Genomic DNA, 57,671 nt, shown 5'->3' with positions numbered 1-57,671 from the left:
AAACGATCAAGCCAATTTCAATAGCATGTTTTTGATTCATATGTCGTTATTAACCTGTTGTGTGTCGATGTAGCCACTCGCTAGTGTAGCATAGTACTTGTAAAATATACGTCTATACAGTCACTTTCATAAACAAAAAGGAATTATTATGAACACACAAGCACTGATCGTTGTCGACATTCAAAATGAGTATTTTCCACAAGGTAACTTATCACTCGTAGGTATTAACGAAGCCGCTGATAATGCCGCTTTGGTAATTGCATCTGCTAGAGAAAAAGGTCATACCGTCATTCATATCCGTCATGAAATGCCTGCTGACGCACCGCTCTTTACGCCTGGTACTGATGGTGTAGAGATCAATGAAAAGGTAAAACCGATAGAGGGTGAGGCTGTCATTACTAAGCACTATCCCAATTCGTTCCGTGAGACCAATCTGAAAGAGCTATTGGATAAAGAAGGTATCAAAGAAGTGACCGTGATTGGCGCCATGAGTCATATGTGTGTGGATGCCACCGTTCGTGCGGCAGTGGACTTTGGTTATACAAGCACTACGGTTCATGATGCCTGTGCCACGCTTGATCTTGAATTTAATGGCACGACCGTACCCGCCGCTCAGGCTCATGCCACTATCATGGCAGCGATTGAGTTTCTATATGGCGAAGTGATTGATACCCAAACGTGGATTGCGCGTTAATCCAGAGTTGTTAATCAAGCCATGATTTAGTCATGAAATAGACTTTTAAACCCTATTCCGATTAAGAAGGATTTCCTCAATAAGGTAACTACTATGAATATCGCAAAATCGCTGACCGGCACCACACTGTTAAGTGGCATGATGTTGTTAACGGCATGTACCACCTTTGCCAGTCCAGCAGCACATTCTAACGCTGTAAAAAAGACAGCGGCCAATACCGTGCAATTTCAGCAAATCCGTAATGCCACGATCAAGCTTGATTATGACGGGACTACATTTTTAGTGGATCCGATGCTAGCAGCTAAAAATGCGTATCCAGGGTTTGATGGCACAGTAAATAGCCAAATACGCTATCCAATGGTGGATTTGCCGATGACTGTTGCCGAAGTGCTTAAGGCTGATGCCATTATTTTGACCCATTTACATGCGGATCATTGGGATGAAGCTGCACGCAACCTCGTGCCTCGTGATATGCCAATTTTTACCCAAGATGCAGCCGATGCGGCAATCGTACGTAAAGATGGTTTTACCGATGTCAGAGTATTAACCGAGCAAGGCGTTGTGTTTAAAGGCACTAAGATCAATAAAACCATCGGACAGCATGGCACTGATGAGAGGTACAAAGTGGCGCCATTAGCTGAAGTGCTGGGCAAAACGATGGGGATTGTATTCCAGAAACCAAACTACAAGACCGTTTATGTTGCAGGGGATACCATTTGGAATAAGGAAGTGGAAGATGCACTCACTCGCTATAAGCCTGATGCGGTCATCCTTAATACAGGCTATGCGAAGTTAACTACCTTTGTTGATGACTCTATCATTATGGATAAAGACGATGTATACCGTGCCTATAAATTCTCTCCTAACGCTCAAATAATTAATGTGCATATGGATACGGTCAATCATGGAGCACTGTCAAAAGCAGAGCTGCGCCGCTTTATCGAGGAAAAACACTTAGACAAGCAGCGTGCACTTGTCCCTAATGATGGTCAAACCTATAAATTTTAGTGCTTGATGGTTGGGTCTTTAAATCTTCCCTGTGTGGCAATACCCAAAGTGTGTTGCCATACATCATCAATACGGTATAACTGAGATCGTTTATGAATATTCCAAATCATTCAGGCAACGCCCCTTTCGCTCTTTCGGTGCTCGACAATGCCTTCACCGGCGTTGGTCACACGGCAGAGAACACCTTTCAAGAGATGATTGCACTTGCAAAGCTGGCAGACAAAAGGGGTTTTCAGCGGTTTTGGATGTCTGAACATCATGCCATGCCGGGGGCTGCGGTTCCTTCGCCGCAGATGATGGTGGCTCGGCTGACTGGAGAAACTGAGCGCATTAGACTTGGTGCAGGCGGTATCATGCTACCCAATCATGTGCCTTTGGTCATCGCTGAACAATTTGGTATGCTCGATGCGATGGCGCCAGGACGAATTGATCTTGGTTTGGGACGGGCGCCGGGTACGGATGGCGCAACGGCGTCAGCTTTGCGTCGGCATCAGGCAGCAAACGATGAATTTCCTCAGCAAGTTGCAGAATTGTTGGGCTTTTTAGAAAACAGCTTTCCAAAAGACCATCCTTATAGGGAGGTTCATGCGGTGCCAGGTCCGTGGCAAGCTGAGCAAAACCGAGTGCCACCATCAAAGACCGCCACTGATGTTTGGATCCTGGGGTCATCGACTTATTCAGCCCACATGGCAGCACAGCTTGGCAGACCATATGCGTTCGCTCTACAGTTTGGTAGTGCTGATGTTTTAAATGCGATGCGCATTTACCGAGAAAACTTCCGTCCTTCAAAAATTCTAGCCAAGCCATATAGTTTGGTCAGTATTGGTGCGATTGCAGATAAAGATCCTGTAGAGGCACGTCGCCAATCAACATCGTCTGCCATGGCAATGTTAAGAATGTTCCAGCGCAAACCTTTTGCTTTGCTGCCTCCTGATGAAGTGGCGGCTTTTCAAGGCAATATGCAAGAGCGCCAGATTATTGAGCAGTATACCGATCAAACCCTTCATGGTACTGCTGATGAGGTCGCAAAAGGTTTAGAGGATCTTCAGGAGCAGACAGGGGTGGATGAGGTCATGATGGTGGTTCAGGGCTATTCGCGCCGCGCCCAATCGCGCACTGTTGAGCTAATCGCAGATCATTATGGTATGCCAAGTCACTAGATCCTGTTGGGAATAACGATATTAAAAAGTTAGCAAAGCGCTTAATGCCTAACCATTAGGCTTGATTGGGCTCGTAAGCTACCCTTGATTCTTAGCTCAGATCAAGGTGCGATTGATCTGCTCATGCACATCTACCCAAATGCATTGCACCGATGTAATGACAGCGACACTCAAAAGACACCGATTCTCATCCAAATAGTAGCCCCTGTGTAGATAATGAATTTTGAGAAAGTAGCGCATACAAGTGAAGTTAGCAACCAAGATAAGCCGTGATATAATGCCCCGATAATTGATATTTTATGAAAGGTTTACATTATGGCTCGTACAGCTAGCGCATTACACATTTTAGTAAAACACAAAGAACAGGCTGAAGATATTATTGCCAAGCTTCAAAAAGGCGCTAAGTTCGATGTGCTGGCGAAACGACATTCAACCTGCCCATCAGGTAAAAAAGGCGGCAGCTTAGGTGAGTTTCAACAAGGCGACATGGTACCAGCATTTGATAAAATCTGCTTCAGCGGCAAACTCTTCACCCCACATTTGGTAAAAACCAAATTTGGCTGGCATGTGGTTAAAGTACTTTACAGGACATAAGCGTTGGGGGCGGAGCTTTCATTATAAGCCGACTGACATATGCCTTAAACATTATCCTGACTCATACAGGATCTAACATCATGGCAGTCACGATTTGAGCTGCCATGATTGACTCATTTATGACCCGAAACGACTTATGATCTAATGTCCGTGCCATATCTAAATCTAAATTTGAGTTGACTCAACTTTAGTTCTCATAAGAGTGATGATGGTAGACAGTTATAAATAGGTTTTGATCATAATAAAGCGTTAAGAAAAAAAGGCTGCTACTGCCCTCTCTCCTCTTTTGTATCAACATTAATAATTTTTAAGGCGTTAAAAAAGGACACCGCAGCGTCCTTTTTTATTCTAAATCAAGGCTCATATACAGCCTATTCTAATGATGCTCACCAGGAAGTATTCTGGCAAAGGCACGCTGAGCAAGGCTTGGCTTCTTATCAGTAGTCAGTCCAGCGCGGGTGCTTGGAAAAATACGATAACCCATCGACTGAATACCAACGTTGATTGCTGGTGCCAGTGAATAAGTAGCTGACGCAAATTTACCCATGTTGCTGGCAATACTGTTTGGTTTATGGACAATCGCTTTGGCAACCATCATCGCTGCTTCATCAGGCATAAGCGCAGGCATGTAGCGGTACAACTTAGTAGGCTCAATCATAGGCGTGCGTACCAATGGCATAAAAATATTGGTAATCGTCACATTATCGCCTTTCACTTCAGCAGCTAAGCAGCGGCTAAAAGCATCCAATGCCGATTTTGAGGCAACATAAGCGGCAAAACGCGGACTGTTTGCCAATACGCCAATAGAGGAGATATTCACAATTTGACCAGTCTGACGTTCAATCATCGTCGGCAAAAACCCAAGAACTATTTTAACCGCGCCAAAGTAATTGATATCCATAGTACGCTCAAAATCATGGAAACGATTAATAGACTCGTGAACCGAGCGCCGAATTGAACGACCAGCGTTATTGACTAAAACATCAACATGTCCGAAATCTGCCAAAATTTGCGTGCTAACTTTTTCGATATCATCCATATTGGTCAAATCACAAGGGTAATAACTGGCATTGCCACCAAGCTCCTCGATACTTTCTTTAACGGCTTTTAGTTTGTCTTCGGTGCGTGCTAATAAGATAACATGCGCACCGCATTCACTAAGTAAATACGCTGTACGCTCACCAATACCGCTTGATGCCCCTGTGATAATGATATGCTTATCTTTGACCGCTTTGTTGATTGCTTTTTTTGAGGGATTGGCCATAAAAAATCCTTTTTGTTGTTTCTATGCCTATGAATGTTCGATTACAGCATAGCAAAAAATTATGGCTTAAAGTGAACAAAACCGCCGTCTCAGCCAGATAATTTGACGATTATAAGGATTGATAAACGTATAATCGCAGTATTGCTTAGACTTACGCTTTTCACCGAATATCGATAAGGAGTATCTGTTTTGATTGCAACTCTAGCTCATTACATTGATTTAATTGCTAAGATAGTCGAGATCATAGGCGTACTTATCATGTTTTTTGGACTGTTTTTTGCTTTTTATCGAGGGATTCGCCTAACCAGTGGTTTTAATCACGAGACCTATATCGAAATCAGACAAACCGTCGGTAAATCTATTTTGTTAGGATTAGAAGTCCTCATCGCCGCTGATATTATGGCGACTGTCGTCACAGAACCGACGTTACGCAGCGTCCTAGTACTAGGTTTTATCGTACTCATTCGGACTTTTTTGAGCTTGTCACTACAAGTAGAATTAGAAGGCAAATTTCCTTGGCAAAAAGAAAATACAGTACTCAAAAAAGAACCACATACCGCTAAAGTGGACGAGCTTTAAAGATTTTTTATCATTTAACAGACGCTTAGCATGAACCCTCTGCTCACTTACTATTCGTGCGCCTGCAAAAAATCTTCAACCACGCGAAACTGTCCAGCGGTGCTTTCTTCGCCATACATTGCTTGGCGAAAAGCATTAGAATTAGGAATGCCTGTGGTATACCAAGCAATGTGCTTGCGAGCGATACGGCAGCCAGAGTACTCACCATAAAAGTCATATAGCTCTTGCAAATGCGCCAGTACAATCTCTTTTATCTGGCTGACGCTCGGTGCATCAAGACTCTCACCAGTGCGTAAGAAGTGCTCGATATCGCGGAATATCCACGGTTGTCCTTGGGCAGCACGCCCAATCATCACAGCATCACAGCCTGTCAGCTCATAAACACGCTGGGCTTTTTGCGCGCTATCGATATCACCATTGGAAATGACGGGAATGTTGATGCTTTCTTTAACTTCGCGTATCAGCTCATAACGCGCCTCACCTGTATACATATCCTCACGCGTGCGTCCGTGAATGGCAATCGCCGCAATACCTGCTTGCTCAGCACGCTTCGCCACACGCAAGATATTCTCACGACCATTCTCATAGCCCAATCGCGTTTTTAAGGTCACGGGGGCATTTACGCTATTTACCGCCGCATCTAGTAAACGGGCGACCAAATCTTCGTCTTGTAACAGTGCAGAACCTGCCAGCCTACGGCAGACTTTTTTGGCAGGGCAGCCCATATTTATATCAATAATTTGCGCGCCATTATCAATCTGATAACGTGCCGCTTCTGCCAATTTATCAGGTTCAGCCCCTGCAATTTGCGCTGAAATAGGCGCGATCTCATTATCAAAATTGGCACGATACAAGGACTTTTTGCGTGCGTAAAGCGCCGTATCAGCGATAATCATTTCACTCACCGCATGACCAGCGCCAAAGGATTTACATAAACGCCGAAAAGGATTGTCCGTCACGCCCGCCATAGGAGCAACCATGAGACGGTTTTCAATCGTCAGGCCGCCGATGTTCAATGGCTGCAATAAGGGATGGTCAGATACTGGCAAAGACGACGGTAAATCAGAAGAATCAGTAGACATAAAAAACGGCTTGCCATTAATTAAAATAAGATAATAAAAACAAGCCGTTATTCTAAGGAATCGTACACATAATGCAAGCTATTAACGTGAATAACTTGCATTAAGAAACACGACTTTTTCAACAGTACACCCTTACTTATCAAACACACTGCCCTGCTCTAGTGTGATGTCCTCATCATGCTCCTGCATACGCCACGGCAAACTATCTGGCGACACATTTAAGAAGTGTAGATATTTTTCGAACTGATCAATAATATCGTTAATCACCGACTCTGATTGATAGCCATATAAATCATAGGTTTGACCACCACGACGCAAATATACCTCAGCACGATGATGGTGCTCTTGTGGTAATTCATTGGCCATATCTTCCGTATAATAATCCGGAATTTCATGCTCTGACAAACGAACTTCATACCAGAACTCTACATTGTCACCGCGTCTTAGTTCCAATACAGCACGGTTATTGACCTCATCATAATTCACATCAGGCAACCAGCCTGTTTCGGCAAATTTCTCTGCCACCTCATGCATCGATGATAAAACCGTACCTTTGATATAACCCAGCACTTTTTCGCGCGTTGGTTGATTGGTGATATAGTCAATACGATCACGCCATGCGTCAAGCTTAAGTAGATGCGGCGGCAAATGATTGTCATTGGCTAGGCTTTGATTGCGATGTCCTTCAATACGTAGCGCACGCCACATACCAAATGTCGAAATCAATATAATGATTGCAAACGGTAAAGCACTAACGATAGCTGCTGTTTGTAGTGCACTTAGACCGCCTGCGATAAGTAGAACCGCCGCGACCGCCCCCTCGGTTACCACCCAAAACGAGCGCTGCCACCAAGGCGTATCACTACGTCCACCTGCGGCGAGCGAGTCAATCACTAATGACCCTGAATCCGATGACGTCACAAAAAAGGTAATAATTAACAGTACTGTCAATGACGAGACAATCTGCGTGAATGGTAAATTCTCTAGCAATTTAAATAACGCAATTGCTTGGTTGTTTTGCACCTCACTAATTAAGGCATCGTAACCATCGACCATAATCATATGTAATGCCGTATCGCCAAACACCGAAAACCAAAAGAAGGTAAATAGCGTTGGCACTAACATGACGCCCAATACAAACTCACGAATGGTGCGACCGCGACTGATTTTGGCAATAAACAGACCCACAAAAGGCGCCCAAGCAATCGTCCATGCAAAAATAAATAGTGTCCAACTACCGATCCAATCACTCGATTGATACGCTTGCAAGCTAAAAGTACGCTCAACGATATTGCCCAGATAGCTGCCCGTATTTTCCATGAAAGCATTGAGAATAAAAATCGACGGACCAACGATAAAGACAAATAACATGAGTGCCGTTGCCAATACCATATTTAAAATAGACAAGCGCTTGACGCCTTTGTCCATACCTGCCAGCACGGATACCAAGGCAGCTGCAGTCACTAGTGCGATGATGATAACCTGCACCGTCGTATTAACTGGCACCATCTCTGGTAGCAAATAATTTAGTCCTGCGTTAATTTGCGCCACCGATAGACCCAAACTGGTGGCGATACCAAACATCGTGCCCACGATCGCAAACACATCAACCGTATGTCCGATAGGGCCATAGATTTTGTCACCGATTAATGGATATAGCGTTGAGCGTACCGACAATGGCAAGCCATGACGAAAAGAGAAATACGCCAGCGACAAACCTACTACGCCATAAATCGCCCAAATATGGAAACCCCAATGGAAATAGGCAATTTGCATGGCTTCTTTAGCAGCTTCAATCGTCTGCGGCGTGGAAAGTGGCGGACTGGCAAAATGCAATACGGGCTCTGCTACGCCATAAAACAATAGCGCGATACCGTAGCCTGCGGAAAAAAGCATGGCAAACCATTCCAGAAACTTATACTCAGCCTCCGCATGGTCAGGGCCCAATTTAATACTGCCATAAGGCGAAAATGCCAAGGCGATGATAAACATCAAAAATATGGCGACTGCCAACATATAAAACCAGCCGAAAGTGTCGGTGGTAAATGCCAAAACTTTGCTGAACAGCTCGCCAGCAGCGTCAGGGTTGATGGCTGTACCAATCACCAATAACAGCATAATCGCTGCTGCCGGTACAAAAACTGGCAACAAAATGGTGGAGCGAGGTAATTTACTCATAGAAAGTGATATCCCCAAAAAGTAGCAATGAAAAATAATCTTCGATATCAAGATTAATAATCAAAAGGAGCAGTGCCTTTTTTATAAAAATTGACTCACAAAGGCGAAAATGCATCAGTTATTGTTAAACAAATATAATTTTTATCACACTATGTTCAAAAACCCCAGACAAGCGCCCAACTTGTAACATGACTTTAACGATTGTTACATGACTATTACCAACTAATAAAAAAGGCCGCTTGTTAGCGACCTTTTTATTTTGTTCTGGAACAATTTACGTTTTGCTTGTTAATTCGACAGCCATCTCGTTTTTTTATTATTAAACAGTAATGGCAGCAGCAAGTTGCTTTGCCGTTTCAGCCAGTTCTATGTGATCAGCTTGGGTCACTGCATGTCGACCGAGCTCATGAATACTCGATGGAATGAGATGCACGTGATAATGAAAAACGGTTTGACCCGCCTCGCTACCATTTAATTGCATCTGAATAATGCCTTCACGCGCAAATACTTGACGCTGTGCTTGCATGACTTTTTTAGCGGTCATTAACACCGCGGCGGCATACTCTGGTTCAAGGTCCACCAAATCAACGGCTTTTTGCTTAGGAATCACCAGCACATGCCCCTCTGCTTGTGGCATGATATCCATAAAGGCAAGGGTTTTATCATCTTCATAGACTTTGTGATATGGGATGTCACCGTTTAGCATTTTGGCAAAGATATTGTTATCGTCATACGCGGCTTGCTCATTGGCTTGGGTCATTATTTTTTCCTTTACTTGTTTGATTATTGGTTGCTCGACAGCTTTTAGAAGGGATGGAATAGCCTGTAATATAGTGGACGAAATGTCGTTTAAGCACAAGTTGCGATAGCACTCGTTATTGAAAATTAGCAATACATAAGCTAATCGCGCTAGCTCACCAATTTGGTTGGCGAGTCAGGTGCTTTAAATGTTATATTAACCCTCTACTTTAACAACGCTACGTTTATGGATTCGTCTATTTTGCCGACTCAATCAAATATGAGTAACATTTACACAGAACCTGCTCAAGCAGCGCAAACGTCTGTCACAGCTGGCTCTGTATTCAATAATGAAAAAGAACCAAGCAGCGCTGAGACTGAAAATGAGACTCAAGCCCCCACTCAAAGCATTGAGCCTAACGCGCTCATTCTGGCCAAAGCACTGAGCGACAAGACGATTGGTTGGAAGATACACAATTGCAAAATCACTAAAAAGACGGTCACACAGGATTTACCATTACCGTTCTTATATCATTACGACAGTTTAAATGATGCGATTAAGCAAGCAAATCCGCTCACACCTGCCCTACTGTCACAGTTCAATACGCCCATGAGCGCTCATGAAGCAGCCAAGCTGATTGGTATTAGCGAAGCACTAATCACCAGCCCTTGGCATGTCAAAATCGTAGGGTCATTGGTGGTGTTTAGCGAAGCGCTGCAGTTAGCCGTACGCTTGCATTGGACCAATACGGGCAAAGACACCCAACAACTTTATACCCAGAATGAAGCAGACGCTATTACAGCCGCTTTTAAAGATTGGCAGTTTTTTGGTCGTATCGATGTACTCTACAAAAATAATAAGCAAACCTTAATCAGTATAGATGAACAAGCTGAAGGCAATGAGCAACTACTTCGTATTGAAGCAAACGCTGATTATCAATGCTTGCCAGCGACTCATGCGTTAGTGGTTATCGCTAAATTGGAAGCGGACAAAATAGAGCTACCTTGGTTTGAGACGGCGATAGTAGAGCGCGTCGAATAACACCTTATCTTCCAAATACTTACGATGTTATGACTGCTATTGACTTGGCATTATCAATGAGTAGTTTTCAGTGATTCATATCTAATGGTATGGTAACGACCTAGTATTATTCACTAGTCCTCGCATTTTATAAAAAGCACACTATCAATATTAAAATTGAGGGTGCACATTTTCACAAAACTCGCCTATTTGTAAGGAACATCACATGGATTATCGCTCAAAAACCTCTACTGGCGGCCGTAATATGGCAGGCGCGCGCGCATTATGGCGTGCGACTGGCATGACTGATGGCGACTTTGGCAAACCAATCATTGCGATTGCCAACTCGTTTACCCAGTTCGTACCTGGCCATGTGCATCTAAAAGACTTGGGGCAACTGGTCGCACGTGAAATTGAACAAGCAGGCGGCGTGGCTAAAGAGTTCAATACTATTGCGGTCGATGATGGTATTGCCATGGGTCATAGCGGTATGTTGTACTCACTGCCAAGTCGCGATTTGATTGCCGACTCGGTCGAATATATGGTCAATGCCCATTGTGCAGATGCCTTAGTTTGTATCTCCAACTGCGATAAAATAACGCCGGGTATGTTGATGGCTGCTATGCGCCTCAATATTCCAGTAGTGTTTATTTCAGGTGGCCCAATGGAAGCGGGCAAAATCTTAGCCAGTACCGTTGGTAAGAGCCATAATACCGATGGTAGTGACAGTAGTGCGATTCGTAAACTTGACCTCGTTGATGCGATGATGGACGCTGCTGACGACAGCATTAGTGATGAAGATGTAGCCGCTATTGAATCCTCAGCCTGCCCAACTTGTGGTTCATGCTCTGGTATGTTTACGGCCAACTCAATGAATTGCTTGACCGAAGCGTTGGGCTTGGCATTACCGGGTAATGGCTCGTTACTCGCCACCCACTCGCTGCGTCGTGAGCTGTTTTTAGAAGCAGGACGCACCATTGTCTCACTTGCCAAACGTCGCTATGAACAAGATGACGATTCAGTATTGCCACGCTCAATTGCTAGCAAAGCGGCTTTTGAAAACGCGATGACCTTAGATATCGCGATGGGCGGCTCGACCAACACTATTTTGCATCTGTTAGCGGCTGCTAACGAAGCAGAAGTCGATTTCAAAATGTCAGATATCGATCGTCTAAGCCGCGGTGTACCTTGCCTTGCAAAAGTCGCCCCTGCCTCGCAAAAATACCATATGGAAGATGTGCATCGTGCTGGCGGTGTCTTTGCGTTATTGGCCGAGCTTGATCGTGCTGGATTACTGAAGACTGACGTACCGACCATCCATAGTCCAACGATGAAAGCCGCGATTGATAAGTGGGACATCATGAATCCTGATAATCAAGAGGCACGCGCGCGCTTCCTTGCAGCACCGGGTGGCGTACGTACCACTGAGGCATTTTCACAATCAAAAGAATGGTCAAACCTCGACGTCAACCGTGAGTCAGGTTGTATCCGTAGTGCCCAACATGCCTATTCTACAGATGGTGGTTTGGCCGTATTGTATGGCAATATCGCTGAGCGTGGCTGTGTAGTCAAAACCGCAGGTGTGGATGACAGCATCCTAGTCTTTACTGGTCGTGCTCGTCTATTTGAGTCACAAGATGATGCTGTCGCTGCGGTATTGGCCGACGAGATCGTGGCAGGTGATGTTGTTATCATCCGTTATGAAGGCCCTAAAGGCGGTCCTGGTATGCAAGAGATGCTCTATCCAACGACTTATCTCAAGTCAAAAGGCTTGGGTAAAGAATGCGCCCTACTCACCGATGGTCGTTTCTCTGGTGGTACCTCAGGCCTATCAATCGGTCATGCCAGCCCAGAAGCAGCGGAAGGCGGCGCAATTGGTCTGGTTGAAGAAGGCGATACCATCCATATCGACATTCCTAATCGTACGATTAACATGCAAGTCAGTGATGCCGATTTGGCCACTCGCCGCGAGGCGATGGAAGCTCGTGGCCGCGATGCGTGGAAGCCTGTAAGCCGTGACCGTCATGTGACCCCTGCTCTACGTGCCTATGCTGCCATGACTACTAGTGCCGATACCGGTGCGGTACGTGACGTGAGCCAAGTTGAGCGCTAAGCCTTAAACTATTAATTGTTAAAGTATATTGGTAAAAATCTATTAAGCCTGCGCTATGCAGGCTTTTTTTTCACCAAAAAACAACGCATATGTCGTTTTGATAACGATTTTTTGCGGTAATCATTATTTTTTAGCGTCATTATAATGGACTAGTAAATATGACCTCACTTTAACTTTTTAAGATAAACATAACAGCGTGCACCTACCTTATGATTGAAAACTACAATTTATTTTTATTGGTCTGCGGTATCGCTTTTTTACTGGGGGCGTTATTCCCCATTATATTTAAGCGCACGCCTATCTCTTTGCCTATGTTGCAGGTCAGCTTTGGGCTGCTGATGGGGTACTGGTGGACGACCTTATCATTTTTAGACCCTATGAATAACGGCTTAATTATCGAAAAATTAACCGAAATTGTGGTGCTCGTATCCTTGGTTGGTGCTGGTATTAAAATTGATACAAAGCTGTCTTGGCAATTGTGGCGACCGACCGTGCGTCTTTTGCTTATTACCATGCCGATTGGCATCTTTGCGATGGCGGTGCTAGGCTACTATGCATTTGGTCTCAGTCTGGGAGCTGCTATATTGCTGGGCGCAGTACTGGCTCCAACCGATCCCGTCTTAGCTTCTAGTATTCAAGTAGGACCACCCAATACAGGTCGCGAAGACACACCTCGCTTTACATTAACGTCAGAAGCAGGATTGAATGACGGACTGGCTTTCCCATTTGTTTATTTGGCCATAAAAATAGCGGAAGCTTTTAGCCAAGGCAATCCCTTTACCCTCGAGATGCTCTGGTCATGGTTCACTCATGATGTCTTATGGAAAATTGGTGCTGGGCTGGTAGTTGGGATTGTCGTTGGTAAAATTATGGCCAAGCTGGTATTTTCAAAATATAGCCAAAACACTACTATTTCTCAAGGCTATGTGGTCATTGCGCTAACGTTAGTGGCTTATGGACTTGCCGAATTTGTACATAGTTATGGCTTTATCGCCGTATTTATCGCAGCATTTGCCTTTCGCCGCTCAGAGCATGAGCACAGCTATCACCACAAGCTCCATGATTTTGCAGAACAATCAGAAGGCTTACTCATGTCTTTAGTGCTGGTCACTTTCGGCATGTTTCTTGGTCAAGGACTGCAATCGGGCGTTGAGCTGACATGGCGTGTTTACATCGTCAGCTTCACCTTCCTCTTGTTGATACGTCCCATTGGCGGGTTTATTGCTTTATCAGGACTAAACATGGCACACACTGAAAAATATGCCATCTCTGCTTTGGGCATCCGTGGTATTGGCACGCTATATTATTTATCTTATGCGCTCAACCAAGGTTTTTTCGGTGATGAAGATGCGCTTAAACTGTGGGTCGTCTGTTCAATTGTCATTTTGGCGTCAATCTTTATTCATGGTCTTAGCGCCACAAAATTGCTTAAAATGACGCCGAATAAATCACATTAACCTTATCGATAGAGCTATTTAGCGCTTTGAAAGCTCTGAATCGACTAAGTTAAGTACCGCTTCCGTTAGTGCAAACTGACGGACATCATTCAGCATCGTGGTGTCAAAATTATGGATAAAGGCAAATGACAATTGACGCTCTGGGTCACACCAAGCAACCGAACCGTTATAGCCCATATGCCCAAACCCTTGCTTGTTTGCATCAACTTTTTCACTGTCTGTATGCTGACAAAGACTGAATAACCGATGATAACCCAAGCGCCAATCCATGTTTGCTGGCATAACGGCATCTATCCCTGTGACTTGCGGTTTGGATAGTTGCTCAAAAGTGCCGCTATTAATAAATGTGTGTCCTTGCCATGTTCCGCCGTTGGCTAACATGGCATAGATGGTGGCCAATGCCTGAGCTGAAGCGACACCATTTGCTGCTGGAATAATGGCCTGTAGTGTCTCACGACTGTGATAATCGATCGCTTGTTTGCCAGCAGGTATGAGTGCCGCCTTATAATTTTTTAGATTAAGCTGACTGGTATTGAAGTACAAACGATTAATATGAGCCGTGTCTAATATCGGTAAAGTATTTTGCTCATCATCTGAACTTAGGTCTGCCGCTTTGCCATCCATTAAAGCTAGCTGCTGCCAACAAGTGTAGCTAGGCAGACTAGCATAAGTACGTAAAGTACTTTGTGAGTCGGCTTTTAGCGTTGGCTTATGACGTTTATTACGCAGTTGTGAACCAGCCTCATTTGATGTTTCGAAGTCTTTGGTCAGTCTTGCTATTTGGTTGACTTTATTCTCTGGCACACCAAAATAGCAACTATCAGCAATACCTAAAGGCTCAGTGAGATAATGGCGCAATGCCTCAGCTAAAGACATTTCAGTAACGGCTTCTATCAGACCGCCCAACACCCAACCATAGACCAGAGCACTATAAGCGCTGTCATATAGCTCGCCATGGTCTGGTGCTGTGATTGGCATGGCAGCAACTTTATTGAGCATTTGATCCCAATCAAGCAAAGCTTCGCTATCCACATCGATACTCTGAATTGAGAATAAGTTGGCTTGATGCGACATCACGCTACGTAGCGTAATATTCCCTTTATTCTGTGCAGAAAATGCGGGCCAATAATGGGCAATAGGCTGGTCATAATCAAGCATCTGCTGCGAAACCAATATATGTACAAGCGTCGCCAATACACCTTTACCCGTCGAAAAGTTAATCGCCAAAGTATCAGGCTGCCATGGCATCTCTGGACGTGCCATCCCCACACTCGCCTGTGCAATGCATTCTCCTGCCTGATAAACAACCACGGCACCACCAGCTGGTGCATCATCAAGCTGTAAGTCGGTGAGTATTTGCTGCAAGCGTTGTTGCAACGTTATATTTATCTGATGATCAAAAATCTGCGTGGTTTTATTATTATTGTCAATCATGGCTACCCTGCTCCATTTCTATAAAACAGCTAAACGGTAAAAAACTATTTAGCCCCTAATATTAAGTGTTCATATGATAAAAATACATTATTTGCTAAGGCGTAACTGTTCAGTATCTCAATATTAGCAATTTATCTTTTCGTTTGCTTAGGGCGTGTCCTCATTTTAAAAATAACAACGCGCCTTAATAAAAAAGGCAACCTAGTGGTCGCCTCTCTGTCATGCAATGCTGCTTAATAATACGTTGTCATCTTTATGTCTTAGCGCGGTACCAACAGACGATTATGAACTTCTTGCTCAAGCTTCGTTAATCCATGACTGCGCCCACGTTCCATAGCGGTGTCCATTTTACGTCCACGTAGCCATCCTGCGCGTAGCGCCATTGCGGCACCCACTCTATTGCCTGAGCCACAATGCACTGCTGTTTTTTTGCCATGATGTTGACGCAATATGTTATCAAATGCCAATATATTAAGCTGCTTTAAGTCTGCGGCACCATTAATAGGCAGATGCTCATAGTACATGCCAGCTCGCTCGACCGCTGCGGCTTCATCAAAGCTCAATTCATCATCTGGCTGTAAGTTAATCACTAACTCAACCCCAGCTTTCGCTAAGGCAACCACTTTTTCGTCATTGAGTGCACCGCACACAATGGTAGTGTCATCAGGACGAAAATAAGGCTCAAGAATAGTACTAAGATCAACATCATTGTCTAAAACGTTATTGCCAGCATTCGATACTGTGTCAATAGCTACTGAATGATTCAGTTGATCTGGGTTTGGTACGGCGGTATGTGAAGTCATAATTATAAATTTGTTCGTTATATTTACTATGGTCAATTCCAGTTAAAATAAGTACAAAGCAACCGCGTATCGATGTATAAGCAATACTTCAAGCGAGGTTAACGCTATTACTTTTCTATCACGAATCGACCATATTGAGATATTTTTTAGTTAAATGACAGTCGTTCTACTGGCTTTTACTCATTGCCACTCTGTAATTTAACCGTACCTGCCAAATGCGGCTTGTCATTTTTAGAGCTAAATAAGCCAAACTCACAGGTATCGTCTGTGTCTTCAAGTGCAGCTACCGGATCAGCGATCAGTTCTACTTCGGCTGGCAAAAAGATAGGCAGTTTAAATGATACATCAACCGTACAAGCATCCGGCAACTCGTCCATCATAGCAAGGCATTTGGCCTTTGACCACATGCCGTGAGCAATCGCTTTAGGAAAGCCAAACGCACGCGCAGATAATGGATGGAGATGAATGAGGTTAAAGTCACCTGAAACAAAAGCATAACGACGACCGATATCTTCTGGCACTTCAAAGATACTATGCACGCCTTCTGGGTTGACTGATGGCTTGACCGTTATTGGACGTGGAGTGCTTTTTTTGTCTTTGCTGCTGATTGGTTTTTTGCTGCGTGATAGATACGTCGAAGTACCTTCCCAAATCACCTTATCTTCTGACTTGACCGTCGTCACAAAATCAAACTGCTGACCCTGAGCATGGTCGCGCAAATTATCAAAGGTGACTGACATAGCAACCGTTTCACGCTCACCGATAGGACGATACTGAGTCACACTATTATCGACGTGCACTAGACCTAACATAGCAAATGGAAATGGCTCTTTGACCATCATATTCATTTGCAGCGTCTGAGACAGCACTGAGAAGTAAGTAATGGGTACTTTGCCATTATCTGTAAAACCACAAATTTTACGATAATCGTTTAAGTTACTTTGGTCAATGTGCAAATCGTCGACATAGTAAGTCGCTTGCGGCAATTGGTCTTTACTGATTTTGCCGTTATTACCAATAGGCAATAAACTTTTAACGATATTGGCATAGGTCGTATGCGCTTTCGGCAACGCATCATAATGTTTGTCTGACATAATAAATCCTAAGTGGGGCTTGAGCAAATTTTCTTGGTGTATCTAAAGATGCTATGACATTGTTGGTTACAGCATATCATTGAGCAATGCCACCAGTATTATGCCTAAATTAGGCACAATTCATAGGCGTGGTTTTAGACAATGTAAGCAACTCTCACAGCAAAAAACAATTTGGCTACTGGTTCTCTGTGTTTTTATCATAAAAAAGCCACCCTTGGGCAGCTTTATTACGATTTATGAGCAATTTTTTCGTAAGCATATGTGAGGAAAATTAAAAATACTGATTAATATCAGCTATTTACCATTATCTAAATCATCATTTATACTTACTTATAATTGACACTTACTTATAAAGTGATATTAAGCACCCAATAAGCTTTGACCACAAACGCGAACAATGTTGCCATTTAAGCCACCAGAAGCAGGTGATGCAAACCATGCGATGGTCTCAGCCACGTCTACTGGCAAGCCGCCTTGGCTCATAGAGTTCATACGGCGCCCTGCTTCACGAATAGCAAATGGAATAGCTTCGGTCATTTGCGTTTCAATAAACCCTGGAGCAACAGCGTTGATCGTCATGCCTTTGGCGTTACCTTCTAACTGCTTGGCAGTGGCATTAACCAAACCAATCACCCCTGCTTTAGAGGTGGCATAGTTGGTTTGACCCAAGTTGCCAGCGATACCTGAAATTGATGACACACAAACGATACGTGCATTGTCTTTTAATACGTCGTTGTCTAGTAAATAGCGGTTCAGCCTAGCAATACTACCTAGGTTAATATCGATAACCATGTCCCACTTTTTCTCGTCCATGTTTGCCAATGTCTTATCACGAGTGACGCCAGCATTATGGATGATTGAATCTAATCCGCCACGCTTTTGTGCAGCTTCGGCGATTTGTTTGCCAGCGTCATCACTGGTGATGTCGACGGTCAATACTGAGCCACTAATTTCGCTAGCGACTTTTTGTAGGTCTGCTTGCTGCTGCGGTACATCAAGGCAGATAACGTGAGCGCCTTCGCGAGCCAAAACGCGAGCAATTGCTTCACCAATACCGCGGCTTGCGCCAGTTACCAGCATGGTTTTACCGCCAAGAGGCTGCGTCCAATCGACATCAACATTGCTATCCTTACTAACGCGTACGACTTGTCCTGAGACATAAGCTGAACGAGCGGAGGTGAAAAAGCGTAAAGTCGAATCTAGGTTTTGCTCTGCGCCATCTTCCACATAAATAAGCTGTGCCGTAATACCGCGTTTGAACTCTTTACCGACAGACTTCACAAAGCCTTCAAGCGCGCGCTGAGCCAAAGCTGTATCAATGTCAGAGATATTTTCTGGTGGGCGACCAATAATAATGACGCGACCAGACTTTTCTACACGACGAGCCACAGTATGGAAGAACTCATACACTTCTTTTAATTGATCGGCATTGCTAATATTACTGGCATCAAACAATAAAACTTTAAATTTATCATCGCCGCCCGTATTGGCTTTTGCTTCAACGCCTGCATCAGCAAGGGCATCTTTGATATCATCACTGCTGTTTACATAAACATCAGCATGTACGTCTGACAAAATTCGCGCAACAGACTCACTGACGCTTTTATCATCGCCATTAGCACGACCAACCAATACGCTACCACGTACTAAAGGCTCACCGCTTTCGAAGCGATCAAGAGTAACAGGTAACGGTAAACCCAAATTTTTGGCCACTTTTTTGCCAATAGAAGACTGAACAAAATCACCATAACGGTCTGACATAATATAATCCCTATAACGAACGGTTAGAATAATAGTAATAAATGTAATGTGCCTATTATATAGACTCAATAACCTCATAATTATTGATATTTAGTAAATGAGTCTAAAGCTGGCCTAACTATACACTGCCATCTTAAACAAGTCCAAAAACCGATAATGTCTACAACAATCTGTAAACAACTCAGTATACAAGACGGTCACTTTTTCTGGATTTAAAAATCACCACATTGTGCTAAAATCAGACCTATAAGTTATAGCAAATGCAATTATCGATAACAATATATTATCAAATCTATCGTTATGCAATGCCAATAATCGATACTAGCCAGTCTACGAAAGTCATATTGATGTCTTTCAAAGCTGATACCGACCTTAGATAAGCGTCACATAGTTTGCCAAAGATATACAGTAAGGTCGTAAAAACGTCTTATCATAAACAGTTATGCTGCGTAATAAGTGATAATATTTGCTTCTTGTTTATTTTCGATTATTGAATTTTTTAATGTAATCATTTTTATTATCATTAGTTTTACTATTGTTACCCTCTTTTCTTCTGCCCATATTTTTTAAGGATAATATTATGAGTAATAAAAACAATCACCCTGATAGCCCTGTTGTTGAAAGCACAGTGGTAAAAGCCAGTGCGTCAAAATCTACTGATAATAAATCAGACAGCGCCAAAACAGAAACGGCTGTTAAAAAAGCTAAAAGCACGACAGCTACAGACACGTCTAATAAAGAGTCTTCTAGTAATAAAGAGTCTTCTAGCACCACAGAAGCGAATGATAAATCACCAGCTTCTACTACGAAAAAGCCAGCATCTGCTGCCAAAAAAACCAGCAAAACCAAAGCCGTTGCTGGTCAAAATCGAGTGGCTATCCTAGGTGGCAACCGTATTCCGTTTGCACGCTCGAACGGTTCATACGCTGACGTTAGCAACACCGACATGTTGACAGCTGCATTAGATGGCTTGATTGAACGCTATAACCTACAAGACGAAGTGTTGGGTGAAGTGGTGTCTGGTGCCGTCATGAAACTAAGCCGTGACATCAACCTAACTCGCGAGGCCACGCTTAACACAGCGCTCAACCCACATACGCCAACTTACGATATCTCACAAGCTTGCGGTACTGGCTTGCAAGCGACTTTTGCTTCTGCCAATAAAATCGCACTGGGTCTTATCGATTCAGCGATTACTGGCGGCGTAGATACGACCTCTGATGCACCGATCGCGATTGGTGATGGTCTACGTAAAGTACTGATCAAACTGGGCGCGGCTAAAGACAACAAACAACGTCTAAAAGCACTAATGGGTCTAAATCCAAAAGACTTAATCGATTCGCCACAAAACGGTGAACCACGCACTGGTCTATCAATGGGCGACCATCAAGCCATCACCACACTTGAGTGGAACATCAGCCGCGAAGCACAAGATGAGCTTGCTTTTAACAGTCATCAAAACCTAGCGCGCGCTTATGATGAAGGATTCTTTGATGACCTAATCACTCCATACAAAGGTCTGACGCGCGATAACAACTTGCGCCCTGATACTACTTTGGAAAAACTGGCTAAATTAAAGCCTGTGTTTGGTAAGAAGAACGCCAACCCAACGATGACAGCAGCCAACTCTACCCCATTAACGGATGGTGCCTCTTGTGTCCTATTGGGAACCGATGAGTGGGCAAAAGAGCGTGGTCTTAAGCCATTGGCTTATATCGTTCATCAAGAAACGGCCGCCGTTGATTTCATTGGTAAATCTGGCACCACAGAAGGCCTATTAATGGCACCTGCTTATGCCGTACCGCGTATGCTTGAGCGTGCAGGTCTAACACTACAAGATTTCGATTTTTATGAAATCCATGAAGCCTTTGCATCACAAGTGTTATCAACACTAGCTGCTTGGGAAGATGAAAAATTCTGTGAAGAGCGTCTAGGACTAGATGCACCACTAGGCTCTATCGATCGTAGCAAGCTAAACGTTAATGGCTCGTCGTTAGCTGCGGGTCATCCATTTGCCGCAACGGGTGGTCGTATCCTAGCCACTGCAGCGAAGCTATTGGATCAAAAAGGCTCAGGTCGTGCACTAATCTCTATCTGTGCAGCTGGTGGTCAGGGCGTGACTTGTATCTTAGAGAAATAACTCTTTGACTGCTATTATTTGATTGGTATTATCAGTCAATAGTTAGCATGAATACTTTAAAGCACTCTTTAATCGATGGATTAGAGGGTGCTTTTTTATGCCCATTCACTACTCAAAACTGGATGATAGTCAAGGTCTTGCTAACAACACAATAATGAAACGTAGCCAACGCATAGCTCTATCGGTAGTTATGCTAAAGTAAGAGGATAACCAATAAAAATCATAACAACACTGATTAGGAGTTTTTTATGGGTAAAATACCTTCGTCCATCAATCCCAAATCCCTCACGCCACAAGAGCGTCAGGAACTTAGCTCACCTGAGCAACACAGTTTTATCGAGCGTATGGATAAGGAGGTTTTTAATGATCAGTTGCGGCGTAAAATGCACGAAGACCTCATCGATACTTATGATGAAGAGCTAGAAAACGAGATAGATGATTATGTGCGTGATTTTCGTTTTGATGGGCGCGAAATGAGTGAGCAAGAAAGACTTGATCGGCGTATGTACTTTCAAGAGTTGGTAAGGCTACAGCGCGAGCTTATTAAGTTGCAAGACTGGGTCGTTGATCGCGGTGAGCGTATCGTCGTCATATTTGAGGGTCGTGACTCAGCGGGTAAAGGTGGCGCTATCAAGCGTATCACGCAGCGCTTAAACCCTCGTGTGTGTCGAGTGGCTGCCCTACCTGCACCGACAGAACGTGAGCAATCACAATGGTATTTTCAGCGTTATGTCGCCCACTTGCCTGCTGCTGGTGAAATTGTTCTGTTTGACCGCAGTTGGTATAACCGTGTGGGGGTTGAGCGTGTGATGGGTTTTTGTACCGATGCACAGTATGAAGAATTTTTTCAGTCGGTGCCTGAGTTTGAACGTATGCTAGTACGCTCAGGTATTCGCTTGGTGAAGTATTGGTTTTCGATCACTGATGATGAGCAGCATTCACGCTTTATGAGCCGTATTCATGACCCGCTCAAGCAATGGAAGCTCTCAGCCATGGACTTACAGTCACGCCGCCGTTGGGAAGACTATACCAAGGCTAAAGAAACCATGTTTGAGCGAACGCATATTCCTGAGGCACCTTGGTGGGTGGTTGAAGGTAACAATAAAAAACGCGCAAGGCTAAACTGTATTGCTCATCTACTCGAACAAATTCCTTATAAGGAAGTGCCACGTGATGAGGTAGAATTACCCGATCGTAAACGTGATGACGAATACTACCGTGAGCCTATTCCAGATGATATGTATGTGCCACCGCGCTATTAAAAGATATGGTGGCTTTAATTAGGCTGTGTCCTCAGTTCAATCGATTGTCCTCTAAATTGGCTAAAAATGGCTGCATTTTGCCAAACATCGTCAAACAGCTTATTGATATCTCGATATTATTTGCATTGCCTTTATTGTTTGACGGCAATTTTTATTACCATTTTTAAAATGAAGACACGCCCTAGTCTTATGCTCATAAAAAAAGCCGCCTTATCGATATATAAGGTGGCTTTTTTTATACTGTTTATTTAATAATAGTCGTCTAATACTTATCAAAACCATTACAAGTACAATGAATAATTACATAGTATACGTGGACTGCAAACCATCTATTTTACCCGCCAATAATCGCTCAACTTCGTTTTTAATTCTTTGACCTGCAATATCAGTTCCAATCTGTACCGCAAAACCTGCCGGTCGGCTACCTTGCGTTTTGGCGTTAATCCAAACCACTTTGCCATTCATAGGCAAACGCTCGCTAAAATTGGGTAAAGTGATGGCGATAAATACCTCGTTACCTAGCTGCTGAGCGTCATTGGATGGCACAAATAATGCGCCATTACTGACAAAGGACAAATAGCTGGCATATAACATTTCGATATTTTCAATGTGGCAGGTTAATATCCCGCCGCGTCCTGGCATGGCCATAGTCAGCTTCCTTCATTAAGTTTGGTATTTTTATTTGCTATTGAGGCAGATTTTCTTATAAACAAGCCAATTCTTGCATTAGCTTATCATAGGCAAATTTTTCTTGCACATTTTGTTGCAGAGCGATTTTTGTCTGCTGTAAGCTAGTAGAAAAAAGTGCTATGCCATTATTATCAGGTGGATATTTTTCTAAGGCAGCGGATAGATTGACGTCTTTTTGAAGCGCATTAAGCCCTAAGCAAACACGGCGCATATCAAGTAGCATCAGCTCAGACAGCTGAATAAATTCTGTGATACTCAGTTGGTTTTGCCAATAGTCACTGGCTGCCACACTACTACGTTTACCGCTCCGCAATGCCTGCCACGTCGTCAACCATAGCGCACGTTTGCTATACCATGGCGCTTGTGCCATGGCTATCGCGGCCAAAGGTGCGCCATTTGCCAATTGAATAAGCTGCTCAATCGCAGCCGTTCCGACCGCTTCACGATTGACCGTAGAGCCAAGTGCCTGTGTCACATAGTCAACGGCGATTACAGGCTGAATGGTCTGTAATGGCAACTGCTGCACCCGACTTTTAATGGTGGGCAGTAGTTGTGCTGGAGTATCGCTGATCAAAAATAAATGGACTTTAGCTTGTGGTTCTTCCAAAGTTTTGAGTAGCGCGTTGGCCGCGGCAATCGTCATTTGCTCTGCATGGTCTAACACACAAATACGCATCCCTTGACCACCTTGGTAGATAAAAGGCTGCAAGTTACGGATATCATCCACTTTAATCTTAAGAGCACTATTATTGGCTGTTTTGGATGATTTTTTATCCTTTGCAGCGTTACTTAATTTCTCTTTATTATCAGCATTGTCTGCACTGATTGGCATACTGATCAGTGGCAATACCTGTAAGCTTGGATGCGTGCCAGACCTTAGCCATTGGCAACTTTCACACGCGCCGCAAGCCCCTGTGGGATGGCTATCACGCTCACGGCATAATAGCCAAGCGACCAAACGCCATACAAAAGCCCGCTTGCCCATACCCTGCATACCAGCAGCTAATAGCGCATGTGGCAAAGATTGCTGTGATGTCAAAACTCGCTTGGTCAATTGCGACCACAGATTTTGCTGCCATGGCAATAACGCGGCAAAATATATGTGGTCTGTAGTATCCATTGTGCCTGTATTTTGCGTCTTATCACTCATAGCTAACGTCCTATCACTTCGCTTGATTATTCAGGATATAGCGTGTTTATGACGCCTTAGATGAAATATTTTTGCTTAGGCTATTCATCCAATGGGGTTCTGAAATTCAGTCAAACTCATGGCATTTAAGCGGTCTAAATCTTCTTGGGTATCGACCCCTGCAGGTAGATGACAAGCGGCAACTGCAATAGCAATCTGCGCCCCACTTTCTAAAACGCGTAACTGCTCTAGGCTCTCAAGTGTCTCAAGTGGCGTTTGCGGCCAATACACAAACTGCTGTAATAAACGGACGCGATAAGCATATAACCCTAAATGACGATAAGCATTTTTTGGTGGGTTTCTATAATCATCATTGGACAATACGACATCACGATCACAAGGAATGGGCGCTCGGCTAAAATAAAGCGCACGTTGCAAGTCATTAGCGTGTTGACTGACAACCTTGACCACTGATGGACGCATAAAGGTCTTATAGTCGTCGATAGGCTCACACAAAGTCGCCATCACGCTATCACTGTCTGCGACCAAAAGCGCCTTTACCTGCTCCAATAATAACGGTGGCACTAACGGTTCATCGCCTTGCATGTTGACCACGATATCATGGTCAGCCCACCCTTTGATGGCGGCAACTTCTGCCAAACGGTCAGTGCCTGAAACATGCTCGCTACTGGTCATCACCACATCAAACCCTGCATCCATGCATATCTTGGCAATATCGTCATCATCCGTGGCAATACACATATCATCCGCGAAGTGCGCTGTTTGCGCCTTTTCAGCAACCCAAAGAATCATCGGCTTACCATGTATCTCTAGTAATGGCTTGCCGGGCAGCCGCGTGCTCTTAAAACGAGCAGGGATAACAATATGAGTTTTGGCGGGCATAATCACTGACGACATGGGGTTTCCTATAGCAATTTTTATACGGTTTAAAGCATCATCTATTATTTGCTTTGGTATTATTATTGGTACTGTTATCGTTTGCGATATCAATACCTAGCTTTTTTAGCTGCTGCTGCAGATTATCATAACAGCTGTCAGAGAGTTCGGCGGTTACTGGCAGTACCCATAGTCTGTTTATCAGCTCTTGATACTCATCATTTAACGCTTTATCAGTAGTGGCTTTCGATAGCAACGCTCTTATTTTTACCGCATCTTTACTGGTGACTACGATTGGATATTCGGTATACTGCAACAATTCCGCCAACTCAAAATCATAATGATCAGGATAAGCATGTCCAACGACATCGAAGCCTAGCGAACTTAAAGTATCAAAAAACCGCTGCGGATAACCAATACCGCTCACCGCATGCACTCTACAACCCTTTGTAGGCGCATCAATTTGAGAATAAGATAAAGTAGGTTGCCATAAGAGTTGCAGAGCATCCGCTTCTAAGTGCATTGTCAAACGATGGGCTCGGTACAGATTGCTATTATTTTTATTCTTGTCCACTGAATCTGTTGTTAGTGGTTCATGGTAGATGACAGTTGCACCCTGCAACCGCGACATGGGTTCACGTAAAAACCCTGTTGGCAAGAGCTGTTGATTACCAAAGCCCCGTGCTGAATCGACCACAATCCATTCAATGTCACGTTGCAGTGCATAATGCTGCAAGCCATCGTCGGCAATAATGAATTGCAAGTCAGGATGGGCAGCTAACAAGGTTATAATCGCTTGCTTACGATCAGGACATACTGCCATGGGTGCATTTGTCATATTGACAATCAAACAAGGCTCATCCCCTACCACGTTGGGCAAACTGGCGGCATCGACCAAAGCGGGCATTTGACTGGTGTCGCCACCGTAACCACGGCTAACAACCCCTACCTTTACTCCGCGTTCTTGTAGATAATCAACCAAGGCAATAATCAATGGTGTTTTGCCACTACCGCCCACGCTAATATTGCCGATCACCATAACGGGAACAGGCGCACGATAACTTGCTAACAGCCCAGCTTTATAAGCTTGACGACGCAGCGTGGTGATAAGTCCGTACAACCAACTAATAGGTAGCAATAGCCATAGCCAAGCGGCTTGACGTTGCCAGGCACGCGTCACTGTCGTTTCAATACTCATGATAATTGACCACTTACCTATTCAGTTAAACTTTAACTTAGCACGATTTGAACGTCAAAGCTGCTCAAAGAATAGTCCAATAATTTTATTCAAAGTCGCGTTCATACATTTGCGCATAATGACCTTGCAATTGCATAAGCTCATCGTGCGTGCCTAACTCGACGATTTGACCGCTGTCTAACACGGCGATACGATCGGCTGATTCAATAGTGGTCAGTCGATGTGCAATGACTAACGTGGTACGATCTTTCATCACATTATCAAGCGCTTGCTGAATGTAATACTCTGATTCATTGTCTAACGCACTGGTTGCTTCATCTAAAATTAAAATCGGCGCATCTTTTAATAGCGCACGAGCAATCGATAAGCGCTGACGCTGCCCGCCAGACAGCTGCAAACCTTCAGCACCAATTTCACTTTGATAGCCGTTTGGCATTTTCATAATAAAATCATGAGCAAAGGCATCTTTTGCGGCGCGCTCAACCTCAGCCTGGGTTTTATTGGCTAAGCCACCATAAGCAATATTGTTAAATACCGTGGTATTGAACAGAACTACTTGTTGATTGACCATCGCAATCTGCGCCCGTAAGCTCTCAAGTTTAATGTCTTCAATCGGTATACCATCCAAGGTAATTTGCCCAGAAGAGGTCGATAAGGTGCGCGTCAGTAAGTTTACTAAAGATGACTTACCAGCACCACTTCGCCCTACCAATGCAACCGTCTCACCCGCTCTTACATCTAACGTAAAGTCACGCAAAGCGACCGTTGAGTCAGGATAAATCAGGCTGACATTATCCAGCTTGATTTCGCCCGTCAAAGCAGGGCTAAGCACACCAGTGTCTGTTTCTTCTGGCTCATCTAACAAGGCAAAAATAGACTCACCTGCCGCGATACCTTTTTGCAGTTTTTGATTGATATCAGTCAATGAGCGTACCGGCTTGCTGAGCAAACCTGCAGCGGCGATATATGAGATAAACTCACCCGCTGAGATATTGTCTATCACCGATGGGCGTAGTGCGAGCCACACCACAACTGACATGGCTATAGCCATTAGCAGCTGTACTGCTGGCGTATTGATACTGTTGGTCACCACGACCTTCATGCCTTGGCGTAAGTTCTTTTTTGATGTTTTATCGAATCGTGCGGCTTCGTATGCTTGACCGCCATAGTTTTTGACAACCTGATAGCCACCAATCACTTCATTGGTAATATGGCTGACATCACCCATCGTCTCTTGAATACCCTTAGACAACTTTAGATAACGCTTTGAGGCGATGCGAATAAGCCACAATATTGGCGGTAGCACAACGAATAAAATCAACGTCAAACGCCAATTGCTATAAAGCAAGAAACCTATCAAGGCGACGACTGTCAGACCATCACGCAGTAGCGTCTTCATAGAGTCTGTACTAGCGGCGGTGACTTGCTCAACATCAAATATCAGCTTGGATGAAATGGTACCAGCAGGATTGGCTAAGTAAAAAGAGCTTGGCAGACGAAGCAATTTATTAAAGACTTCCACTCGCAGCTCATATACCAAATTACGTGAGACCAGAGCAGAATAATAATTACCCAAAAAGCTACCAACACCGCGAACAAAAAACAGACCAATGATTAATAATGGAAATAAATCCTGTTTGCTTTGATCGTTCTGATTAATGGCATCGGTGATATATTGAAGTAATTTGGCAATCCAAATCTCTGTCGCCGCATTAATCGCAAAGCCCAACACAGTAAGCATTAATGCCCACCAGTATGGTTTTAGATAACTCAGCAAACGCAGCAAGGTTTTATGCTTAGGTATGTTTGACGGCTCTGCTGATAGTTTTTTAGCAGCAGTTTTTGCAGAGTCAGGTTGATATGCTTGGCTCATAAAAGCCTCAATTTGGGGGTCATAACATGAATGGACTGCGTTAAAATCACAGTTTTATAAGAGCATCTATCAATGGCATTAAAGTAACTATAGGCTACTGCGGTAACGGCTGACCAAGTGGCACGACCGTACTGATATTAAGATTCAAAAATCCCAGTTTACCTGCAATGTCCATCACTCGCACAACCGATTGATGGGTGGCATTGGCATCCGCAGCAATAACAAATAGCATATCACGATTACTACCAGCTTCTTGTTGTAGCATACTGGTCAACTCTGCCTCATTGCTACTGGCAAGCGTAATACCGTTCACCAGATAACTGCCATCTTCTTGTACTGCCACTTCGATACTGTTTTTCTCTTCTGTCAGCGCAACACCTTCAGCTTCAGGAAGAATAATATTTAAACGACTAAAATGATTAAACGACGTTGCTAACAGTAAAAACACAATCAAAAACAACAAGCAGTCAATCATCGGGGTCAAGTTAATTTCGAGCGGCTCAACAGTCGGTTTTCTAAAGCGCATATCACTCTCTTTAATTTACTGAATACTCATGTGCTTGATGGATTATTAGGGCATGCTGAACAGTCACAGATACTAAGAAATAAATACTAAAAAATAAATGCTAAGAAGTCACGGCAACACCATTATTTGAGCTTAACCCATCCACTGCATATTCATTATCTACAATGTCATCCGATGGCGCACGATGTGCAGGCACATTCAAACCAGCAGTAGACGTATTTTCCAGCAAATGATAATCATACAACTCTTGAATCATGAGTCCCGCTTGCGTCTCAAACTGGGCATTAATATCGATAATACGGCGCTGAAAATAACGATAGGCAACCAGTGCTGGGATAGCCACGATCATACCAGCAGCAGTCGTAATCAACGCTTGTGACACACCAGCAGCAAGCATCGTTGGGTCTTGCATCGCCCCATCGGTAATCGCCAAAAACGACGAAATAATGCCTAACACCGTGCCTAACAACCCCAGTAGTGGCGCAATCGCCCCTATGGTCCCAAGCATATTGATGTTTTTTTCTAACTGATGCACTTGTACGCTAGCGCGGTTTTGCATATGCATCGTCATCGAGTCTAAGCCATATTGACGATACAGCAGCCCTGTCGCTAAAATATCTCCCAAAGGTGTTTTTTCTTTGACATTCATCAACTGTGTACGACCAATATCCCCATTCTCACGTAAGCGCGTGATTAGCTGTTCGCGCAATCTACTCGGAGCAACTTTATTAAACTGTAAGGTATGACTACGCTCGATGATGATAACCAATGCCAATATTGAGCACACCACGATAGGTGTCATCAACCAACCACCCGCTTTTACCAACTCCCACATATTGACTCTCTTTTATATTTTTATAAAAATAGCGGTTATCAAAATATCTTAAATTTACAGTATCATGACAAACTCGTTAGCGATATCAAGCCTGTGCTTCTATGTGCTTAATCAAAGCTGCTAACTGATCTTGGTTATGGAAAAATATCTCAACACTACCCTGACCATCTTTTTTGTGTTTGAGTTTGACTTCAGCCCCTAACATATCTGTCAGTCTTTGCGTCAAGCGCTCAACCTCACGAGATTGCGTTTGCTCAGCACGATTGGCTTTAGGCGCAGGCTGCAAGATCGATTTAACCAACTTTTCAGCGTCGCGTACCGTCATACCACCGTCGATAATTTTTTGCGCGATAATCGGCTGCTGCTCAGAGGATAATGCCAAGAGCGTGCGCGCATGACCCATATCTAGGGCACTATTTGCTAAATGATCTTTGACGGTATCATGCAGTTGATTGAGACGCAGCAGGTTTGATACGGTGGTGCGTGCCTTGCCAACGACTTCGGCAATCATCGCATGACTCATACCAAATTCAGTATGAAAGCGTTGTAATGCAGCGGCCTGTTCAATCACGGACAAGTCCTCACGCTGGATATTTTCAATCAAGGCCAGTGCGATAGCAAGCTCATCAGATAAAGCACGTTCAATCGCTGGAATAACGGCTTTACCTGCCATTTTTGCTGCACGCCAGCGGCGCTCGCCAGCAATGATCTCATGGGTAACGAATGCTTCACTCTTGTCTTCATTGGCCAATAACGGACGGATAACGATCGGTTGCATGACACCGTGCTGCTCAATCGAAGACGCCAGCTCTGCAAGCGCCGTTTCACTCATATCACGGCGTGGCTGATACTTACCCGCTTGCAAACGCGTGACATCTATTTGCACTAAACTGATCTGGTCTTCAGAGGCAATGGCATCTGTTCCATTAACACGACTTTTATTAGCCGTACCTTTATTTATCGTGCGCGGCGACCGTGTGGTTCGACTGCTGGCAGTGGTGTCAGAGGCAATAGGTTTGGTCGTTGGTTTTTCACTGGTCTTTTTATTATCAGATTGAGCAGGCGTGCTAATATCTAACCTATCAGCGTTAAGCGTTTCAGCTGGCAAAGTACTTTCACGCGCCGCCATATCGTCTTGCAAGGCAGAGGCGGTGATTTGCTTTTCTTTTTTGATTGACCCCAATAAGGCATCTAAGCCTCGATTGGCAGCCAACCCTCTTTTCTTCGCCATGATTACCTATCCTCTAACGCTAAAATAAAAGCCAAATAATTATTAATACAGCTTACTCATTACTTATAAATACAATATTCAATGCTCGATATCTGTTTGCACGCTTGTGCTTACAATCTATCATTGGTGCTAAAAAACATGCATACATGCATATTAGTCACTTTGTTTCATGACTTCAGCCGCCAATTTTTGATAAGCGCGCGCACCTTTTGACCATCTCTCATAAGCGATAACTGGCAAACCGTGCGCTGGCGCTTCTGCCAAGCGAATATTTCTTGGAATATGGGTCTTATACATAATATCGCCAAAGTGCGCTTCCAGCTCGGCAGACACGTCGCGAGCCAGTGTATTGCGTGCATCAAATAATGTTCTCACCACACCGCGGATATATAGCTTTGGATTCAGCTCCGTTAAACGCTCTATTGTCTGCGACAAATCAGCCAATCCTTCTAATGCATAGTATTCACACTGCATCGGAATAATGACGCTATCTGTAGCAACTAACGCATTAATCGTCAGCAAATTCAAACTGGGTGCGCAGTCTATAACCACATAGTCATAAGCCGGTTTTTTAGCAGCTATCTGATCATTAACCAAAGCCACCATTGCTGTTTTAAACAGCTCATGACTATTGGTCTTATTCATTAGGGTGATATCCATGCCAGCCAAATCACGATTGGCACCGATCACATCAAACCCTGCTGGACTGGTAACAATAGCATCAGACAGCGACACGCCATCCAATAATACGTCCGCTATCGTCAGTGCTAATTCATTCTTATCGACACCCGTACCACTGGTCGCATTACCCTGTGGGTCTAAGTCAATCAGCAGTACATGCTTGCGCTTCGCAGCCAAGCTGGCGGTCAAATTTACTGCCGTCGTGGTTTTGCCCACGCCGCCTTTTTGATTCGCAATTGCTATGATTTCCATACACTCACTCAATTTAATTAGGGTCTATTACTGTTATTTTACTTTTGGCTTACACAATCAATTTTTCGCTAAACTTTGCATAGCATCATACTCATAAGTGTAAACAGTACGAGTATCTCTATACAATTAGCACTATCTGTATCACCATATTTTGAATATCTTGCCATTCAGATATCAACAAAATCATGTGTCACTGACACGTATCACTTAAAAGGTGTTCATAGCTTAGACATTTTTATAGGACAATTCAATTAAATGACGACTATCATGTAAACGAGGCACTTTAAGCTTAATCGTCTTAATATGCCAGTCATTGTCTAGTACTTGTAGTTCTTTATCGCTTGGCGCTTTGCCTTTCATCGCGCATAGGTAACCGTTATCTGCTAAGCGCGGCTGAGCCACTTCGACAAAATCGATCAAACTGGCAAAGGCTCTAGAAGTCACAACGTCATAGCTGGCTTCATGCGCCTCGATACGAGAAGCAATTGGCTGCATATTATTCAAGCCAAGCTCACTGCTGATTTGCTTAATAAAACGAATTTTTTTCTGATTACTATCAAGTGCGGTGCATTGACGCTCTGGCTGACAAATCGCAATGATAACCGCTGGCATCCCTGCTCCTGTGCCAATATCTAACAGTGACCCTGACGGTAAATGCGTTATAATAGCCAAACAATCGATTATATGTTTGATCAATGCCTCTTCTGGATCAGTGATGGCGGTCAGATTATACGCTTTATTCCACAACAAAAGCTGGTCTAAGTACAATAATAATGTGCGCTGCTGTGTCTCACTCAAGGATAACTTGAGCTCATTGACCGCTTGTGCCAAGGTATTCGCCAGCGCTGGCAGCTGTGCGCCAAGCTTTACAAAGCCAGTCGGATCAATACGGATATTGCCCGTGTTAGCAGAGGATGAAGATGTTTTAGTAAAGTCTGACATACAACGAGTTATCCAGTTTTGACATGTGAACCGTCTATTTTATCATGCAGTCTGCCCATTGAATAGTTGCAGATTGCGCCAATGTGAGACATCTTATACTATCTGAGCCTATATTGAGGCGTTATTGTTCTTTAATCGCGTTAAATGGATGATGAATGATTGCTTATATAGGCGTTTTTAACAGAGCCTGCTAATGATACAAAACTGCTTTTAATGATTTATTTAAAATACCGTTTTATCTTGTAAGATGTTTTTATGAACGATGCAAATTAACTAGAAAAAACCAAGTATTAGCACTCATTAGTAAACTTAATAACACTTAATAGCACTTAATACCTACGCCACTTTCTACAAACGATATAATTTATACCTATGACCAAACAGCCACACATCCCTACCTCTCAATTATCAAGAGACGCTAATAAAAAAGACGCTAATAATATGGCAACACCCATCATTGAATTAAAAAGTACCAAATCAGCAACACCGAATACACCGCATCCATGCTTTATTGATATCAAGCAGCGCTGCCTTGTCACCGCTGAGCAACTAAAACGCTATAGCGACCCTGATGAATTGCCCTCGGATACCCGTACGGCACCAGATCTAGATGTTGGCTTTGGTCAGCAGCGTGCCCTAAAAGCCTTACAAACAGCTTTGGATATCAAAGCCAGTGGCTATCATGTGTTTGCTGCTGGTGAAAATGGCTTGGGCAAACGCACCGTCATCAGCCGCTTGCTAACGCGCATTGCCGCCGATGCCCCCACACCTGACGACTGGGTATATGTGCATAATTTCACCGATCCACGTACCCCTTTAGCGCTGCGACTACCTGCGGGGCAAGCCTCCTTATTGCAGCAGCAAGTCAATCAATTATGGCAACAAGCCAAAAAACGATTGAGCCAACGCTTTCGTAGTGACCAATATCAAAGCAAAATCGAAGCCATCAAAAATGACACACATCAAAAAGAAAGTCAGGCTTATGATGTGCTCAATGCGGAAGGCAAACAATATGATTTGGCGTTGACGTTTCGCTCCTTTGATAATAAAGCGGTGTTTGTACATCCCAGTCAACTCGCGACAGAAACTAGTGGTGGTGAGGATAAATTATCTGCTAGCCATAAAAATAAATCCGTGAGCGATAATAGTAGCAAAGCGAGCATTTCTAACACCGAGTATAACGATCCTACGAATGCAGAGCAGAATGAAAACAATACTGAATACGGCAATAGTGAATACGAAGCTGAGCTAAATAACTTTGTCCAAAAAAACCATATGCAAAAACGCTTAAGTCAGTTGACCATCGCGTTAGAGCAGTTAGAAGACGAAGCCAATGATGCGATAGAAGCCCTGCATCGCAATATTGCACGTCGTGCACTACAACCTTTATTTGCCCCTGTTTATGAGCAATTTGCCAGTCACCCGCTTGTCATTGATTATCTCAAGACCGTATTTGCCGACATGGTTACGCATGTCGAGCGCATCGTCAATGGCGATGACGAAGAATTTGTGACAGCAGTTTTGGCCACAACCCCAAGTCGCTATGCGGTCAACGTCATTGTCAGTCACACGCCGGACGACGGTGCACCTGTCATCTTTGAGGACTTACCGACGCACTTGAACTTGTTGGGTCATGTCGAGCAAATCACTCAATTGGGCACGGTCACCACTGATGTCAGTATGATTCGAGCAGGTGCTCTACACCGTGCCAATGGTGGGTATTTACTATTAGAAGCGAGTCACTTACTTGAGCATCCCTATGCTTGGCAGGGTCTCAAGCGGGCGTTACAATCACGCAAAATCAAACTCTCAAGCCTTGAACAAATGCTGACCTTAACAGGCAGCTTATCGTTAGCACCTGCCCCCATTGACCTTGATGTTAAAGTGATTTTGCTTGGTGAAGCAGACTTATATTATGAGCTGTTAGAGCTTGAGCCTGAGTTTGATGCGGTCTTTAAAGTACGTGCGGATTTTCACGATGATGTGCCTCGCAGCAGTGAGCACGAATTGGCGTTAGTCGCAAAAATGGCTGATATCATTGACTATGCCAATCTCTATCCGTTTGATCGTAGCGCGCAAGCTGCCCTACTTGAGCATTTAAGCTTACAAGCAGAAGACCAAGACCGCTTAAGCTTGCACAGTGATTTATTAATCAAGCTATTGCATGAGTCTAACCGCCACGCGCATTTAAGCGGAAAAAACATTGTCAATGCCTATCATGTCACACAAGCCATCGATGATATGGACGAGCGTTCAGGATACCTGCGTGACCTCTATTGGGATGAGCTAAAAAACGGTCAGCAGCTTATTCAAACTCAAGGCAGCGCTGTCGGACAAGTCAATGCGCTGACAGTGGTCAGTTATGCCGATAGCGAGTTTGGTATGCCCGCCCGCCTGACTGCCGTCATTCAACCAAATATTGGTACGGGTGAAATTCTCGATATCGAGCGTGACGTGGATTTGGGCGGTAGTTTACACGCCAAAGGCATGCTGATTATGACCAGCTATTTGCGCGCATTATTCAGCCAACATCATGCGCTCAACTTTAGCGCCTCGCTCGCTTTTGAACAAAGCTACGCCCATATCGATGGCGATAGTGCTACCGTCAGCGAAGGCTGTGCGCTGCTATCTGCCTTAGCAAACGTCCCGATTGATCAATCATTTGCCATTACTGGCTCTATGAACCAATTGGGCGAAGTGCAAGCGGTTGGCGGTATCAACTCTAAAATCGCCGGATTCTTTGATGCATGCCGCGAGCAAGAATTGACTGGGCAGCAAGGCGTGGTCATTCCAATGGCCAATGTCAAACAGCTCATGCTGCGTGACGACATCATTGCTGCCGTCAAAGCGAACGAATTTCATATTTATGGTGTCTATACACTGAGCGAAGCATTGACGCTGATGACTGGTTTGCCTATCGATACCATGAACAAGAAAGGTCGCTATCGTAAAGACACGTTGTTTGGCAAAGTTTTAAGTCGTCTGATGTTATGGGATGAAAATCAAGATAACAATGACGATGGTATTGATGATAAAAAGTCCAAAAAGAAAGATAAAAAAAAGCAAAAAGCAAAACGTCAAAAAAAACGGGACAAGAGAAAAAAAGAAAAATGTAAAGACAAGGCGGAGCACAAAGAAGTCATTATCAATGAGGATCAAGGCATCGACAAAAGCATCAATCAAGGTATCGATAACAATGACACTAAAACACCCATTGACGCCATATAAGCTGATTTATAGTGAAATTTAGCCGTGTCAAAACCAATCAATAAATCAGTGTGCTAATTGAAGACATGCCCTAGACGCTATGATGCTTTTCTGCGATGATGAATGGTTAATACTCCGCTAAGCTATACAAAAGCCAACTCGTAATTTCATAAAGGTTATCGCTTAATGACTGTACATTCTACTGACGCCGACCACTCTCATGCTCAAACGAACTCTGTTGAGCAAGATAATACTGTAGCGGCAGCGGACAGTCATGTCTCAGGAGATAGCCACGTCTCAGGAGATAATAACGATAATCGCCATGGCGCGGCGACGACGGCGCGCCAGTGGCAAGTGCTATCGCAACTACAGCGCAACCGCTGGGTGGGCACAACCCATATCTACGAGCAGCTGATGATGGCAGGCTTTGACATCAGCTTGCGCACTGTTCAACGCGACTTAAATGCGCTGGCAAAACGCTTTCCGATAGAAAAAAATAACGCCAACCCACAAGGCTGGCGCTGGCGTGATGATGCACCACTCCAAAGCTTACCGCACATGAATCTATCGCAAGCAGTCGCCTTTAATATGGTTGAAGCCAATCTAACTCAGCTACTACCACCTGTTATTTTAGATGAATTATTTCCATGGTTTGACTTGGCAAGGCGGCAGCTAAAAAACAGTAAAGTCACCCATTCATGGATCGACAGAGTGCGTATTGAGCCTGCCACTCAGCCACTAATCGCGCCGCATATTGACTTGGATAGCAAAGACAATATTTACCATGCGCTGTTTTATCAATTACAAATCAAAGCCTGCTATACCCGCAGCGATAAATCACAGGCCAGTGAATATCTTTTGAATCCCATCGCTATTATCCAGCGCGGTGTGATTATTTATCTGCTGGCAACTCGTACTGATGATCCAAACTTTACCATTCGTACCTTTGCCCTACATCGATTTGCTAGCGTTGACATTCTCGAAAGCGCCGCACAAACACCTGAGAGTTTCCAACTCGATACTTATTTGGATGCGGGTGGTATGGGCTTTAGCCACCCCTTATTCGGTGATCTGCCTAATCATGGCAAAAACACTGCTATTGAGCTACAATTCACCAAACAAGCGGGCAAAAGCCTGACTGAAAGCAAGCTCAGTGACGATCAAACTGTTACGTTGGATGATGACACGCTGACCATTCAAGCCACTGTCAACCTAACTTCACAACTGGTTTGGTGGTTACGTGGTTTTGGCAATGGTTTATTGAATGCCAAACCAGAATTGTTACATCAAGCCGTATTGGATAAGTTTTTTGATCATAAATAATAACTGCGGGTAATGACGCTCAAATTTAACCGTATTCAGACGATTACCACTGTTTGAAAATAAAGAACGAAAATAGATAAGGAATGTTATGCCGACCACTGCCTCATTGCCATTACTGTCAGACAGTTTAAGAGGACTGGGCTTAGACGCGGGAACCTTATTTTTTGCGCTAAACTATGAATTTACCAAGATTGAGCCAAAAGGCATGTTTAAGCGCTTTAAAAAAAACCAGAGTGCTATTGATATTGATTTGGCTTGCGTACTATATGACGACAATTGCACCATCAGTGATATCGTTTGGTTCAAACAATTGCGCGATAAAGCGGAATCAGTGAAACATCAAGGCGACAGTCTCAATGGCAAAGATCGCGGCGAACAAGCGATGTATTTGGCACCTCTTGACCAAGAGCAAATCAGGCTTTACTTAGATAAAATTCCAGCACATATCACCCACATTGCTATGATAGCCAACTCTTACCACGGTCATCCGTTTTCAAGAGTCAAAAAAGGCGAGATTCATCTAAGTGATGATGAGGGCAATCGATGTTTTGAAGTCAATCTAAAGCAACTGCCACGTGATTGTACGACTCTGTGGGTGGCACATTTACGCCGAGAAGTGGATGATTGGCATCTCACATTGCAAAACTTACCCCTTTCTGCCGAAGATTTAGCAACGGCGGCGCAGCAAGTCGCCCATGAATTGGCACGTGCGCTACCCATTCCACAAGCTATCTAAATACCATAAAATATCCGTTTATTGCTAATAAAAAGGGTGCAACGTTCTGATAACGTTGCACCCTTTTTTTAAACACCCATTTTTTAAAACCTAAAGTAACCACTATAAAAGACTTACAGTGGCTCACCGCAATGTGGGCAAAAATTCTTTTGTCGTTCTTCCACTTCTCTTTCGCGGCGCTCAAGCTCTTGTTCGCGTAATACCTGTAATACGATATTTTGCGCCTGCTCTTTATCCAGTCCCAGCTCACGGCGAATTTTATCGATCATCATCTGATTTTTCACCAAATCAAAATCACTGTCAATCAACTGCGCTCGAAAGTCCTGTTCAAGCTCTTCACGGCGCTGAGCAAGCTCATTTGCCAAACCAGTCGCTAAAATACCTGCAGGTAATGCCGCCAGACCCACACCTAATATGGTAATAACCGCACCCAATATTTTACCCGCATTGGTAATCGGCGTAACATCACCATAGCCCACCGTCGTTAGCGTCACCACCGCCCACCACATCGCTTTAGGTATCGACTCAAACTCTTCTGGCTGGGCGTGGTTTTCAACCAAGTAAATGCCGCTAGATGCCGTCACAATCATAATTATTAAAATAAAAATAACCGCTTGGAACGAGCCTTTTTCTTTGCTGATGACCACCAATAAGATGCGTAACGAAGCAAAATAGCGTGTCAGTTTGAGAATTCGGAATAAACGTAAAATACGTAAGAAGCGTAAATCAATCGTAACAAAGAAATTCAAGAAAGCTGGCGCAATAGCGACTAAATCAATCAACGCAGAAGGACTTTTCAACCACTCCCAACGCTGACGCCAAGTGGTGTCATCTGGTTTTTCCTCGGCCACACTCCACAAACGCAGCAAATACTCAATAGAAAATACCACGATAGAGAAATTTTCAAACCAAGTAAAATACTCCTGATAAGGGTAATACCAACTATCAACCGACTCAGCAATGACCGCTGCTACATTGGTCATGATTAAAAATATTAAAAAGTAGTCAACGCAACGGCTAAACAGCGTATCGTGCTCATCATTTTGCAGAATATCGTAAACGAAAAGACGCAAGCGCCGTATAGATTGGAATAGCATGCCGTCCCTATGCGGTGAAACACCGGTCTTATATTAATATAATAAAGCAGTCATCACAGAATATGACATTAATGCTCGGTCACCATCAGTATTTCATACCCATCACTACTTGACGATATAGTGCTCTTAGAATATTACTAGTGATAGGACTGTCTTATTTAGTATGAATCATGATCGGTGATTATACTAAATTTAAATAGTACATGTAGGCAAACAAAATTAGCACCAGCACAATGGCGATGATAGCGAAGCGTAAGAATCGTTCGTCAGCACGTAATTGCTCACTGATATCCTGAGCAGGCAGCAAAAATAAGTTGCATTCAGGACAGCAAGAGTCCATCCGATCCAATATCGTTACAGAACGTGCGTTTGTGCAGCGTAGAGGAGAATTACTACAATAGCCAAGCATAATATATTACCCCTCTTTTCCCACTCTCGTTATTCATTCGAAAAGTAATGAGACTATCATTACCGACTCTAAGCTTTTGACATTTTAATATTCTAAAAATATCAGTGAGAGTTTAGCATCATTGACTATAGCCCAAACTCTAACTCATTATCTCTGTGTAACATTGATATGACAGAATCTAAGTCCTGCCTCACAAATGCTAACTGTCCTAAGTAATGTTTAATTACCTCAACAAATATACCTTTTACGGTAAATTTATGCCATAAAAGCCATTAAAATGCGTTTAAAACCTTACAGTAAATATGGTTTTGTATTATAATGGCGTTGTAATGTTACAGATTAATCAATAATCATAACATTGTGTATCGGTACCTAATGTCATCCCTCGTTAGATAGCCACCGATAATCTTCTATCACGTTAAGGAATCAAATGATGAAACTACAATCCCTAGTTTTAGCCACTGCTACTGCACTTACTATGACCACAGCATTTGCTGTACCAGCTGGTACTTGGTCTGTCGCTGCTGGCGCTCACATGGTTGACCCAAAGAGCGATAACGGTACACTGGCAGATGGCACTATTGGTGTCGACGTAGACAGTGATGTCCAACCAACCATTAGCGGCGAATATTTCGTTGCCAATAACATTGGTATTGAATTACTAGCGGCTACACCATTCCATCATGACATTACCTTAACTGCTGGCGATGCTACTATCGATGCTAAAACTCAGCATTTACCACCGACTCTATCGGTACAATATCACTTCGATGGCTACAACATGCCTATGAATGTGAAACCATTTGTTGGTGTTGGTGTGAACTATACGACTTTCTTTAAAGAAAAAATCTATAGCGATGCTTTCGAAAAATTAGAACTTGATGATAGCGTTGGCGTTGCGGGTCACATCGGTCTTGACATACCTTTTGCCCCAACTGAATACTTCCGTATTGATGCTCGCTATATGGACATCAAAACAGACGCCAGCGTAAAAGCTAATGGTGAGACCATTGAACTTGGTGAAGTTGACATCAGCCCTTGGGTGTATGGCGTTGCTTTTGTTAAGACTTTCTAATATAACATAAAGTAATGTGAATAAAAAAAGCTGGTTTAATCGCCGGCTTTTTTGTGCTTAAAGTTTAAGCGGCAATGATTATAGATAAAAAGATTATAGATAAAAAGATTATAGATAAAAACGATTGTGCTAAAGTCATTAACCGCTAAAAATCTGGCAACCATGGGGTATCAAATTTTAAGCATAAAAAAAAGACCATCCTAAGATGGCGTCTTTTGATAAAGCCTGATAAAACCTGATAAGCTCAAATCCTTTATTTTACATGCCTTTAGTGCTAACATGTCACTTGTGATAACGCTAGTGCAAGTGTGAAAAAGCCAATTAAACGGCTACCAAAATGGCTACCAGTTTGCAGGTGATAAGATGACAATCAAAATAGACTTAACAACCGACACCCAAATCAAACGGGCAATCAAAGACACTATCAAAGCTGGCAAGACTATCAGTTATCCTATAGCTGGTTATAAAGGCTTAGAGATACGCATAAGACCACATAAAGATAGCTCAGATGCTACAGCCGATTTTAGACACCGTTACACACACCCCATCACAAGCAAACGCCCTTACATGACACTAGGACAATACCCAGCGTTAAGCCTTGCCGATGCCCGTCAATATCACAGCGATAACATGCAACTGTTAGCCAAAGACATAGACCCAATAGAGCATAGAGCCGATACCAAGCAAAAAGACATAACAGACCGCCAAAATACCTTAAATCATTTCATCAATGAATGGTTAGAAGTACAGCACAGCAAAAACTTATCACCGTCTAGTATCAAAAACATTAACATTGCAATAAAGCCTATCCAGCAACAGCTCGGACATATGAAAGTGACAGATATTAGCCCTAGTATTGTCATCAAGTTTGTTAAAGAAATACAAAAAACATATTCATATAAGGGCTTGCAGGTCAAAAGCATATTAAAAAGTATTCTACAGATTGCTAAGGCTCATATGATTATTGAGTACAACCCAGCCAGCGACCTACAAGGAACACTTATTAATCACAAAGTAAAACATCATGCAGCACTAACAGACCCTAAAGAATTTGCAGAACTGCTAAAAGATATTGACCGCTTAGACCATACAAGCCAGTTACATAATAAGCGCATATTGCAGCTATTAGCATTAACGTTTGTTCGAGTTGGTGACATGTGTGCTATGAGGTGGGCAGATATTAACTGGTTTAAAAAACAATGGGAACTTAAGCCACAGAAAGCAGGTAACAGGGCCGACATGGTAGCCAGTATCGTTATACCACTAGCACCGCAAGCCATTGCCATATTAGAGCAGATGAAGCCGCTTACAGGTGATAGCGAATATGTATTTCATAACCCTAGACGCAAAAAAGAGCCTTATCACCATACGCAAGCAATCAACAAAGTATTGAATAGTGATCTAATGAATAACGGACAAGGCTATAAAGATATTCACAGCCCACATGGCTTTAGAAGTAGCGCCAAAACTATGCTAATGGAGCGACTAGGCTATGATGAATTGATAACCGAACTAGCACTAGGCCACCGTATGCTTAACGCTTATGGCACTGCATACAATCGCATGACAGGCTTAGAACAAAGGGCAGATATGATGACAGCATGGGCCAACTACTTAGACGATATTAAGGCTGGCAAGTTTGATAATGTCATTCATGCAGACTTTAAAAAAGCAGATCAACAAAAACATGGTTAATAACCATTAAACCGAATTGCAAGGCTAGGACTAATTACCCGAACGATAGCAACCGCACCCTTAAGCTATCACCGCCTTGCACCTATTTTATTTAAGGGTGTGCGAGGGTGCAATTATGGTTAGTAAAAGCAAAAATATAAAAATATTGCATGAAGTTATAGAGTGTAGCGGGCAGTTTAAGAACTTAATACATAGACCTTATATCGATAACGAGCAAGTTAAATACTTTGATGGTATATCAGACACTTTTGGCTGGCATCTATACGACATCGCAAAAGACAAAGAGCTATGTGTGAAAGCAATATCTAATGAACTAATAAAATTGCGGACAAGTATATTTACATTGTTTTCAGAGCTGTACCCTAGTATTGATAATGATACAGAATTGCTTTCAGAAATTAAAAGCCAGCTTATAAATGAGCATTTCAAATGTCTAGGATTAGCCGCAAAACAATTAACATTTACAGCAATCCTATTAGCGTTTACTGAAATATACTTAAGCTTTAACCAGCAAGATATTTTTATGAAGTATCTCTTATCATCTAGCAACGCATTAGGTATTGTTTTAGCAAATCATAGCTATGTATCTTATGATGAGCTAGAAAAACATAAATCTACGCCTATTCAAAAAGGTAAGGAAAACCTTAAGTCAAAAGTAATACCATTAGCGAATAAAATATGGATAGAAGAAGATATATCAAACCTACTGATGCCATCTCACGTGGCCCATTTAGTCAAACGCATACTAGGCACTAATCGAGCTGATGAAACTATAATAAGATGGTTTAAAGAAGAAGATATTATCCCAAACGCAATACAAGAAATGATGAACAGTAAAAGCTACCCTAAAGGGGGCAATGCTAGAGAACACAGAAAGAAGCTTGAGAGTGCAATTTATGAAAAACTAAAGCCAGTAAGTGAAAAAACTGATAATTAATTGTAGTCAAGTGTAAGTATTTAACTCGCATTCTAGCTTGCGACTCGCATTCTAGCTTACCCACTACCGCCTTATCTATCATAATCCTAATATGACACCTGTTACTAATCATTAACTAACAGGTGATCTTATGAGCTATACCAATGCAACCATCAATGACAGCAATCAAGCAAGAGATGAGCAACCTACCCCATTAAATCCTCAAGGCTATTCACGCATTCAGCCCACAGCCGAACTAATCGGACTACACCACCAAACACTAAGACGCTGGTGGAAAGCTGATAAATTCCCAAAACCTATCAATATAAACGGTATTCCTATGTTTAGGAATAGCGATATTTTGCGTTTCCTTGATCGCCAGCAATCTATTGGTGAGGTGTAATCATGCTTACTATTTCAAACAGTAATATAGATATGAAAGACGGGCTTTACTCACTCAATGACCTACATAGAGCCAGTGGCAGTAATAAGAAGCACCAAGCCAGTAACTTTATGCGATTAGAAGCCACAAAGGGCTTAATTTATGAAATAGAGCGTTCCTCAGATGTGAGTAACGGAACAAATTCAGTAGCTTACAAAGTCATTCAAGGTGGTGAGTCACAACAACAAGGAACGTTTGTATGCCGTGAGCTTGTCTATAGTTATGCGATGTGGATTAGCCCACGCTTTCAACTAATGGTTATTCGCGCCTTTGACTCAATAGCCAATCAGCAACAGCAACTTAGCCAACGACTTAATGGCTTATGCCGTGACTTAAGCATGGTTGATGCTGGACTCACTATAGCAGGGCGTTTTCTTTGCGTTGGTGGCAAGCAGATCAAACCACAGCTACAGCAAGATATTGATAGCACCCTTAAGCAAATGCAACCCAGCCTTAATCTTGTAGGAGGTACTGACAGTGAAAAATAATAATGAAATCTTAGAACCATGCCTAGTAGCAGTAGATAGCCATACTCTTAGCGTAGTAGATGACTACATTCAAAGCTATTCAAGCGAGTGTGAGAGCTTAGGTTATGCACTCAATGCACTAAACAAGGCATTAGCAGACGACCCTACCAGCAAAGGCGTTTTAACAGCCGTACAGTCCGCTTTATTTAGAATAAGCCTACATGCTGAAGAAACAAGCGAGGGCATCATGGAGCAGCTTATATTAGCACCTGAAATCAAGGTAGATAACTATGAGTGATAACGACTTTACAACTAAAGTAATGGACGCGCTAAAAGATGAGGGTGTGCTGATGATACCTGATGACTTTATCGACCAGTTAATCATTACCTTACACGCCAATGTAAACATCATTAACACCATGACAGAGCTTGCAGAATTAGAGAACAAAATGCAAAACCTATTAATGACACCCAAAATCAATAGGCAAGTAAGCTCACTCAAAGAGCTATCGAAAAACATAGCAGAAATAGCCTTCAACGTGGAGGACGTAAGAAATGAGCAACGATAACAAAAGTAATCTAAAAGCCGACCACGGGCAGCTCAGCAAACCACAGAAACGTAAGCATAGTAACCACGCCTTTATTGTTTACATGCTACTAATGACCGCCTTACTTTCATTATTACTTATACCGTCATGCCAGCAAGCAAAGGCAGTTATTACTATAGGAGCTATCCATCATGCGTAACTCAATTAAAACCACCCAAACTAGCCAGCGCAAGATTATAGACCTTACTAATAAAGATGATGACGAAGTGATCTTAATGCCGTCTATCATGCTATCCGATATTGCATGTGATATTAATGCCGCTGCTACTGCCTTGCATGACATAGGGCAACTGCTACACCTTATCGCTACCCGTCAAATAGAACCCCATACAGCCATAGCATTGGCGCGTCTATCGCAAGATGCCGCCGACACTTGGATTAATCTGCTTTACAGTCAACTGGACATTATCAACGAACCATTAGCCCAAACAGGTTATGGCAAGGAGGACGCTTGTGCCTACTGATAACGATAACCCTAAAACCTTCATGGACGCTCAACTTGCCTATGCAAAGTCAAAGCATGGCAAAGAGCAGAAAAGAAAGGACACACAAAGCAGCCGCTACTATCAAATCAAGCAAGCAGCTAAACAGGCACAGGCGCAAGACAAGGAGGGCAAATAATGAAAACCTACCCACCAAAGCAGAGCCGTAAGCATGCCAAGCGCAAAAGCTACTACAAGAAGTATAGAGAGCAGCGCAAGCCGAACCAGTTACAAGCAAGGGGCAATAAATGACCACCACACCAACAGACAGCCAAGAAAAAACCCACGGCAAGGTGGGCTTATCTGGCATTTTAGGCGACTATCCAATAGCAACTATTGAAGCACTATCAGGCTTTAATATTTTAGCCCAAAACTACCAATTATTGAACCCTAAAAGCTTAATAGTTATTGATGACAGGGTAACGGTAACCAAAGGCGAATATGCAGGCGAAAGGCTAGACACAGTAGGCACTATAGGGCTAGTTTTGCATAACAAAGATTATGAGGCGGTAAGCTTACTATGCTTGAATGCTAATAATCATACCAAACCGATCATAACCGATACTAGCCAGCCGTCTGCTTACTTTATTGGCCCATCGAGCAATGATAGCGAGCTTATCGCAGCAAGCAACCTTGATGATGGTATGGCGTTAGCTGAATGCTTAAAAGCTGACCATGTAACAATGGCTATCAGTCCTAATGAGTGGCTTTTTAATGACACCGTTAAGCACTTATCACAAGATAGGCCCGTTACTGTCTTTACGACATTAAACAAGGCAGACGAAGTAAGCAAGCCGCTGGCAGGTCATAACGTAAAGGTAGTAGTGACCAGTGACAGAACAGTATTAGAGCACTTAGAATATGGCGGCTTAAGTTATGCCGATATATTAGCCCTTGATGATACAAAGATAATCGACCTTAAAGCCGTGGCATGGCCCACACCTGAACCGCTTGCAAGTGACCCCAGCAAACCGACACGCTACCCAATAGAGGCATGGCCGCCGATACTACGAAAGCCAATAGAAGCGATTGCTAACTATACACAAGTACCGTTAGCAATGTCAGGACAAGCCGTTTTAGGTGCAATAGCGCATATAGGGCAAGCACATATTGATGCACCGATGGGCAGCGAGCACAAGCCAACGAGCCTTATTATCATTACAGAGGGCGAAAGTGGTACAGGCAAAACACAAGTAATGGGCTTAAGTCACTTTAAGATAGATCAGCATGAGAAGCAGCTATATTCTAATTATTTAAGTGACGTATCATCATGGGAAAATAATTTATTAAGTCTAAAAGGTAAAGACAGAGCCGCTTTTTTAGATGAAAACCCAAAGCCGCCTAATCCCGTTACTATGTTTGATGATGCAACGATTGAACCACTTATTGATCGTTTTGTTGATGGTGAGATGTATAACGCCAGTTTATCCACTGATGAAGCAGGTCAATTCTTTAATGGCCACACTATGAAAAGTGATACCGCTGGCAGCGCGTTAGGCGCGATAACCAAGCTTTATAGCAGTGGCATAGCAGGGCGTACAAGGTCACAAAAGAATGCTTACGCCAATCCAAGAACCAAAGCTTATGATGTGCGTATGACTTTTTTACTACAAGGACAGCGCGTAGTCTTAGAGAAAGCATTAACCGACCCACTAATGAGCGGACAAGGATTTTTAGCACGGGCTATGATTGCTTGCCCTGAGGACTTAAGAGGTAAAAGAGTATGGAATGATCCAAAGCGTAGAAATGACAGACCACATGATAACCCTTACTTAATAGACTACTGGTCACGCTGTCAAAGCTTACTTGATCCACTGCCAGCCAATCTACCTAGTGACAGCACAGGCGCACCTAGTCGCATTAAAATGCAATGGGCAAGCAATGAAGCATTACAAGCTTTTGAGGACGGCATGCAAGCGATAGAGAACCGCCAAGCAAGCGGACAGGTTTTAGAATATCTCAAAGCGTACGCCTCACGTATGGCAGAAAATGCCACGCGTATAGCCTCACTAATGGCATTCTTTGATGGCCGCAAGACCGTTACCACTGATGATATAAAACGCGCCTTTATGTTAGTGGAATATTCAACGACTGAACGCTTACGCTACCTTGATGCAATGCCCACAGGCGAGCAGAACGACAGTGAAAAGCTAAGTAGCTGGCTAGTGGATAAAGCGAGGGGTAAAACACCGCATAAACTAGGTAGGACATACATATCAAATAATGCACCTAGTCCGATGCGTAAGAATACCAAGCTATTGCAAAATGAGCTCGATAAGTTAGAAGCCGCTGGACATATCAAACAAGAATTAGAGGGCCGCATGAAAGTGATCTATATTAATCCTAAACTCTATGAATAACGTTTGATACCTAAGAAATATTGCTTAAACTGCTTAATTAGCCTCTATCCTTTATGGTTAGGGGCTTTTTGTTAAGACAGCCAAATCTTAAGCTTGCTTAAACTGCTTAAACTGAACTCAAAACAGCCTTACTCAAGATGAACTTAAGCAACTTAAGCAGACTTAAGCAAACGCCTACCTTAAGCCAATCGCTTACCATTCATACGTTACAGCCAATTTAAGCAACTTAAGCAGCTTTTTATAGGGTATAAAGTGATATTGCAGATATAACTATTATCTAAGTATAGAAAACATAAGGTTAAAAATACTCACTATGTTATGATAAAGATGAATTTACCTAATGATTTAGATAACAATTAGAGATCATCATGCCAGCCATTGCCACTACTCGCAGTCTTAGCGACTATTCAAAGATTAATATTTCAGCATATCGCCAACAGATGAAACAAGCAGCCGAACCCTTTTTAGACCTTAATTACCAATACCGTGGCAAGGCTTATGACTACTCTATTCAAGTATCAAAGACCCCATGCAACTATGGCGGCTATCGTCATTGGTTTATATGCCCGTCATGCTCAAAGCGTACAAGCGTATTATATTTTGCTGCTACTTATGTATGCCGTCATTGCATTGGTGCTAATTATCACTCACAGCTACAGCAACCCATTGATAGGTTATTCAGTCGCTTACATACGATTAGACAGCGTTTAGGCTGGCAAGCAGGGGTAGCACATGGCATAGGTGAACGACCTAAAGGAATGCACCGCAGCACGTATGACAAGCTGGTGAATGAGCATGAGCAGCTAACAGCTAAGGTATGGCAATCAACGCTTGATAAATTAAATTGCACAAGATGAGGTTACAAATGCGTCTGCCTGACATGAACGACTTGATCCAAGATTTACAGCTCGCAAAGCAGATAGCGATTGAGGATAGAAACCCCAACGCATTAATCATGGCAACCATTAGCCAAGCAAAGCTACTAGGATTAGATAAGCCAGTGATTAGAGATGTCAATGCCGATGCTGTGCAGTCAATGAGTGACTTAATGGACGAACTAGCAGACGATGAAACTACAAGGGTGGTAACTTATGAAAGTAACGATTAATGACTTAATAAAAGAATTAGACGATGCAAGACAGACAGCCAAAGAGAATGGCCAAGCGTCTGCTATGGTAGCATCAATACTAGCTAAGGCTAAACTACTAGGACTTGATAAAGCAGACAGCGAACAGCACAACGAGCCACAGCCCGTACAAATAATTGTTAATGTTAAGAACGCTCGCAAACCTGACAGGTAACAGCTAAATAATTACCCTACCCTATGGCTACCAATAACCAAAAAATAAAGCTACTGGCTACCAAAACGGCTACCAATTTTAACCAACATAACAATATTATTAATTATAACAACAACTTAAGATAATAAAAAAGACCATCCTAAGACAGTCTTTTTTTCAGATCCTTTTAGTACAAACGATTCTTACAGCAAAATACGGCGCGGATCAGCCAGCAATGTTGCAATATAACGGGTAAATACGGCAGCATCTGCTCCATTAATCACACGGTGATCGTAAGACAGTGACAATGGCAACATGAGACGCGGCTCAAAGCTTTGCTTTTTAGCATCCCAACGTGGCTGCATGCTTGCCTCAGACACGCCTAAAATACCCACTTGAGGCCAATTTACTAATGGCGTAAAGGCAGTGCCCCCCAAGTTACCTTGGCTTGATATGGTAAAGCTTGCGCCTTGCAAATCTTTAGTAGTGAGTTTTTTGTCACGTGCTTTTACGGCAAGCTCACCAATTTCAATGGCGATTTGCTTCAAGCCTTTATCCTGCACATTTTTGATAACAGGTACGATGAGACCATCATCCGTTGCCACCGCGATGCCCATATTTACGCTTTTACGTAAGATAACTTGCGTATTGTCGTCGCTTAAATGACTGTTAAAGCGTGGATGCTGCGTTAAGGCATAGGCCGTCGCTTTGACCACGAAGGCTAAAATCGTGAAGCCGATACCTTCAGCTTTCATGCTACCTTTTAGCTCGCCACGCAGTTTTTCTGTCTCAGTGATATCAGACAAATCAAACTGGGTCACTTGTGGCAACAAGGTATTGTAGTTGAGCTGCGGTATCGAGACTTTTTGTAGACGGCTAAGGTCTTGGGTTGCTGTTTCACCCCAAATCTCAACGTTGCTCATGTCAGGTAAGCTTGGCAGGCTAGCGCTGGCTACATTGCCACTGGCAGGTGCCGCTTTTTGAGTGTTTAAGCTTTCTTTAACATGCGCAAACAAGTCTTCTTTTAGAATGCGATCATTTAGCGCCGAACCATTCACTTGGGTGATATCGACACCTAACTGACGTGCCAGCTTGCGCACGGCTGGACCTGCATATACGTCAACCAACTTTTCATTGACCTGTGCTTCAGTCAATTTATCAGCTTGCTTACTAGCGACCGCATTAGGCGTTGACGGTTTTTCTGCCTGTTTTGGCTCACCCGTTGTTTTAGCAGCAGCTTTCTCTTCTGATTTGGCTGGTGCTGAATGCTTTGGCTCAGCGCTATCTGATGTAGACTCACTTGCATCAGCAGCATCTGCACCACTACTCATGATAATGATAAAGTCTTGACCATTAGCAACCATATCACCTGTTTCGACCAGTATTTTTTCAATCTTACCAGCGACTGGTGCGGGTACTTCTACCGATGCTTTATCAGATTCAATCAATAGGATTGATTGATCCGCAGTCACGATGTCACCAACACTGACCATGATTTCAGAAACTTGCGCTTCATCAACACCTAGATCAGGTAATGCATGAGTCGTGGCTTTGCCAGCGTTAGACGCAGGCTCGTCACTAGGCTCTGATGGCTTTGATTCAGTTGCTGCTGGCTCAGCCTTTGTTTCTGGCTTAGCAGCAGCGGCTTCTGTATCACTCGCTTGTTGGTTGTCATCAGCAGCGCTACCGTCATCACTTTCCACACTGTCCGCTTCACTTTCAAGCTCAATCAGTACCATACCTTCACTGACCTGATCACCAACAGCAACGCTGATTTTGGTGACTTTGCCAGCAGCGGAACTTGGTACTTCAACCGAGGCTTTGTCAGATTCTAATAGAATGATGTTGTCATCTTTTGCGATGACATCACCCACTTCTACCATAATTTCGCTGACTTCGGCGCTATCAACACCCAAATCGGGGGCTTTAATATCCATGATTTATCTCCTAGTCTTATGATTATTATTCTTTGACGTCACCGTTATTAAGTAAAGTCGCATCCGCTTGATCTTCAGCCCGACCCTCGTTGCTGATTTCATCATCATCTTCAGCGACAAATTCAGGGACAGGATTTGGATTGACATTACCAGGTGCTGGTGCATCAGGAGAATGATCATAATAAGGCTGTTGTTGCCATGCAGGTGGCTGATCCACATCGATGCCTAAACTTGAGATGGCATCTTTCACCAAACGCATCTCAACTTCACCCTCATCCGCTAGGCGTTTGAGCGTGGCAACCACGATATGAGCCGCATCAACGTTAAAGAAGCTACGCAGATTTTCACGAGTATCAGAACGGCCGTAGCCATCAGTCCCTAGCGTCGTGTAAGGACGATTGTCTGGCAACCAAGCACGGATTTGCTCCGAATAATTGCGCATATAATCCGTCGCGGCGACTACGATACCTTCATGCGGCGCTAACTGCTCAGTGACCCAAGGCACTCTCTCTTCATCCATTGGATGCAAGCGGTTGTAATCATCACAAACCATGCCGTCACGAGTCAACTCGTTAAAGCTGGTCACACTCCAAACGTTGGAAGTGATATTGAACTCATCTTTTAGAATCTGCGCCGCTTTTTGTACTTCACGTAAAATAACGCCAGAGCCTAATAGCTGCACTTGGGTTGAACCATTGTCTTCGAGCAAATACATACCACGCTTGATACCTTCTTCCGCGCCTTCTGGCATCGCAGGTTGCTCGTAGTTTTCATTCATTAGCGTTAGGTAATAATAAACGCGCTCGCCTTCACCGTACATACGGCGTAGACCGTCGTGCATGACAACTGCTAGCTCGTAACCGAAGCAAGGATCATAAGTCACACAGTTAGGCACGACGTTAAATAGAATCTGTGAATGACCATCTTGATGCTGCAAGCCTTCGCCGTTCAAGGTGGTACGACCAGCTGTTGCACCCAGTAAGAAACCTTGTGCTTGACAATCACCTGCCGCCCAAGCCAAATCACCCACACGTTGGAAACCAAACATTGAGTAGTAGATATACATCGGAATCATCGGCAACGCATTCACAGAATAACTGGTTGCCAACGCAATCCACGTACTCATTGCGCCTGCTTCGTTGATACCTTCTTCTAACATGTGACCGTCGATGGCTTCTTTGTAGCCCATCAAAGCTTCACTGTCTTCTGGCGTATATTTTTGACCAACCGCCGAGTAGATACCCAACTGACGGAACATACCTTCTAGACCGAAAGTACGTGCTTCATCAGGTACGATTGGCACGACACGATCTTGGATGTCTTTGTTTTTTAGCATGGCTGACAACAAGCGTACGAATACCATCGTCGTCGACTGCTCTTTACCATTGCTGCCTTTTAATACCCGATCAAACATTGAAAGTTCAGGAATATTCAATGGGATATGACCACTGCGGCGATTTGGTAAATGACCACCTAGCGCTTCGCGGCGACCTTTAAGGTACTTCATCTCCGCTGAACCTTCTTCAGGGCGATAGAATGGTAGCGTCTCTAGCTGCTCGTCAGTAAATGGCAAATCAAAGCGATCACGGAAATACATCAAAGCTTCTTGATCGAGTTTCTTAATCTGATGTGATTTATTGACCGCTTGTGTTTGAGCCGATAAGCCATAGCCTTTAACGGTTTTGACTAAAATAACGGTTGGCTGACCTTTGGTTTTCATCGCTTCGCTGAACGCAGCATACACTTTCATTGGATCATGACCACCACGATTCAAGCGCGAGATATCCTCATCAGATAGCGCATCAGCCATCTCTTCTAACTCAGGATATTTACCAAAGAACTCTTTACGAGTGAACTCAGCTGTACGGGCTTCGTATAGCTGATACTCACCATCGACCACTTCTTCCATACGATGTTTGAGCACGCCCGTTTTATCATTGGCAAGTAAGCTGTCCCATTTACCACCCCAGATAACTTTAATCACACGCCAGCCAGCGCCGCGGAATACAGACTCTAGCTCTTGGATAATTTTACCGTTACCACGGACTGGACCATCAAGACGCTGTAAATTACAGTTGACGACCCATATAAGGTTATCTAGCTTTTCACGGCCAGCGAGAGAAATAGCCCCTAAGCTTTCTGGCTCATCCGTTTCACCATCACCCAAGAATGTCCAAATCTTACGACCTTCTTTCTCTAGCAAACCGCGGTTTTCCATATAGCGATGTACATGCGCATGATAAATCGACATGATCGGACCAAGTCCCATCGATACGGTTGGGAACTGCCAATAATCAGGCATAAGGTATGGATGCGGATAGCTTGATAAGCCTTTGCCGCCGACTTCACGACGGAAATTATCAAGCTGATCTTCGGTCAATCGACCTTCTAAATAAGAACGCGCATAAATACCGGGTGCTGAGTGACCTTGATAATAAATCATGTCACCACCGAAATGATCGCTAGCAGCACGGAAAAAATGGTTAAAACCTGTCTCATATAGCGTGGCACTAGAAGCGAATGTTGCTAAGTGACCACCCAAATCGTCGTCATTTTTGTTCGCGCGCATGACCATGGCCAATGCGTTATAGCGAATCAAAGCACGGATTTTGCGCTCAATGGTTAGGTCGCCAGGGTACATCGGTTCATCTTCAACGGCGATGGTATTGATATAAGCGGTATCGAGACGATTGAACGGCAGGTCTTCTTGAACTGCCATATTGTATAAAGCTTTTAGCAGAAACTGAGCACGATCTTTGTCTGCATGTTTGATAACAGATTCAAACGCTTCCAGCCACTCTTGGGTTTCGGTGCTATCAGCATCCTTATAATAATTCATCACTATTGTCCTTTTTTATCAGTCAGTCCTGCCCGAAGACAGGATATTATTAAATCAAAGTGTTACTTCAATATTGTCGTGCGGGAATAATTTTCTCAATGACTTCCTTGTTAATTTTAAGAAGCGAGATTTATAGTAGGGTGCGGTTATGCAGCAGTATTTGACCGACTCATAACCTGGAGCAGCCTCACATAGCCAAAATAAAAACAGCGCTACTATCCATCGCATATGAACTGAGTATTTAAAAGTGGTTAGATAATAAAATGCTAACCCAACTTTTATAGTCAATTATCAAATGATAATAACTCTTTATTATAGGCTCTTATGCTGCAGTTGTTTATAGCTGTAAAGAAATGGTGATATGACAAGTATTTTTGAAATAAATAATCATTAGTTTTTTTAGAAATGTTTCAAAGAAATATAAGGATTGTTTGCTAACGAGCTGACATCTATAACTAGATACTGTAGCTGGTCATGAAATATCTGCCATTCATCCACTTCGTAGGACTTTTACGAAATTATTGCTTAATATGTTAAGTTACGTAATATATACATTAGTTTAGTTAGTGAAATAATTGAGAACTAGTTAAACGCTTATAGCAAGTTTTAGCTTCTTATAGGAATAATCATATGCATAAAATGCCATACGTTCTAAATTCAATAATTTCACAACTATTCAGTGAACATATATATCGGGTGCTGGCATTGATAGCCGCGATTATTATGCTTTTAATAAATAGTTCAGCCTTAGCTGCAGTTGAGTGTCCTGTTGGTTATATCTCTGATAATTTTGATAGCAAGGATTATACTAGTTTGGCTCCAGTTGTCTCACCACCTAATCCTAAAATCGATCAAGATATAGTTGGTGTAAAGAGTGAGAGCTATTTAATTGTCTCTAACTCTTTGATCCTTGATGGATCTTTAACCACAACTGCTGGATCGTCCAATACTTATCAATCTGTGGTATCCGGAGGGACACAGGTTTTTGAATTTTTCCAAGATTTTTCCACTGTATTAAGTACACGGACTGTCTCATATACTTTTAAAAATAATTTCACTAAACAGCCTCAGCCACTTAGTAACGTCAGCTTAAGTATATTTGATATAGATACAAATATTGCGGGATACGATGGCGCAAACAGGCGTTATTTTGAGTTTTTTGATCAAGCTACTATAACAGGCTTTACAAGTACAGATATACCAGTCACCCCAGTCTTGAAGTTTAGAGGTACAGGGATATCTGAATCTGCTCCTTATCGTCAAATGAATACTACAAGTAATGTGGCATGCAGCGGTTTAGATAACGATTGCAAAGTTTCAGTAGCTTTCGATCGACCCTCCGATCCGCCTATAGTTAGGGTGGAAGTGACCTATGGCAATAATCCTAACCTGAAATATTATGATAGACGTGTCGATCGTTTAGACGATCCTGGTGATCAGCTTATTTATATTAAGTTTGACGGTTACTGCTACCAACCACAACCTCGCTTAACATATTCAAAAGTGCTTTCGACTTCTCGTAAAACGAATACTGATCAATTCACTGTGCAAATCAAAGACAATGCCGATAGCTCAGTCGTCACTAATGGCATCACTTCGACTACAACAAGGGGTTCAGGTAATACTGTCACTACTGGTACGGGTACTACAGGGACTTTTAAAGTTAACCCTACTAAAACCTACACATTAACAGAAGCGATAGCCGGAACGACTAACTTAGCAGACTATGCTGCTTCATATGTATGTAAAAATTCAGGTAATAATGAAGTCGTAACCATTTTAGACCCAAAGAACATAAAAATGACTTACGGAGATAACTGGATTTGCACAATCACGAACGGCAGGCCTAATTATGTATTCTCAGGCATCGTGTTTAACGACAATGGTAAAATCACAAACCCCACTAAAGATGATGTATCCGATAAATATCTAAATAACCCTCTTTACTTCAATGGTAAATACGATTCACCAACTGAATCTGGTATTCCTTTTACTACAGGTCATACCATCACCCTAAATAAATGTACAGGTGATACGAGTACAAGTACGTTTACATCTCAAACTATGAACATCAATCCTGATGGAACCTATAGTTTCACTCTGACACCTGCACAGCTTGGAAGCAATACGAGGCTCTGTGCTACTCAGAATGAACCTAATAATTACACATACTCTGTGGACACTACGAGCAATGTGCGACAAATAAACATTACAAATAATACATTTAATTATCCTGATAACAACTTCGGTGATGTTATTCAAGATAATGCAGCTCTAGTACTGTTCAAGAGTCAATATGTCCATGATTGCAGCTTGACTGACCTGACGACCATTAGTGTTAATTATACGGGTAGCGCCAGTACTGTTTATAGTACAAACCCAATATCTAACATCATACCAGGCCAGTGTATCGCTTATAGGATTGAAGCGGTTAACCGTGGTAATGTGCCTTTGACAGATATCATTATTAGAGACACCTTACAGAAAAAAGGAGAAAATGGTGCTCTTGTAACGTCTACTTTAGCCACGCCTACACCTATTGGAGAAAACAGCGGTGTGCCTTCTTTTTCTAATAGCTCAGTATCGATTGGTAATAATGGTCAAGTGCTAACTAATGGCTTCCCGCTAGGAATTACTAGCTCCGATCGTCGTCGAGCTATTCGCTTCAACATCAAATACGGCACTACTGTGAATCCTTAGTAACTATTCCCCCTTGCTATATTATCAACTCTAAAGAATATTTTTTACTGACAAAAGCCCTATCTCTATAGATAGGGCTTTTACCGTTTGTGTACTCCAAAATACCATTTGTCGTTTTTGTGGTGAATATTTGTATTGTTTGCGTGACAATCATATTAAGGAACAATTCTAACTTTATCAGCATCTCTTATTCATAGTTGATTGCAGTTTTTACATTGCATGGGACGAAGTCAAGATTGACTTGATAATAATGGTTTAAGCAAGGAATACGATATGAAAGGTTTTAATTTTTTACGCAGTGCCATATTAGCAAGCTTAGCGTCGGTAATAGCACTAAGTGCTGCTCACGCCAATGATGCCTTAAAAATGGATTTAACAGCCAATCAAGTCACCAAAAACGCCGAAGGTAAGATCTCTTATCTACCAGTTCGTAATGCTCCAGCGGGTACGGTCATTCAGTACAAGGCAACATACAGCAATATTATTAATAAAGATATCCAAGATCTGGCTGTCGTATTGCCTATCCCTGCCAATATGGCTTTCACTGGTGAAGCTAATCCTGCCAGTGCTCAAGCCAGTATCGATGGCAAGAACTATGCCGATATGCCACTGATGCGTAAAGTCGATGGCAAAATGGTCAAAATTCCGTTTTCTGAATACCGTACCCTGCGCTGGAATATCAAGTTATTACCAGCACAGAAGTCTGCCGCCGTGGCGCTTAATACAATCGTAGAATAATCACCCTTTTAGGAGAATGACCGTATGAAACCAAATTTATTTAATTACTCAGTATTAACCGTTGGAATTATAGCTGCTATGGGCGTGACTACTGCTACTAACGCTGCTACACCGACTGGTACTGGCAGTGATATTACAGTTGATGTTACTAACCAAGCAACAGCTACTTATTTTGTTGGTACTAATACGGCTGATAAGCAGAGTGCAACATCGAATACCGTTACTGTTAAAGTAAATGAGCTAAGTTCATTTGAACTATTAACTGATAACACAAATAAGATTATCAATCCACAAGCTAACCAAAATGTAAAGTTCAATCATACGCTACAGAACAAAGGTAATGTCACTGATGAATACACCATTGATATCGCTAACGTGACTAACGGGGCTGGTACAGGACAAGACGATTTTGATTATAGCGGTTACGTTATAACCTATACTACAAATTTAAACGCTACCTCTAAGACAATTGCTAATGGCGGTAAAATCACTTTAGCGCCTAATGAAATTGCTACTATCAACATAGTTGCAACTTCTAACAGCAAACGTAAAGTTGGTGATGATGGCATCCTAACAGTTACTGCATCTAGTGCTTATTTGAAAACTAAGAATCCAGGTACTGGTACTGAAGCGACTTATACGGCTATAAATACTGACAACGCCATTACCATGTAGTGGTCAACTAATTTAGGACAACTGATAAGAGGTTTTTATTAAAATAGCG

The 57,671-nt window shown here is 43.0% G+C and carries 52 protein-coding genes (1 of these 52 running past the window's edge); 30 read left to right on the top strand and 22 right to left on the bottom strand.

Annotated features, from left to right (window positions below; all coding sequences use genetic code 11):
- A protein-coding gene (locus I3252_RS11490) for a GlxA family transcriptional regulator (RefSeq protein ID WP_238035281.1) crosses the window boundary here: on the bottom strand, nucleotides 1–40 show its 5' end (the start). Its footprint begins 941 nt before the window's first position; the window shows 40 of its 981 coding nt (coding positions 1–40); its start codon is at nucleotides 38–40; the stop codon falls past the left edge of the window.
- A 108-nt stretch (nucleotides 41–148) separates the two neighbouring features.
- Here I3252_RS11490 and I3252_RS11485 point away from each other — a divergent pair, with 108 nt between their 5' ends.
- From I3252_RS11485 to I3252_RS11470, 4 genes are all read left to right on the top strand, one after another.
- The gene (locus I3252_RS11485; protein ID WP_238035280.1) at nucleotides 149–694 is read left to right on the top strand and encodes a cysteine hydrolase family protein; all 546 of its coding nucleotides are present in this window, start codon (nucleotides 149–151) and stop codon (nucleotides 692–694) included.
- 93 nt (nucleotides 695–787) lie between these two features.
- Nucleotides 788–1,702: an MBL fold metallo-hydrolase gene (locus I3252_RS11480; protein ID WP_238035279.1), complete on the top strand. Its 915-nt coding sequence runs from the start codon at nucleotides 788–790 to the stop codon at nucleotides 1,700–1,702.
- 92 nt (nucleotides 1,703–1,794) lie between these two features.
- Nucleotides 1,795–2,862: an LLM class flavin-dependent oxidoreductase gene (locus tag I3252_RS11475; RefSeq protein WP_238035278.1), complete on the top strand. Its 1,068-nt coding sequence runs from the start codon at nucleotides 1,795–1,797 to the stop codon at nucleotides 2,860–2,862.
- Between the two features lie 315 nt (nucleotides 2,863–3,177).
- Nucleotides 3,178–3,456, top strand: a complete 279-nt coding sequence (locus I3252_RS11470) for a peptidylprolyl isomerase (RefSeq protein ID WP_060490868.1) — start codon at nucleotides 3,178–3,180, stop codon at nucleotides 3,454–3,456.
- A 376-nt stretch (nucleotides 3,457–3,832) separates the two neighbouring features.
- Here I3252_RS11470 and I3252_RS11465 read toward each other — a convergent pair whose 3' ends face one another.
- Entirely contained in the window at nucleotides 3,833–4,720 is an 888-nt protein-coding gene (locus tag I3252_RS11465) for an SDR family NAD(P)-dependent oxidoreductase (protein ID WP_201501431.1), read from the bottom strand.
- Nucleotides 4,721–4,909: 189 nt separating this feature from the next.
- On the opposite strand from I3252_RS11465, the gene I3252_RS11460 reads away from it, so the two are divergent.
- The gene (locus tag I3252_RS11460) at nucleotides 4,910–5,299 is read left to right on the top strand and encodes a DUF1622 domain-containing protein (protein ID WP_201501432.1); all 390 of its coding nucleotides are present in this window, start codon (nucleotides 4,910–4,912) and stop codon (nucleotides 5,297–5,299) included.
- 50 nt (nucleotides 5,300–5,349) lie between these two features.
- Here the strand turns inward: I3252_RS11460 and dusB are convergent, their stop codons facing one another.
- The 3 genes from dusB to I3252_RS11445 all read right to left on the bottom strand — a co-directional run bounded on the left by dusB (nucleotide 5,350) and on the right by I3252_RS11445 (nucleotide 9,319).
- Nucleotides 5,350–6,381: a tRNA dihydrouridine synthase DusB gene (dusB, locus tag I3252_RS11455; RefSeq protein ID WP_238035277.1), complete on the bottom strand. Its 1,032-nt coding sequence runs from the start codon at nucleotides 6,379–6,381 to the stop codon at nucleotides 5,350–5,352.
- A 132-nt stretch (nucleotides 6,382–6,513) separates the two neighbouring features.
- Complete coding sequence (locus I3252_RS11450) at nucleotides 6,514–8,559, bottom strand: BCCT family transporter (protein WP_087814377.1); 2,046 nt, start codon at nucleotides 8,557–8,559, stop codon at nucleotides 6,514–6,516.
- Nucleotides 8,560–8,878: 319 nt separating this feature from the next.
- Nucleotides 8,879–9,319: an HIT domain-containing protein gene (locus I3252_RS11445; protein WP_238035276.1), complete on the bottom strand. Its 441-nt coding sequence runs from the start codon at nucleotides 9,317–9,319 to the stop codon at nucleotides 8,879–8,881.
- A 258-nt stretch (nucleotides 9,320–9,577) separates the two neighbouring features.
- On the opposite strand from I3252_RS11445, the gene I3252_RS11440 reads away from it, so the two are divergent.
- The 3 genes from I3252_RS11440 to I3252_RS11430 all read left to right on the top strand — a co-directional run bounded on the left by I3252_RS11440 (nucleotide 9,578) and on the right by I3252_RS11430 (nucleotide 13,888).
- Nucleotides 9,578–10,339 carry a hypothetical protein gene (locus tag I3252_RS11440; RefSeq protein WP_238035275.1) on the top strand — a complete coding sequence of 254 codons (762 nt, stop codon included), beginning with the start codon at nucleotides 9,578–9,580 and terminating at the stop codon, nucleotides 10,337–10,339.
- Between the two features lie 205 nt (nucleotides 10,340–10,544).
- Nucleotides 10,545–12,431 carry a dihydroxy-acid dehydratase gene (gene ilvD / locus I3252_RS11435; protein WP_238035274.1) on the top strand — a complete coding sequence of 629 codons (1,887 nt, stop codon included), beginning with the start codon at nucleotides 10,545–10,547 and terminating at the stop codon, nucleotides 12,429–12,431.
- Between the two features lie 209 nt (nucleotides 12,432–12,640).
- A complete protein-coding gene (locus tag I3252_RS11430; protein WP_238035273.1) occupies nucleotides 12,641–13,888 on the top strand; it encodes a cation:proton antiporter in 1,248 nt (415 codons plus the stop codon).
- Between the two features lie 18 nt (nucleotides 13,889–13,906).
- Here I3252_RS11430 and I3252_RS11425 read toward each other — a convergent pair whose 3' ends face one another.
- From I3252_RS11425 to I3252_RS11410, 4 genes are all read right to left on the bottom strand, one after another.
- A complete protein-coding gene (locus tag I3252_RS11425) occupies nucleotides 13,907–15,322 on the bottom strand; it encodes a serine hydrolase domain-containing protein (RefSeq protein ID WP_238035272.1) in 1,416 nt (471 codons plus the stop codon).
- Nucleotides 15,323–15,582: 260 nt separating this feature from the next.
- Nucleotides 15,583–16,125 (bottom strand): sulfur transferase domain-containing protein, encoded by a 543-nt coding sequence (locus I3252_RS11420; protein ID WP_238035271.1) that lies wholly within the window; start codon nucleotides 16,123–16,125, stop codon nucleotides 15,583–15,585.
- A 176-nt stretch (nucleotides 16,126–16,301) separates the two neighbouring features.
- On the bottom strand, nucleotides 16,302–17,219 hold the full coding sequence (locus I3252_RS11415; protein WP_087814370.1) for a MaoC/PaaZ C-terminal domain-containing protein: 918 nt from the start codon (nucleotides 17,217–17,219) through the stop codon (nucleotides 16,302–16,304).
- Nucleotides 17,220–17,579: 360 nt separating this feature from the next.
- Entirely contained in the window at nucleotides 17,580–18,980 is a 1,401-nt protein-coding gene (locus I3252_RS11410) for a 3-oxoacyl-ACP reductase (RefSeq protein WP_238035270.1), read from the bottom strand.
- Between the two features lie 580 nt (nucleotides 18,981–19,560).
- Here I3252_RS11410 and I3252_RS11405 point away from each other — a divergent pair.
- Both I3252_RS11405 and ppk2 read left to right on the top strand, forming a co-directional pair.
- Entirely contained in the window at nucleotides 19,561–21,120 is a 1,560-nt protein-coding gene (locus tag I3252_RS11405) for an acetyl-CoA C-acetyltransferase (protein WP_238035269.1), read from the top strand.
- Nucleotides 21,121–21,368: 248 nt separating this feature from the next.
- A complete protein-coding gene (ppk2, locus tag I3252_RS11400; protein ID WP_228139068.1) occupies nucleotides 21,369–22,382 on the top strand; it encodes a polyphosphate kinase 2 in 1,014 nt (337 codons plus the stop codon).
- Between the two features lie 300 nt (nucleotides 22,383–22,682).
- Here the strand turns inward: ppk2 and I3252_RS11395 are convergent, their stop codons facing one another.
- The 10 genes from I3252_RS11395 to rsmG form a co-directional block, all read right to left on the bottom strand.
- Nucleotides 22,683–23,030 carry a PilZ domain-containing protein gene (locus I3252_RS11395; protein ID WP_238035268.1) on the bottom strand — a complete coding sequence of 116 codons (348 nt, stop codon included), beginning with the start codon at nucleotides 23,028–23,030 and terminating at the stop codon, nucleotides 22,683–22,685.
- A gap of 55 nt (nucleotides 23,031–23,085) precedes the next feature.
- Nucleotides 23,086–24,222 (bottom strand): DNA polymerase III subunit delta', encoded by a 1,137-nt coding sequence (locus I3252_RS11390; RefSeq protein ID WP_238035267.1) that lies wholly within the window; start codon nucleotides 24,220–24,222, stop codon nucleotides 23,086–23,088.
- 84 nt (nucleotides 24,223–24,306) lie between these two features.
- Nucleotides 24,307–25,119, bottom strand: coding sequence for a 3-deoxy-manno-octulosonate cytidylyltransferase (gene kdsB / locus I3252_RS11385; RefSeq protein ID WP_238035266.1), 813 nt, complete (start codon nucleotides 25,117–25,119; stop codon nucleotides 24,307–24,309).
- Between the two features lie 37 nt (nucleotides 25,120–25,156).
- Nucleotides 25,157–26,296 carry a tetraacyldisaccharide 4'-kinase gene (gene lpxK, locus I3252_RS11380; protein WP_045452135.1) on the bottom strand — a complete coding sequence of 380 codons (1,140 nt, stop codon included), beginning with the start codon at nucleotides 26,294–26,296 and terminating at the stop codon, nucleotides 25,157–25,159.
- An 85-nt stretch (nucleotides 26,297–26,381) separates the two neighbouring features.
- Nucleotides 26,382–28,169 (bottom strand): lipid A export permease/ATP-binding protein MsbA, encoded by a 1,788-nt coding sequence (gene msbA, locus I3252_RS11375; RefSeq protein ID WP_227678937.1) that lies wholly within the window; start codon nucleotides 28,167–28,169, stop codon nucleotides 26,382–26,384.
- A 94-nt stretch (nucleotides 28,170–28,263) separates the two neighbouring features.
- Nucleotides 28,264–28,695 (bottom strand): biopolymer transporter ExbD, encoded by a 432-nt coding sequence (locus tag I3252_RS11370; protein WP_025651795.1) that lies wholly within the window; start codon nucleotides 28,693–28,695, stop codon nucleotides 28,264–28,266.
- A gap of 100 nt (nucleotides 28,696–28,795) precedes the next feature.
- Nucleotides 28,796–29,530 (bottom strand): MotA/TolQ/ExbB proton channel family protein, encoded by a 735-nt coding sequence (locus I3252_RS11365; RefSeq protein WP_238035265.1) that lies wholly within the window; start codon nucleotides 29,528–29,530, stop codon nucleotides 28,796–28,798.
- Between the two features lie 85 nt (nucleotides 29,531–29,615).
- Nucleotides 29,616–30,761 (bottom strand): ParB/RepB/Spo0J family partition protein, encoded by a 1,146-nt coding sequence (locus I3252_RS11360; protein WP_238035264.1) that lies wholly within the window; start codon nucleotides 30,759–30,761, stop codon nucleotides 29,616–29,618.
- Between the two features lie 153 nt (nucleotides 30,762–30,914).
- Nucleotides 30,915–31,694, bottom strand: a complete 780-nt coding sequence (locus tag I3252_RS11355) for a ParA family protein (protein ID WP_045452132.1) — start codon at nucleotides 31,692–31,694, stop codon at nucleotides 30,915–30,917.
- Between the two features lie 225 nt (nucleotides 31,695–31,919).
- On the bottom strand, nucleotides 31,920–32,636 hold the full coding sequence (gene rsmG, locus I3252_RS11350) for a 16S rRNA (guanine(527)-N(7))-methyltransferase RsmG (RefSeq protein WP_201605650.1): 717 nt from the start codon (nucleotides 32,634–32,636) through the stop codon (nucleotides 31,920–31,922).
- Between the two features lie 372 nt (nucleotides 32,637–33,008).
- On the opposite strand from rsmG, the gene I3252_RS11345 reads away from it, so the two are divergent.
- The 3 genes from I3252_RS11345 to I3252_RS11335 all read left to right on the top strand — a co-directional run bounded on the left by I3252_RS11345 (nucleotide 33,009) and on the right by I3252_RS11335 (nucleotide 37,902).
- Nucleotides 33,009–35,864, top strand: coding sequence for an ATP-binding protein (locus tag I3252_RS11345; protein WP_201605652.1), 2,856 nt, complete (start codon nucleotides 33,009–33,011; stop codon nucleotides 35,862–35,864).
- A gap of 165 nt (nucleotides 35,865–36,029) precedes the next feature.
- Nucleotides 36,030–37,166: a WYL domain-containing protein gene (locus I3252_RS11340; RefSeq protein ID WP_201605653.1), complete on the top strand. Its 1,137-nt coding sequence runs from the start codon at nucleotides 36,030–36,032 to the stop codon at nucleotides 37,164–37,166.
- 88 nt (nucleotides 37,167–37,254) lie between these two features.
- Nucleotides 37,255–37,902, top strand: a complete 648-nt coding sequence (locus I3252_RS11335) for a TerD family protein (protein ID WP_238035263.1) — start codon at nucleotides 37,255–37,257, stop codon at nucleotides 37,900–37,902.
- A gap of 113 nt (nucleotides 37,903–38,015) precedes the next feature.
- Here I3252_RS11335 and I3252_RS11330 read toward each other — a convergent pair whose 3' ends face one another.
- The gene (locus I3252_RS11330) at nucleotides 38,016–38,999 is read right to left on the bottom strand and encodes an ion transporter (RefSeq protein ID WP_087814355.1); all 984 of its coding nucleotides are present in this window, start codon (nucleotides 38,997–38,999) and stop codon (nucleotides 38,016–38,018) included.
- Nucleotides 39,000–39,841: 842 nt separating this feature from the next.
- Here I3252_RS11330 and I3252_RS11325 point away from each other — a divergent pair.
- From I3252_RS11325 to I3252_RS11260, 14 genes are all read left to right on the top strand, one after another.
- On the top strand, nucleotides 39,842–40,483 hold the full coding sequence (locus tag I3252_RS11325; protein WP_238035262.1) for an OmpW family outer membrane protein: 642 nt from the start codon (nucleotides 39,842–39,844) through the stop codon (nucleotides 40,481–40,483).
- A gap of 363 nt (nucleotides 40,484–40,846) precedes the next feature.
- Nucleotides 40,847–42,178 (top strand): tyrosine-type recombinase/integrase, encoded by a 1,332-nt coding sequence (locus tag I3252_RS11320; protein WP_238035261.1) that lies wholly within the window; start codon nucleotides 40,847–40,849, stop codon nucleotides 42,176–42,178.
- Between the two features lie 115 nt (nucleotides 42,179–42,293).
- Complete coding sequence (locus I3252_RS11315) at nucleotides 42,294–43,115, top strand: hypothetical protein (RefSeq protein ID WP_238035260.1); 822 nt, start codon at nucleotides 42,294–42,296, stop codon at nucleotides 43,113–43,115.
- A 130-nt stretch (nucleotides 43,116–43,245) separates the two neighbouring features.
- Nucleotides 43,246–43,497: a hypothetical protein gene (locus I3252_RS11310; RefSeq protein ID WP_238035259.1), complete on the top strand. Its 252-nt coding sequence runs from the start codon at nucleotides 43,246–43,248 to the stop codon at nucleotides 43,495–43,497.
- Between the two features lie 2 nt (nucleotides 43,498–43,499).
- Nucleotides 43,500–44,024 carry a KilA-N domain-containing protein gene (locus I3252_RS11305; RefSeq protein ID WP_238035258.1) on the top strand — a complete coding sequence of 175 codons (525 nt, stop codon included), beginning with the start codon at nucleotides 43,500–43,502 and terminating at the stop codon, nucleotides 44,022–44,024.
- Complete coding sequence (locus tag I3252_RS11300; RefSeq protein ID WP_238035257.1) at nucleotides 44,014–44,301, top strand: hypothetical protein; 288 nt, start codon at nucleotides 44,014–44,016, stop codon at nucleotides 44,299–44,301. The genes I3252_RS11305 and I3252_RS11300 overlap by 11 nt, the downstream gene beginning before the upstream one ends.
- Nucleotides 44,294–44,572 (top strand): hypothetical protein, encoded by a 279-nt coding sequence (locus I3252_RS11295; protein ID WP_238035256.1) that lies wholly within the window; start codon nucleotides 44,294–44,296, stop codon nucleotides 44,570–44,572. Before I3252_RS11300 ends, I3252_RS11295 begins: the two co-directional genes overlap by 8 nt.
- Nucleotides 44,559–44,750 (top strand): hypothetical protein, encoded by a 192-nt coding sequence (locus I3252_RS11290; protein WP_238035255.1) that lies wholly within the window; start codon nucleotides 44,559–44,561, stop codon nucleotides 44,748–44,750. Before I3252_RS11295 ends, I3252_RS11290 begins: the two co-directional genes overlap by 14 nt.
- On the top strand, nucleotides 44,743–45,075 hold the full coding sequence (locus tag I3252_RS11285; RefSeq protein ID WP_238035254.1) for a hypothetical protein: 333 nt from the start codon (nucleotides 44,743–44,745) through the stop codon (nucleotides 45,073–45,075). Before I3252_RS11290 ends, I3252_RS11285 begins: the two co-directional genes overlap by 8 nt.
- Complete coding sequence (locus tag I3252_RS11280; protein ID WP_238035253.1) at nucleotides 45,065–45,232, top strand: hypothetical protein; 168 nt, start codon at nucleotides 45,065–45,067, stop codon at nucleotides 45,230–45,232. The genes I3252_RS11285 and I3252_RS11280 overlap by 11 nt, the downstream gene beginning before the upstream one ends.
- Nucleotides 45,233–45,341: 109 nt before the next feature.
- Nucleotides 45,342–47,453, top strand: coding sequence for a DUF3987 domain-containing protein (locus I3252_RS11275; RefSeq protein ID WP_238035252.1), 2,112 nt, complete (start codon nucleotides 45,342–45,344; stop codon nucleotides 47,451–47,453).
- 368 nt (nucleotides 47,454–47,821) lie between these two features.
- Nucleotides 47,822–48,310 (top strand): hypothetical protein, encoded by a 489-nt coding sequence (locus tag I3252_RS11270; RefSeq protein WP_238035251.1) that lies wholly within the window; start codon nucleotides 47,822–47,824, stop codon nucleotides 48,308–48,310.
- Nucleotides 48,311–48,333: 23 nt separating this feature from the next.
- Nucleotides 48,334–48,561, top strand: coding sequence for a hypothetical protein (locus tag I3252_RS11265; RefSeq protein WP_238035250.1), 228 nt, complete (start codon nucleotides 48,334–48,336; stop codon nucleotides 48,559–48,561).
- Nucleotides 48,545–48,754 carry a hypothetical protein gene (locus tag I3252_RS11260; protein WP_238035249.1) on the top strand — a complete coding sequence of 70 codons (210 nt, stop codon included), beginning with the start codon at nucleotides 48,545–48,547 and terminating at the stop codon, nucleotides 48,752–48,754. Before I3252_RS11265 ends, I3252_RS11260 begins: the two co-directional genes overlap by 17 nt.
- A 182-nt stretch (nucleotides 48,755–48,936) precedes the next feature.
- Here the strand turns inward: I3252_RS11260 and I3252_RS11255 are convergent, their stop codons facing one another.
- Nucleotides 48,937–50,670 carry a 2-oxo acid dehydrogenase subunit E2 gene (locus tag I3252_RS11255; protein WP_238035248.1) on the bottom strand — a complete coding sequence of 578 codons (1,734 nt, stop codon included), beginning with the start codon at nucleotides 50,668–50,670 and terminating at the stop codon, nucleotides 48,937–48,939.
- Between the two features lie 25 nt (nucleotides 50,671–50,695).
- A complete protein-coding gene (gene aceE, locus I3252_RS11250; RefSeq protein WP_055124237.1) occupies nucleotides 50,696–53,509 on the bottom strand; it encodes a pyruvate dehydrogenase (acetyl-transferring), homodimeric type in 2,814 nt (937 codons plus the stop codon).
- Between the two features lie 630 nt (nucleotides 53,510–54,139).
- On the opposite strand from aceE, the gene I3252_RS11245 reads away from it, so the two are divergent.
- From I3252_RS11245 to I3252_RS11235, 3 genes are all read left to right on the top strand, one after another.
- Nucleotides 54,140–56,209 carry a hypothetical protein gene (locus tag I3252_RS11245; RefSeq protein ID WP_238035247.1) on the top strand — a complete coding sequence of 690 codons (2,070 nt, stop codon included), beginning with the start codon at nucleotides 54,140–54,142 and terminating at the stop codon, nucleotides 56,207–56,209.
- A 273-nt stretch (nucleotides 56,210–56,482) separates the two neighbouring features.
- Complete coding sequence (locus I3252_RS11240) at nucleotides 56,483–56,947, top strand: hypothetical protein (RefSeq protein WP_238035246.1); 465 nt, start codon at nucleotides 56,483–56,485, stop codon at nucleotides 56,945–56,947.
- Between the two features lie 24 nt (nucleotides 56,948–56,971).
- The gene (locus I3252_RS11235) at nucleotides 56,972–57,622 is read left to right on the top strand and encodes a hypothetical protein (protein WP_238035245.1); all 651 of its coding nucleotides are present in this window, start codon (nucleotides 56,972–56,974) and stop codon (nucleotides 57,620–57,622) included.
- Nucleotides 57,623–57,671 lie beyond the last annotated feature (49 nt).

This window comes from Psychrobacter sp. Ps4 (assembly GCF_022129285.1).
In the GTDB taxonomy this organism is placed as follows: Bacteria; Pseudomonadota; Gammaproteobacteria; order Pseudomonadales; family Moraxellaceae; genus Psychrobacter; species Psychrobacter immobilis_A.
This window is presented reverse-complemented; position numbering and strand designations above follow the sequence as displayed.

Bases quoted from the DNA above. Each gene is read 5' to 3' on its own strand.
- I3252_RS11485 (WP_238035280.1), top strand. From the start codon at position 149: ATGAACACACAAGCACTGATCGTTGTCGACATTCAAAATGAGTATTTT.
- I3252_RS11480 (WP_238035279.1), top strand. From the start codon at position 788: ATGAATATCGCAAAATCGCTGACCGGCACCACACTGTTAAGTGGCATG.
- I3252_RS11475 (WP_238035278.1), top strand. From the start codon at position 1,795: ATGAATATTCCAAATCATTCAGGCAACGCCCCTTTCGCTCTTTCGGTG.
- I3252_RS11470 (WP_060490868.1), top strand. From the start codon at position 3,178: ATGGCTCGTACAGCTAGCGCATTACACATTTTAGTAAAACACAAAGAA.
- I3252_RS11465 (WP_201501431.1), bottom strand. From the start codon at position 4,720: ATGGCCAATCCCTCAAAAAAAGCAATCAACAAAGCGGTCAAAGATAAG.
- dusB (WP_238035277.1), bottom strand. From the start codon at position 6,381: ATGTCTACTGATTCTTCTGATTTACCGTCGTCTTTGCCAGTATCTGAC.
- I3252_RS11450 (WP_087814377.1), bottom strand. From the start codon at position 8,559: ATGAGTAAATTACCTCGCTCCACCATTTTGTTGCCAGTTTTTGTACCG.
- I3252_RS11445 (WP_238035276.1), bottom strand. From the start codon at position 9,319: ATGACCCAAGCCAATGAGCAAGCCGCGTATGACGATAACAATATCTTT.
- I3252_RS11440 (WP_238035275.1), top strand. From the start codon at position 9,578: ATGAGTAACATTTACACAGAACCTGCTCAAGCAGCGCAAACGTCTGTC.
- ilvD (WP_238035274.1), top strand. From the start codon at position 10,545: ATGGATTATCGCTCAAAAACCTCTACTGGCGGCCGTAATATGGCAGGC.
- I3252_RS11430 (WP_238035273.1), top strand. From the start codon at position 12,641: ATGATTGAAAACTACAATTTATTTTTATTGGTCTGCGGTATCGCTTTT.
- I3252_RS11425 (WP_238035272.1), bottom strand. From the start codon at position 15,322: ATGATTGACAATAATAATAAAACCACGCAGATTTTTGATCATCAGATA.
- I3252_RS11420 (WP_238035271.1), bottom strand. From the start codon at position 16,125: ATGACTTCACATACCGCCGTACCAAACCCAGATCAACTGAATCATTCA.
- I3252_RS11415 (WP_087814370.1), bottom strand. From the start codon at position 17,219: ATGTCAGACAAACATTATGATGCGTTGCCGAAAGCGCATACGACCTAT.
- I3252_RS11410 (WP_238035270.1), bottom strand. From the start codon at position 18,980: ATGTCAGACCGTTATGGTGATTTTGTTCAGTCTTCTATTGGCAAAAAA.
- I3252_RS11405 (WP_238035269.1), top strand. From the start codon at position 19,561: ATGAGTAATAAAAACAATCACCCTGATAGCCCTGTTGTTGAAAGCACA.
- ppk2 (WP_228139068.1), top strand. From the start codon at position 21,369: ATGGGTAAAATACCTTCGTCCATCAATCCCAAATCCCTCACGCCACAA.
- I3252_RS11395 (WP_238035268.1), bottom strand. From the start codon at position 23,030: ATGGCCATGCCAGGACGCGGCGGGATATTAACCTGCCACATTGAAAAT.
- I3252_RS11390 (WP_238035267.1), bottom strand. From the start codon at position 24,222: ATGAGTGATAAGACGCAAAATACAGGCACAATGGATACTACAGACCAC.
- kdsB (WP_238035266.1), bottom strand. From the start codon at position 25,119: ATGTCGTCAGTGATTATGCCCGCCAAAACTCATATTGTTATCCCTGCT.
- lpxK (WP_045452135.1), bottom strand. From the start codon at position 26,296: ATGAGTATTGAAACGACAGTGACGCGTGCCTGGCAACGTCAAGCCGCT.
- msbA (WP_227678937.1), bottom strand. From the start codon at position 28,169: ATGAGCCAAGCATATCAACCTGACTCTGCAAAAACTGCTGCTAAAAAA.
- I3252_RS11370 (WP_025651795.1), bottom strand. From the start codon at position 28,695: ATGCGCTTTAGAAAACCGACTGTTGAGCCGCTCGAAATTAACTTGACC.
- I3252_RS11365 (WP_238035265.1), bottom strand. From the start codon at position 29,530: ATGTGGGAGTTGGTAAAAGCGGGTGGTTGGTTGATGACACCTATCGTG.
- I3252_RS11360 (WP_238035264.1), bottom strand. From the start codon at position 30,761: ATGGCGAAGAAAAGAGGGTTGGCTGCCAATCGAGGCTTAGATGCCTTA.
- I3252_RS11355 (WP_045452132.1), bottom strand. From the start codon at position 31,694: ATGGAAATCATAGCAATTGCGAATCAAAAAGGCGGCGTGGGCAAAACC.
- rsmG (WP_201605650.1), bottom strand. From the start codon at position 32,636: ATGTCAGACTTTACTAAAACATCTTCATCCTCTGCTAACACGGGCAAT.
- I3252_RS11345 (WP_201605652.1), top strand. From the start codon at position 33,009: ATGACCAAACAGCCACACATCCCTACCTCTCAATTATCAAGAGACGCT.
- I3252_RS11340 (WP_201605653.1), top strand. From the start codon at position 36,030: ATGACTGTACATTCTACTGACGCCGACCACTCTCATGCTCAAACGAAC.
- I3252_RS11335 (WP_238035263.1), top strand. From the start codon at position 37,255: ATGCCGACCACTGCCTCATTGCCATTACTGTCAGACAGTTTAAGAGGA.
- I3252_RS11330 (WP_087814355.1), bottom strand. From the start codon at position 38,999: ATGCTATTCCAATCTATACGGCGCTTGCGTCTTTTCGTTTACGATATT.
- I3252_RS11325 (WP_238035262.1), top strand. From the start codon at position 39,842: ATGAAACTACAATCCCTAGTTTTAGCCACTGCTACTGCACTTACTATG.
- I3252_RS11320 (WP_238035261.1), top strand. From the start codon at position 40,847: ATGACAATCAAAATAGACTTAACAACCGACACCCAAATCAAACGGGCA.
- I3252_RS11315 (WP_238035260.1), top strand. From the start codon at position 42,294: ATGGTTAGTAAAAGCAAAAATATAAAAATATTGCATGAAGTTATAGAG.
- I3252_RS11310 (WP_238035259.1), top strand. From the start codon at position 43,246: ATGAGCTATACCAATGCAACCATCAATGACAGCAATCAAGCAAGAGAT.
- I3252_RS11305 (WP_238035258.1), top strand. From the start codon at position 43,500: ATGCTTACTATTTCAAACAGTAATATAGATATGAAAGACGGGCTTTAC.
- I3252_RS11295 (WP_238035256.1), top strand. From the start codon at position 44,294: ATGAGTGATAACGACTTTACAACTAAAGTAATGGACGCGCTAAAAGAT.
- I3252_RS11290 (WP_238035255.1), top strand. From the start codon at position 44,559: ATGAGCAACGATAACAAAAGTAATCTAAAAGCCGACCACGGGCAGCTC.
- I3252_RS11285 (WP_238035254.1), top strand. From the start codon at position 44,743: ATGCGTAACTCAATTAAAACCACCCAAACTAGCCAGCGCAAGATTATA.
- I3252_RS11275 (WP_238035252.1), top strand. From the start codon at position 45,342: ATGACCACCACACCAACAGACAGCCAAGAAAAAACCCACGGCAAGGTG.
- I3252_RS11270 (WP_238035251.1), top strand. From the start codon at position 47,822: ATGCCAGCCATTGCCACTACTCGCAGTCTTAGCGACTATTCAAAGATT.
- I3252_RS11265 (WP_238035250.1), top strand. From the start codon at position 48,334: ATGAACGACTTGATCCAAGATTTACAGCTCGCAAAGCAGATAGCGATT.
- I3252_RS11260 (WP_238035249.1), top strand. From the start codon at position 48,545: ATGAAAGTAACGATTAATGACTTAATAAAAGAATTAGACGATGCAAGA.
- I3252_RS11255 (WP_238035248.1), bottom strand. From the start codon at position 50,670: ATGGATATTAAAGCCCCCGATTTGGGTGTTGATAGCGCCGAAGTCAGC.
- aceE (WP_055124237.1), bottom strand. From the start codon at position 53,509: ATGAATTATTATAAGGATGCTGATAGCACCGAAACCCAAGAGTGGCTG.
- I3252_RS11245 (WP_238035247.1), top strand. From the start codon at position 54,140: ATGCATAAAATGCCATACGTTCTAAATTCAATAATTTCACAACTATTC.
- I3252_RS11240 (WP_238035246.1), top strand. From the start codon at position 56,483: ATGAAAGGTTTTAATTTTTTACGCAGTGCCATATTAGCAAGCTTAGCG.
- I3252_RS11235 (WP_238035245.1), top strand. From the start codon at position 56,972: ATGAAACCAAATTTATTTAATTACTCAGTATTAACCGTTGGAATTATA.